The sequence below is a fragment of the Novosphingobium sp. NBM11 genome, from assembly GCF_015390225.1.
Taxonomy (GTDB): Bacteria; Pseudomonadota; Alphaproteobacteria; order Sphingomonadales; family Sphingomonadaceae; genus Novosphingobium.
On record NZ_VUOG01000001.1, the window covers coordinates 3,482,314 to 3,539,635 of the forward strand.

Consider the following 57,322-nt stretch of genomic DNA (forward strand, 5'->3'; position numbering starts at 1 on the left):
GCAGCTTCCCGGCCGCCACACGGTGGAGCCGGCCGGCGCGCTCAGCAACCTGACCGCGATGGTCGGTGAAAACCACGATTATCGGGGGAATGGTAAGCCATGGCTCTCGCCGACAAGGACCGCATCTTCACCAACGTCTACGGCTACCAACCGTGGAACCTGCCTGCCGCGCAGGCGCGTGGGGACTGGGATAACACCAAGGCGCTGCTCGAACGCGGGCAGGACGGCATCATCGAGGAAATCAAGGCGTCCGGCCTGCGCGGCCGTGGCGGCGCGGGCTTCCCCACCGGCATGAAGTGGTCCTTCATGCCCAAGGAAAGCAAGGACGGCCGGCCCAGCTTCCTGGTGATCAACGCCGACGAATCCGAGCCAGGTTCGTGCAAGGATCGCGAGATCATCCGCCACGATCCGCACAAGCTGCTGGAAGGCGCGCTGGTCGCCGGCTTCGCGATGCGCGCGCGGGCAGCCTACATCTACATTCGCGGCGAATATATCCGCGAGGCCGAAACGCTGTTTGCCGCGCGGGACGAGGCCTATGCCGCCGGCCTGCTGGGCAAGAACGCCTGCGGTTCGGGCTATGACTTCGACGTCTTCGTCCATCGCGGCGCGGGCGCCTACATCTGCGGCGAAGAAACCGCGATGATCGAGAGCCTGGAAGGCAAGAAGGGCCAGCCGCGCCTCAAGCCGCCGTTCCCGGCCGGCGCGGGCCTCTATGGCTGCCCGACCACGGTGAACAACGTCGAATCGATCGCGGTCGCGCCCACGATCCTGCGGCGTGGCGCTTCGTGGTTCTCGTCGTTCGGGCGCGAGAACAACAAGGGCACCAAGCTTTTCCAGATCAGCGGGCACGTCGAACGGCCCTGCGTGGTCGAGGAAGAGATGTCGATCCCGTTCAGCGAACTGATCGAGAAGCACTGCGGCGGCATTCGTGGCGGCAAGGACAACCTGCTGGCCGTGATCCCCGGCGGTTCCTCGGTCCCGCTGGTTCCGGCGGCGGAAATCTGGGACGCGCCGATGGACTTCGACGGGCTGCGCGCGCTTGGCTCCGGCCTTGGCACCGCCGCCGTGATCGTGATGGACAAGTCCACCGACATCGTCCGCGCGATCGCCCGCCTGTCGCACTTCTACAAGCACGAAAGCTGCGGCCAGTGCACGCCGTGCCGCGAAGGCACCGGCTGGATGTGGCGCGTGATGGAGCGCCTGCGCACGGGCGACGCGGCGGTCGAGGAAATCGACATGCTGTTCAACGTGACCAAGCAGGTCGAAGGCCACACCATCTGCGCCCTGGGCGACGCGGCCGCCTGGCCGATCCAGGGCCTGATCCGTCACTTCCGCCCCGAACTGGAACGCCGGATTGCCGAACACGGCGCCGTGCGGGAGGCTGCAGAGTAATGCCCAAGGTCAAAGTCGACGGCGTAGAGCTCGAAGTTCCGGCAGGCGCGACCGTCCTGCAGGCATGCGAGCTGGCCGGCAAGGAAATCCCCCGCTTCTGCTATCATGAACGGCTGAGCATCGCCGGCAACTGCCGCATGTGCCTGGTCGAAGTGAAGCCCGGACCGCCGAAGCCGCAGGCATCGTGCGCGCTGCCGGCCGCCGAAGGGCAGGAAATCCGCACCGACAGCGAGATGGTCAAGAAGGCGCGCGAAGGGGTGATGGAGTTTCTCCTCATCAACCACCCGCTCGATTGCCCGATCTGCGACCAGGGCGGCGAATGCGATCTGCAGGACCAGTCGGTGGCCTACGGCCGGGGCGGTTCGCGCTATCACGAGAGCAAGCGCGCGGTCACCGAGAAGTACATGGGGCCGCTCATCAAGACGGTGATGACGCGCTGCATCCACTGCACCCGCTGCGTGCGCTTCTCCGAAGAGATCGCCGGCGTGGACGAGATCGGCGCGCTCTATCGCGGTGAAAGCACCCAGATTTCGACCTATCTGGAACACGCGGCGAAGCACGAACTTTCCGCCAACGTGATCGACCTGTGCCCGGTCGGCGCGCTGACCAGCCGCCCCTATGCGTTCGAAGCGCGGCCGTGGGAGCTGAAGAAGACACTCTCGATCGACGTTTCGGACGCGGTGGGCGCCAATATCCGGCTCGACAGCCGGGGTCGCGAAGTGCTGCGCGCGCTGCCGCGCGTGAACGACGACGTGAACGAGGAATGGCTGTCGGACCGTGGCCGCTATATGGTCGATGGCCTTACCCGTCGCCGGCTCGACAAGCCATGGCTGCGCCGTGACGGCAAGCTGCAGGCGGCCAGCTGGGCCGAGGCGTTCGATGCCATCGCCCGGATCAACCCGGGCTCATCGGTCGCGGTGATCGCGGGCGACCAGGTCGATTGCGAAACGATGTTCGCCGCGAAGAAGCTTGCCGGCGCTCTGGGTTCCTCGCTGCTCGAAGGCCGCCAGACAGGCATGGCCTATGACACGTCGAGCCTGGCGGCGGTGAATTTCAATTCGACGCTGGCCGGGATCGAGGATGCCGACGCGATCTTGGTCGTGGGCAGCCAGATCCGCGACGAGGCCCCGCTGCTCAATGTGCGCCTGCGCAAGGCGGTGAAGAAGGGCGCGAAGGTCTTCATCATCGGCCCCGCTTGGGAGCCGACCTATCCGGCGACCTTCCTGGGCGACGATGCCGCCATGCTGAACGCTTTGCCGGCCGATGTCGCCGATGTGTTCGCCAAGGCGGCCAAGCCCGCGATCATCATCGGTGCGGCCGGCATCGTGAAAGGCGCGCGCGAGGCGGGCCTGGCCTTCGCCGAAAAGTTCAACCTGGTGCGAGAAGGCTGGAACGGCTTCAACGTGGTCCACATGGCGGCCGCGCGCATGGGCGGGCTGATGCTGGGCTATGCGCAGAAGGGCGGCCTTGCCGATATCGTCGCAGCCAAGCCCAAGCTGGTGATTTCGCTCGGCGCGGACGAAGTGGACTGGACCCAGTTCGCCGGCAGCATGATCGTCCACATCGGCCATCACGGCGACAAGGCGGCCCATGCCGCCGACGTGATCCTGCCGGGCGCTGCCTACAGCGAGAAGGACGGCACCTACGTCAACACCGAAGGCCGCGTGCAATATGCCGAAAAGGCCGTCTTCGCGCCCGGCGACGCGCGCGAGGACTGGAGCATCCTGCGGGCCATGGCCGACGCGCTGAAAGTCTCGGTCGGGTTCGACAGCTTCGACGAATTGCGCATTGCCATGATCGCGGACGTGCCGGCACTGGGTGCCGAGGGACTGGCCGATTACGGCGCGCTGCCCGCCGCTCCTGCCGGGGCGAAGGCGGAAGGCGTGATCGCCGGCTACCCGATCAAGGATCGTTACCTCACCAACGCGATCTGCCGCGCCAGCCCCACTTTGCAGCGCTGCTCGGCCGAACTGCTCCATGGTGAAAGTTTCGCGGAGGCGGCCGAGTGAGCACGTCCAACACCATTGCCCGTCATGCCAGCGAAGGCTGGCATCTCTCTCCGGATGGCGCTTCGCCTGAGGCACGAGACCCCAGCCTGCGTTGGGGTGACGGCTTGAGGGAGCCGTCATGACCGCTTTCTTCCAGACTCTTGGCCTGCCTTATGAATGGGCCTGGGCGATCTCGACCATCTGCGGGATTCTGCTGATCGCGCTGCCGCTGATGCTCGGCGTGGCGATGATCATCTATGCCGACCGCAAGATCTGGGCGGCGATGGCGCTGCGCCGCGGCCCCAACGTGGTCGGCCCGTTCGGTCTGCTGCAGTCGTTCGCGGACGGCCTCAAGGTCATGCTGCAGGAAACGATCATTCCTTCGGCGGCCAACAAGGGCCTGTTCCTGATCGCCCCGATCATCACCTTCACGGTGGCGCTGATGGCCTGGGCGGTGATCCCGTTCAATTCGGGCGCGATCCTCGCCAACATCAACGTCGGCCTGCTCTATGTCCTCGCGATTTCGTCGCTGGGCGTTTACGGCACGATCATCGCCGGCTGGTCCTCGAACTCGAAGTACCCGTTTTTCTCGGCGATGCGCGCTTCGGCGCAGATGATCAGCTACGAAGTCTCGATCGGCTTCATCCTGATCTGCGTGGTGCTGTGGTCCGGCTCGTTCAACATGAACGAGATCGTCAAGGCGCAGCAGGGTCATGTGCTGGGGCTGTTCAACGGCTTCGTGTTCAACCCGCTGCTGTTCCCGATGTGGGTGATGTTCCTGATCTCGGGCATGGCGGAAACGCAGCGCGCGCCGTTCGACCTGACCGAGGCGGAGAGCGAACTCGTCGCCGGGTACCAGACCGAATATTCGTCGATGGCCTTCGCGCTCTACTGGCTGGGCGAATACGCCAACGTGCTGCTGATGTGCGCGCTCAACGCCACGTTGTTCTGGGGCGGATGGCTGCCGCCGCTCGACATTCCGGTGCTCTATCTGGTGCCGGGCGTCGTGTGGGTGCTGCTCAAGATCCTGTTCTTCTTCTTCATCTTCAGCTGGGTGAAGGCGACCGTACCCCGGTATCGCTATGACCAGCTGATGCGTCTGGGCTGGAAGGTGTTCCTGCCTGTCTCGCTGCTGTGGGTGTTCCTCGTCAGCGGCTACCTGATGCTTACGGGGCATTTCTCATGACCGTCGGACAGCTCATCAAGAGCTTCACCCTGTGGGAGTTCGTGAAGGCGCACTGGCTGACCTTGAAGTATTTCTTCAAGACCAAGGCGACGATCAACTACCCGTTCGAGAAGAACCCGCTTAGCCCGCGCTTCCGTGGCGAACACGCGCTGCGCCGCTATCCCAACGGCGAGGAACGCTGCATCGCGTGCAAGCTGTGCGAGGCGGTGTGTCCGGCCCAGGCCATTACCATTGAAGCGCAACCGCGCGAGGACGGCAGCCGCCGCACCACGCGCTACGACATCGACATGACCAAGTGCATCTTCTGCGGCTTCTGCCAGGAAGCCTGCCCGGTCGATGCCATCGTCGAAGGGCCGAACTTCGAATACGCGACCGAAACGCGCGAGGAACTGCTTTACGACAAGGCCAAGCTGCTGGCGAACGGCGACAAGTGGGAGCGCGCGATCGCTGCCAACCTTGAAGCCGACGCACCGTACCGGTAGGGGCGCGAAACCATGATCCAGGCATTTGCCTTCTATCTCTTCGCGACGCTCATGATTGTCTCGGGCGCCGTCACGATCCTGGCCCGCAACCCGGTCCATTCGGTTCTCTGGCTGATCCTGGCGTTCTTCAACGCCGCCGGCCTGATGATCCTGGTGGGGGCCGAGTTCATCGCGATGCTGCTGGTCATCGTCTATGTCGGCGCGGTCGCGGTGCTGTTCCTGTTCGTGGTGATGATGCTCGACATCGATTTCGCCGAACTGCGCGCCGGGTTCGTAAAGAACTTCCCGCTGGGAATGATCCTGGCGCTGGTGCTGCTGTGCGAACTGGTTCTGGGCATCGGCGCCTATCGCGCCGGCGCGATGCAGCTTGGCACGGCGGACGGGACGGCCGCGCCGCTGGCCGGGGCATCCAACATCGAATCCATCGGGGCGCTGCTGTACACGCGCTACCTCTTCCTGTTCGAAGCGGCGGGCATCCTGCTGCTGGTGGCCCTGATCGGCGCCATCGTGCTGACGCACCGCCAGCGTGGCGGGGTGCGCGGCCAGAACGTGGCGAAACAGGTCGCGCGCCGTCCGGAAGAGGCGACCATCAACGTGAAGCCGGAAGTGGGCAAGGGGGTCAGCCTCTAATGATCGGCATCGAACACTATGTCGTCGTCAGCTCGATCATGTTCGTGCTCGGCGTGCTCGGCATCTTCCTCAACCGCAAGAACGTCATCATCATCCTGATGGCGATCGAGCTGATCCTGCTGTCGGTGAACCTTAACCTGGTCGCCTTCAGCGCCTTCCTGCACGACCTTGTCGGCCAGGTCTTCGCGATGTTCGTGCTGACCGTGGCGGCGGGCGAGGCGGCGATCGGCCTTGCGATCCTGGTCATCTACTTCCGTGGCCGCGGCACCATCGCCGTCGACGACGTCAACCGGATGAAGGGCTGAGTACGCGATCATGTCTGCCATCCACATCATCGTCTTCCTGCCGCTGCTGGCGGCGATCATCGCCGGGCTGGGCAACAAGCAGCTGGGCAATGTTCCCGCCAAGGTGGTGACGACCGGCGCGCTGTTCATCTCGTGCGCGCTGTCGTGGCCGATCTTCCTGTCGTTCCTGTCGGGCCATGCCGAGGCGCATGTCTCGCCGGTGCTGCACTGGGTGACCTCGGGCAATCTCGATTTCGCCTGGGCGCTGCGCGTCGATACGCTGACGGCGGTCATGCTGGTGGTCATCACCAGCGTCTCCGCGCTCGTGCACCTCTATTCGTGGGGCTACATGAGCGACGAGCTGGACCAGCCGCGCTTCTTCGCGTACCTGTCGCTGTTCACCTTCGCCATGCTGATGCTGGTGACCGCCGACAACCTGGTGCAGATGTTCTTCGGCTGGGAAGGCGTGGGCCTCGCCTCGTACCTCCTGATCGGCTTCTGGTTCCGCAAGCCCAGCGCCAACGCCGCCGCGATGAAGGCCTTCGTGGTCAACCGCGTGGGTGACCTGGGCTTCATGATGGGCATCTTCGGCACCTTCCTGGTGTTCGGCACGGTTTCCATTCCCGCGATCCTCGAAGCCGCGCCGGGCATGGCCGGATCGACGATCGGCTTCCTCGGCCACCGCTTCGACACGATGACGGTGCTGTGCCTGCTGCTGTTCATCGGCGCGATGGGCAAATCGGCGCAGCTTGGCCTGCACACCTGGCTGCCGGACGCGATGGAAGGCCCGACGCCGGTTTCGGCGCTGATCCACGCCGCGACGATGGTCACCGCAGGCGTGTTCATGGTCTGCCGCCTTTCGCCGATGTTCGAAACCAGCCCGACGGCGCTGGGCTTCGTGACCTTCATCGGTGCGGCGACCTGCTTCTTCGCGGCGACGATCGGCACGACGCAGACCGACATCAAGCGCGTGATCGCCTATTCCACCTGTTCGCAGCTGGGCTACATGTTCTTCGCGGCGGGCGTCGGCGCCTATGGCGCGGCGATGTTCCACCTGTTCACGCACGCCTTCTTCAAGGCACTGCTGTTCCTGGGCGCGGGTTCGGTGATCCACGCGATGCACCACGAACAGGACATGCGCTATTATGGCGGCCTGCGGAAGCACATCCCGATCACCTTCTGGGCGATGACGGCGGGCACGCTGGCGATTACCGGCGTCGGCATCGTCGATGTCGTGGGCTTCGCCGGCTTCTATTCGAAGGACGCGATCCTCGAGGCCGCGTTCGCGCGCGGGACGGAGCTTTCGCACTTCGCCTTCTTCATGGGCATCTTCGCCGCGCTGCTGACCAGCTTCTATTCCTGGCGGCTGGTGTTCCTGACCTTCTTCGGCAAGCCGCGGTGGGAACAGTCCGAACACATCCAGCACGCGGTGCACGACGCGCATGGCCATGGTCATGATGATCACGGCCACGAAGGCCATGGACACGATCATCACGGGCACGACGATCACGGGCATCATGGCCATCACGGCGATGGCACGGCCGGCTATCATCCGCATGAAAGCCCGGCGGTGATGCTCACCCCGCTTGTCATCCTGTCGATCGGCGCGATCTTCGCGGGGCTGGTGTTCAACCACGCCTTCGTCAGCGAAGGCACGGGCGAGTTCTGGAAGGGCAGCCTCGTGTTCAGCGAGCACCTGATCCACGCGATGCACCAGGTGCCGCACTGGGTGAAGTGGGCGCCGTTCACGGTCATGGCGACCGGCCTGCTGATCGCCTGGTACGCCTATATCAAGAACACGAAGTTCCCGGCGGCGTTCGTCGACCAGTTCGGCTTCCTCTACCGGTTCCTTCTCAACAAGTGGTACTTCGACGAGCTTTATCACTTCATCTTCGTCCGTCCGGCGATGTGGCTGGGCCGGGTGTTCTGGAAGGTGGGCGATATCGGCATCATCGATCGCTTCGGCCCCAACGGCGCCGCCTGGGTGGTGGCCAAGGGCAGCCGTGCGGCGGTGAAGCTGCAGTCCGGGTATCTCTATAGCTATGCGCTGGTCATGCTGATCGGCCTGACGCTCGCAATCAGCTGGGTGATCGCACAATGACCGGGTTTCCGATCCTTTCGGTGATGTTGCTGGTGCCGCTCGTAACGGCGGTGGCCTGCCTCCTCGTCGATCGCGAACAGGCGCGCACCGTGGCGCTGGTGGGGACGCTGATCGATTTCGTCCTTGGCATGCTGCTGTGGGCGAACTTCGATACCGGCGGCGCGCAGTGGCAATTCACCGAACACGCCGCGCTGTTCGCGGGCTTCGAATGGAAGCTGGGCATCGACGGCATCGCGCTGATGCTGATCGCGCTGACGGTGTTCCTGATGCCGGTGTGCATCGGCGCCAGCTGGCTGTCGATCGACAAGCGCCAGGGCGAATACTATGCCGCGTTCATGCTGATGGAAACGCTGATGATCGGCGTTTTCGCGGCGCAGGACCTGTTCCTGTTCTACATCATGTTCGAAGCCGGCCTGATCCCGATGTATCTGATCATCGGCATCTGGGGCGGTGCGGAGCGCATCTACGCCAGCTACAAGTTCTTCCTCTACACGCTGCTCGGCTCGGTGCTGATGCTGATCGCGATGTTCTGGATGGTGAACGAGGCGGGCACGACCGACATCCCGACGCTGATGGTCTACAACTTCCCGGTCCACGCACAGACCTGGCTGTGGCTGGCCTTCTTCGCCAGCTTCGCGGTCAAGATGCCGATGTGGCCGGTCCACACCTGGTTGCCCGACGCGCACGTGCAGGCGCCAACCGGCGGCTCGGTGATCCTGGCCGGCGTGCTGCTGAAGATGGGCGGCTATGGCTTCATCCGCTTCTCGCTGCCGATGTTCCCGGAAGCCTCGGCGCAGTTCGCGCCGCTGATCTGGGGCCTGTCGATGGCGGCGGTGGTCATCACCTCGCTGATCGCGCTGGTCCAGCACGACATGAAGAAGCTGATCGCCTATTCCTCGGTCGCGCATATGGCGATCGTGACGATCGGCCTGTTCGCCTTCAACGAACAGGGCCTTGAAGGCTCGATGATCGTCATGCTGAGCCACGGCCTGGTGGCGGGCGCGCTGTTCCTGTGCGTGGGCGTGATCTACGATCGCCTGCATACCCGCGAGATCGACCGTTACGGTGGCCTGGCCATCAACATGCCCAGGTACGCGCTGTTCTTCCTGCTGTTCACCATGGCCTCGATCGGCCTGCCGGGCACCAGCGGGTTCGTCGGCGAATTCCTGTCGCTGTTGGGCGTGTACCAGGCGTCGAGCTGGGTGGCGCTGATCTGCACCACGGGCATCATCCTGGGCGCGGCCTACATGCTCTACCTCTACCGCCGCGTGGCCTTTGGCGAACAGAAGAACGCCGATGCCGCCGCGATGCCCGATCTCGATGCGCGCGAATGGGCGATGATGGTGCCGCTCGCGGCCGTGGTGCTGTGGATGGGCGTCTATCCGCAGTCGTTCCTCGATCCGATGAAGAAGGACATCGCCGCGCTCGATGCGCGCCTTGCCCAGGCCCGGCCCAAGGGAGATGCCGACGTGAAGATGGGGGCGCCCAAGCCGGCCGCCGAACATGAAGCGCACGAAGGGGAGGCGCACTGATGGAACTCGTTCGCTCCCTTCTGATCGTTGCGCCGGAAGAAGTGCTCAGCATCTCCGGCCTGCTGCTCCTGCTGGTCGCCGCTTGGGGCGGTGACAAGGCGGCGCGGACGATCTCGATCCTGTCGGTCGCCGCGCTGACGGTCTGCGCGATCCTTGTCGCCCCCGCGCTGTGCGGCGGCGCGATGGGGCCGGATACCGAGGCATTCGGCGGGCAGTACAAGGCGGACGCCTTCTCGGCCTTCGCCAAGCTGCTGGTCTATGCCGGTGCCGGCGTCACGCTGATCGTCGCGCCCGCGTTCTTCGACCGGGTCCGCGCGATGCGGGCGGAATTCCCGCTGCTGGTGCTGTTCGCGGCGCTGGGCATGGGCATGATGGTTTCGGCGGGCGATCTGCTGACGCTCTACATCGGCCTCGAACTCAACAGCCTGGCCTCCTACGTCCTCGCCGCGTTCCTGCGCACCGATGATCGCTCGGCGGAATCGGGCCTGAAGTATTTCGTGCTCGGCTCGCTCGCCAGCGGCATCCTGCTGTTCGGCATGAGCTTGACCTATGGCTTCACCGGCACCACCAGCTTCGAAGGTATCCGCCTGGCCCTGTCGGGCTCGCTGTCGACCGGCGCTACGTTCGGCATCGTGTTCGTGCTGGCGGGCCTGGCCTTCAAGATCAGCGCGGCGCCGTTCCACATGTGGACGCCGGACGTCTACGAAGGCGCGCCGACGCCGGTGACGACGTTCTTCGCCACCGCGCCCAAGGCGGCGGCGCTGGCGCTGCTGATGCGCGTCAGCCTGGAAGCGTTCGGCTCGCAGCCGGGGGCGTGGCAGCAGATCGTGATCTTTGCCTCGCTGTTGTCGATCGTGATCGGCGCGCTGGGCGCGATCGGGCAGGCGAACATCAAGCGCCTGATGGCCTATTCCTCGATCAACAATGTCGGCTTCATGCTGATCGGCCTTGCGGCGGCGACGCCCAAGGGCGCGTCCGCCATGCTGGTCTATCTCGCGATCTATGTCGCGATGTCGATCGCGGGCTTCGTGGCCATCCTTTTGCTGCGCGACGAGAACGGCGATGCGGTGGAAGCCATTTCCGACCTCGCCGGCCTGTCGAAGACCCGGCCGATGCTGGCGCTGGCGCTGGCGGCGGTGATGTTCAGCCTCGCCGGCATTCCGCCGCTGTTCGGCTTCTGGGGCAAGTTCGTGGTGTTCCAGGCCGCCGTGCAGGCCAATCTCGTGGCGCTCGCGGCGATCGGTATCGCGGCCAGCGTGATCGGCGCGTTCTATTACCTCAAGATCGTCAAGGTCATGTACTTCGACGAGGCAGCGGACCGGGTGAAGGGCGAGATTGATCTGGCGCATGGCGTGTTGCTGGCAGCGTCGGCGCTGTTCATCTCGCCGCTGGGCTATCTGCTGACCAAGTGGATCGGGACGCTGGCCGACAACGCCGCCACGGCGCTGTTCCACGTCGCTTGACCGCGCGAAGGCTGTCCAGCCTTGATCGAAACCGTCGCTGAAATCCCCTCCACCAACGCCGCGCTGCTGGCGCGGGTGAGGGAGGGGGAAGCCGTGCCGGAAGGGCACTGGCTGGTGGCCGACCGGCAAAGCGCCGGGCGCGGGCGCGCCGGGCGCGTGTGGTCCGATGGCGCCGGCAATTTCATGGGATCGACCGCGGTGCAGCTGCGCGCCGGCGATCCACCGGCGCAGACGCTGGCGCTGGTGGCCGGGGTCGCCGTGTTCGATGCGGTGAAGGCCTGTGCCCCCGCGATCGCCGATCTGCGGCTCAAGTGGCCCAACGATGTGCTTGTGGGCCATGCCAAGCTGGTTGGCATCCTGCTCGAACGGCAACGCGAAGCGGTGGTGGTCGGAATCGGCGTCAATCTGGCGCAGTCCCCGCAGGTACCGGGTCGCGCCACGGCCAGTCTTGCCGCGCTGGGCTTTCCCGTGAGGCGGGATGCGTTCGCGGAGCGGCTGGCGGCGGCCTGGGCCGATGCATTGTTGCGCTGGCGCCGGGGCGAATGGGCGCTGCTGCGGGGCGAATGGCTGGTGCGCGCGCATCCCGTCGGAACGCTGGTGACGGTCAAGGACCGCGATCAGGGCGAGATCATGGGCGCGTTCGGCGGCATCGACGAGGAGGGTGTGGCGCTTCTGCGCTTGGCGGACGGCTCCACCCGTGCCATCCACGCGGGCGATATTGAAATGGTGGGAACGGATGCTGCTCGCGATTGATGTAGGCAACACCAACGTTGTCTTTGCCCTCTATGCCGGACGGACGATCAAATCGCGCTGGCGCGTGGCGACCGACCCGCGCCGGACGGCGGACGAATACGCGGTCTGGCTGCTCCAACTGATGCAGTTGCAGGGCTTCGCGGCCGATGACGTCGATCAGATCATCGTTTCCACGGTCGTTCCGCGCGCGCTGCACAACCTGCAGGTGCTGGCTCAGAAGTACTTCCATCGCGATGCGCTGATCGCCGGGCAGCCGCCGATCGAATGGGGCATCGATATCGACGTGGACGAGCCGCGCTCGCTGGGGGCCGATCGCGCCGTGAACGCCATCGCCGCGCACGCCAAGTATCCCGGCGATCTGATCGTGGTTGATTTCGGCACGGCAACGACGTTCGACGTGGTGGATTTCAACGGTGCCTACAAGGGCGGGATCATCGCGCCGGGCATTAACCTTTCGCTGGAAGCGCTGGTCAATGCTGCCGCCAAGCTGCCGCGCATCGCCATCGCGCCGCCCAGCCGCACCAACAGTGTGATCGGGCGCAATACCGAGGATCAGATGCAGATCGGCGTGTTCTGGGGCTACGTTTCGTTGATGGAAGGGCTGATAGCACGGATGCGGGCGGAAGTGGGCCGGCCGGCCAAGGTGATCGCGACCGGCGGCCTTGCCGTGCTGTTCGGGGATCACACCACGATCTTCGATCATGTGGATACCGATCTGACGCTGGACGGTCTCGCGATCCTTGCGGAGCGTGCTCCCTCGTGAAGCCAGGAAAGGAACTGCTTTTCCTCGCCCTGGGTGGTTCGGGCGAGATCGGGATGAACGTCAACCTCTACGGGTGCGACGGCAAGTGGCTGATGGTCGATCTGGGGATGACCTTCGCCGACCCCTATTATCCCGGCGTGGATCTGGTTTTCGCCGATCTCGAGTTCATCGAGGAGCAGCGCGAAAACCTGCTGGGCGTGGTGCTGACCCACGCGCACGAGGATCACATCGGCGCGGTGCCCTATTTCGCGCAGGAACTGGGCGTGCCGCTCTTTGCCACGCCGTTCACCGCGCGGCTCGTCAACGAAAAGCTGGTCGAGGCGGGCATCGACGCGGACATCGAATTGAATGTCATTCCCAACGAGGGAGCGTTCTCGCTGGGGCCGTTCGATATCCGGTATGTGCCGCTGGCGCACTCGATCGCCGAAGGCAACGCGCTGCTGATCGACACGCCTTACGGCCGCGTGTTCCACACCGGTGACTGGAAGCTGGACGACGAACCGCGCATCGGCACGCCGGCGACCGAGGAGGAACTGACCGCGATCGGCGACGAGGGCGTGCTGGCGCTGGTGTGCGATTCGACCAACGTGTTCAACCCGGCCGCATCCGGTTCCGAAGGCGCGGTGCGCGCCGGCCTGCTGGAGACGGTCAGCCGCCAGCGCGGGCGGCGCGTGGTGGTGACGACGTTCGCTTCCAACGTGGCGCGGCTGCAGACGCTGGCCGAAGTGGCGCAGGCGACCGGGCGGCAGCTTTGCGTGGCCGGGCGATCGCTGGACCGGATCATTTCGGTGGCGCAGGCTTCGGGCTATCTCGAGGACTTCCCCGAAACGGTCAGCATGGACCGGGCCATGGACCTGCCGCGCGGCGAGATCATGGTGCTGGCCACAGGGGGGCAGGGCGAACCGCGCGCCGCGCTGGCGCGCATCGCCGCCGAACAGCACCCGATCCGCCTGGAGGAAGGCGATGTCGTGCTGTTCTCCAGCCGGCAGATACCGGGCAACGAACTGGCCATCGGCCGCGTGCAGAACGCGCTGGTGGCGCGCGGTGTGCGCATCGTGACCGACCGGCAAAGCATGATCCACGTGTCGGGCCATCCGGGGCGGCCCGAACTGGTTGCGCTCTATGACTGGCTGCGGCCGGAGATACTCGTGCCCGTCCATGGCGAGATACGCCATATGGCCGAACAGGCCCGGCTGGGGCTGGACGAGGGCATCCCGAAGGCGATCTTGCAGAAGAACGGCGATCTGCTGCGGCTGGCGCCCGACGGGCCGGTGAAGCTGACCGAGGTGCGCGCCGGGCGGCTCGTGCTGGATGGCGACATCATCGCGCCGGCGGATGGCGAGGCCATGGCAGCGCGGCGCAAGCTGGGGCTGAACGGGCTGGTTTCGGTGGCGCTGGCGGTGACGCCCGAGGGCCGGCTGGCCTCTTCGGTCGATGTCGGCAGCATCGGCCTGCCGCTGGACGAGGACATGGACCAGTTCGTGCAGGAAGCGCAGGCGGACGCTGCGCAGGCGGTCAAGGATCTGAAGGGCGATCGCAAGCGCGACAGGCTGGCGGTTGCCGAGACGGTGCGGCTGGCGGTAAGGCGGGCGGCGCAGCGCTGGTCCGGCAAGAAGCCGGTCGTCCAGGTCCTGCTGCGGGAAGGATAGGCCTGCCGTGCGCTGGACGTCGATCGTTGCGATCTATTCGCTGTTCTGGGTGTTCGCCGCCTTCCTGGTGATGCCGTTCGGCATCCGCACGCACGACGAACTGGGGATGGGCAAGGTGGACGGGCAGGCGCACAGCGCGCCCGGCAATTTCCGGCCCAAGCGGGTCGCGATCCGCGCCACCATCCTGGCGGCGATCCTGTTCGGGCTGTACTACGCGAACTACGTCAATCAGTGGGTCACCATCGACGATCTCGACTACGCCCGCAAACTGGGTGTCTGACCGGGTTTAGGCGCCTTCCAGCGCGTAGCCCGCGGAACGCACCGTGCGTACCGGATCGGCCGCTCCGGGGAGCGCGATCGCCTGGCGCAGACGGCGGATGTGAACGTCCACCGTGCGCAGTTCGATGTCGCTGCCGCTGCCCCACACCGCATCGAGCAGTTGCCCGCGCGAAAAGACGCGGCCGGGGTGTTCCATGAAGTGGCGCAGCAGGCGGAATTCGGTGGGGCCGATCTTTATCGCCTGCCCGCGCCGCATGACGCGATGGGCCGTGGGATCGAGCGAAAGATCGCCCACGGTGATGGTCTCTCCGGCCAGTGCCGGGCGCACGCGGCGCAGCACCGCGCCCACGCGGGCAATCAGTTCGCGCGGCGAGAACGGCTTGGTGACATAATCGTCAGCGCCGGTTTCCAGCCCGCGCACGCGGTCGTCCTCATCGCTGCGGGCGGTGAGCATGATGATCGGCACATGCGCCGTGCTCTTGTTGCGGCGCAGGCGGCGGCAGACCTCGATCCCGCTGGTGCCGCCGATCATCCAGTCCAGCAGGACCAGATCCGGCGTATCCTCGGCAGCGAGAAGCAGGGCCTCGTCGCCATCGTCGGTGGTGCGCACGTCGTATCCTTCGCCACGAAACCGGTATTCGACCAGTTCGGCAAGCGCGGTATCGTCTTCAACCAGAAGCAGTTTCGGGGCAGACACGGCGAACCTCCATGACAGGCAGGTTGCGAAAGCACGACTAATGTTACGGTGTCATTACGTCAGGCCGGATTACCTCAGGCAGGCGGAATCACATCCTCGCGTTCGGGCAGGTAGGCGCCGGTGGCGGCGTAGTGGACCATTTCGGCGATATTGGTCGCGTGATCGCCGATCCGTTCGATGTTGCGCGCCACGAACAGCAGTTGCGCCACGCTGGTGATGGTGGCGGGATTTTCGACCATGAACGACACGAAATTGCGGAACACGCTGTCATAGAAGGCATCGACCGTGGCATCGCGCGCGACGATCTCCGCCGCGGCCACCGGATCGCGCGCGGCGAAGGCGGTCAGCACATCATGCACCATTTCCGCCGCCAGTTCGTTCATCGCGGGCAGCAGCGTCAGCGGTTCGAAGCGCTTGCGGCCCTCGATGTGGCCGACGCGCTTGGCGATGTTCTTGGCATAATCGCCGATGCGCTCGATCACCCCGGCGATCTTCAGCGCGGCGACCACTTCGCGCAGATCGTCGGCCATCGGCGCGCGCAGGGCGAGAACGCGGATCGAAAGGCGGTCGACTTCCGCCTCGAGCTGGTCGATCCGCTTGTCGCGGGCGATCACGGTATTGGCGAGTTCCTGATCGCCCCGGACCAGCGCGTCCATCGCTTCGCCCACCGAAAGCTCCGCCAGGCCGCCCATTTCCGCGACCAGCCCGCGCAGGCGGGTGATGTCCTCGTCGAATGCCTTGACGGTATGTTCTGCCACCATCGTCCTATCCGTAGCGCCCGGTTATGTAGTCCTTCGTCCGTTCCTCACGCGGGTTCGTGAAGATGTCGGAGGTTTTCCCGTACTCCACGATCCTGCCAAGGTGGAAGAACGCGGTGCGCTGGGATACGCGGGCGGCCTGTTGCATCGAGTGTGTCACAATCACGATCGCATAGCGACCGCGCAGTTCGTCGATCAGTTCCTCGATGCGGGCGGTGGCGATGGGGTCGAGCGCGGAGCACGGCTCGTCCATCAGGATCACTTCGGGATCGACCGCAATCGCCCGCGCGATGCACAGGCGCTGCTGCTGGCCGCCGGACAGCGCGGTGCCGCTATCGGAGAGACGGTCCTTCACTTCGTCCCACAGGCCGGCGCGCTGGAGCGATTGTTCGACGATCGCGTCCAGTTCGGCGCGGCTGCCGGTCAATCCGTGGATGCGCGGGCCATAGGCGATGTTCTCGTAAATCGACTTGGGGAAGGGGTTGGGCTTCTGGAACACCATGCCCACGCGGGCGCGCAACTGCACCACGTCCATCCTGCTGCGGTAGATGTCCTCGCCGTCGAGCAGGATCTCCCCTTCCACGCGGGCGCTGGCGATCGTGTCATTCATCCGGTTGAGCGCGCGCAGGAACGTGGACTTGCCGCAGCCCGAAGGGCCGATGAACGCGGTGACATAGCGCTGGGGGATGTCGATCGAGACCTGATCGATCGCGCACTTGTCGCCATAGAACACGGAGACGTCGCGCGCGCGCATCTTGGGCACCGCCTCGTCCCCGCCATCGGCTTTGGCGGCGCGCGGATCGGCGCTGATGGGCTGGGTATTCATGTTACCACCGTTTCTCGAAGCGGTTGCGCAGATAGATGGCAAGGCCGTTCATCAGCAGGAGGAAAGCGAGCAGGACCACAATGGCGGCGCTGGTGCGCTCCACGAAGCCGCGATCGATCTCGTCCGACCACAGGAAGATCTGCACCGGCAGCACGCTGGAAGGCGACGTGAGATCGCCCGGCGGCGTGGCGACGAAGGCGCGCATGCCGATCATCAGCAGCGGCGCGGTTTCGCCCAGCGCGCGCGCCATGCCGATGATCGTGCCGGTGAGGATACCGGGCAGCGCCAGCGGCAATACGTGGTGGAACACCACCTGCACCGGGCTGGCGCCCACCGCCAGCGCGGCATCGCGAACCGATGGCGGCACGCCCTTGATCGCGTTGCGGCCCGAAATGACGATCACCGGCATCGTCATCAGCGCCAGCGTCATGCCGCCGATCAGCGGAGCCGAACGGTAATTGGGAAACAGGCCGAGGAAGACGGCCAGCCCCAGCAGGCCGAAGATGATCGAAGGCACAGCGGCGAGGTTGTTGATCGAGATCTCGATCAGGTCGGTCCAGCGGTTGCGGGGCGCGTATTCCTCCAGATAGAGCGCGGCCAGCACGCCGATCGGGAAGGCCAGGACCAGCGTGACCAGCATGGTCAGGATCGATCCCTTCAGCGCCCCCCAGATACCCACGCTTTGCGGGCTGGTCGCGTCCGAGCGGGTCAGGAAGCCGAAATCGAACGCGCGGACGAGTTTCCCCTCGCGCGCAAGCCGCGTCGCGATCACCCGCAGGTCCGGATCGCCATCGCCGCGCTGGGCGGTCGCCAGCTTGTCGCTGGCGGGCAGCGAAACGTTCAGCACGGCGTTGTTGAGCAGCGACGGATCGGCGATCAGCATGTCGGCGACCTCGCGCCAGGCATCGTCCGCCAGCAGGCGTGCGCCGCCTTTGCCGAAAGCGGCGTTGGCGGCAGTGTCGATCACGTGGGGCAACCCGGCCAGTTCCAGCCCGCCGGCGGGATCGGGCTGGCCCAGCCGTTGCGCGTCGATCTGCATCGAACCGCGGATTGGCACGGCCATCCGCAATTCGCTGCGCTTGAAGCCGCTGACGCCGTTGGCGGTCATCGACACCAGCAGGAAGGCCAGCACCAGCGCGGAGAATATCACGGCGGAAAGGCCCGCCAGCCGGAACAGCCGGTCGACCGCGTAGCGACGGGCAAGGCCGGCTTCCATGCGCGCGCGACGAAGAGCGCGGATGTGTTCCTGCTCGGTCGCGCGGCTACCGGCCGCTGTCCTCGCTTCATCCATCGGCGGCATCATTCATAGGCCTCGCGATAGCGCTTCACCACGCGCAGCGCGATGAAGTTGAGCGCCAGGGTGACCAGGAACAGCACCATGCCCAGCGCGAAGGCGCTGAGCGTGGCCGGATGGTCGAAGCTGCCTTCGCCGGTCAGCATGGCAACGATCTGGAAGGTGACCGTGGTCATGCTCTGGAACGGGTTGAGCGTGAGGTTGGCCGTTGCGCCGGCGGCCATGACCACGATCATCGTTTCGCCGATGGCGCGGCTGATCGCCAGCATCACCCCCGCGACGATGCCGGGCAGGGCGGCGGGAATCAGGACGAGCCGGATGGTCTCGGCGCGGGTCGCGCCCATGGCCAGGCTGCCATCGCCCATGGCCTGCGGCACGGCGGCAATCGAATCATCGGCCATGGAAGAGACGAAGGGCACGATCATGATGCCCATGACCAGCCCCGCCGCGATCGCGCTTTCGGTGGAAGCGTTGGCGATGCCGATGGCCTGCGCGGCATCGCGCACCGCCGGCGCCACGGTCAGCGCCGCGAAATAGCCGTAGACCACGGTGGGAATGCCGGCGAGGATTTCCAGCAGGGGCTTCATCAGCTGGCGCACGCGCGGGCTGGCGTACTGGGTCAGGTAGATAGCGCTCAGCAATCCCAGCGGGATCGCCACGATCATGGCGATCACCGCGCCGATGTAGATCGTGCCCCAGAACAATGGCAGCGCGCCGTACTTGCTGCCATCGGGCGCGCTCGTGCTCATCGGGTCGGGCGACCAATGCGTCCCGAACAGAAAGTCCGTGGGTGAGATCATCCCGAAAAAGCGTATTGTTTCAAAGATCAGGCTGATGATGATGCCAATCGTGGTGAGGATCGCCACCAGCGAGGCGAGCAAAAGCACTGCCATGACCGCCCGTTCCACGCGCGTTCGCGCGGTGAAATCGGGGCGCAGGCGCAGGAACGCGAAGGCCCCGCCGGCAAAGGCGATCAGCACGGTGATGGCCAGCCCGATCGACTGGAACTTCTGCAGCGCGGCGCGGAGCGGTTCGACCAGTGCCTGCGCTTCGGCATTGAAGACCCCGTAAGCGCGCCCATCGGCGACGGCATAGGCTTCCGCCAGCATGGTATCACGCTCGAACCCTGTCGGCGGCAGGATCGTCGCGGCGGGATCGGACAGAACCTGGTGCGTGACCAGCGCGGGGCTGATCGTATTCCATGCGAGCGCGAACAGCAGGGCCGGCACGGCGATCCACAGGGCCACGTACCAGGCGTGAAAGCCGGGCAGCGAATCGATGCGGCCGCGCGGCGCGGTCCGGCGGAACGCCCAGGCGCGTCCGCGCGCGGCCAGCCATCCGACCAGGCCTAGCCCGAAGGCAAGCAGAAGAAGCACGGCGGAGGGCATGAGGCCGAACGGTACTCCCTACTTCAGCGGCGCGCCATCCAGCGCCGGCATCTCTTCCACGATCCTGCGGCTTTGCGCGAGCACCGCGTCCGGCGCCACCACCATGCCGAGCCGGGCAAGGGAACCGTCCTTGCCCCACAGCCTTGACCATTCCGTGACATAGGCCTTGAGGCCGGGAATGGCGCGCAGGTGCGCCTTCTTCACGTAGATGTACAAGGGCCGGGCGCCGGGATAGCTGAAGTCCGAAATGGTCTGGTAGCTGGGCTGCACGCCGTTCATGGTCAGCCCGCGCAGCCGGTCGGCGTTCTCCTCCAGATAGGAAAAGCCGAAGATGCCGATCGCCTTGGGATTGGCCTCAATCTTCTGGACGATCAGGTTGTCGTTTTCCCCGGCATCGACATAGCCGCCGTCCTCGCGCACTTCGCCGCAGATCGCGTCATGGCGGGCGGCGTCGCTGCCTTTCAGCGCGGCCATCGCCGGATCGGCATCGCAGCCCTTCACCAGGATCAGTTCGCGCAGCGCATCGCGCGTGCCCGATGTGGAGGGCGGGCCATAGACCAGGATCGGCATGGCGGGGAGGGCGGGGTTTACGTCCTTCCAGGTGCGCGCCGTGTTCGGATGGCCATAGGGATTGCGGGCCAGCGCGCGATAGACGTCCTGTGGCGTCAGCGCGATGCCGGGGCCGTCACGCCCTTCGGCGAAGGCCACGCCGTCCAGCCCCACCTGGATCTCGACGATATCCTTCACGCCATTGCGCCGGCAATCCTCGAATTCGGACTTCTTGATCCGGCGCGACGCGTTCTCGAGATCCGGGAACTGCGGACCAACGCCACCGCAGAACAGCTTCATGCCCGCGCCGGTGCCGGTCGATTCGATGATCGGGGATTTGATGCCCGTTTGCGCGCGCGCCAGCGATTCCGCGACAGCCTTGGCAAAGGGGTAGACCGTCGACGATCCCACGGCGCGAACCTGATCGCGCGTGGCCATCTGCTGGCCGCAGGAGGACAGCAGAAGGACCAGCAAAGGCAAAGCAATCCGCCTCGTCATCATCGAACCGCTTTCCTTCGAGGCTGCCGCCACGGACTCCTGAGGCGAACACCCGGCTTTCCGGCCACCTACCCCCTTGCGGTGGTTTTGTGACAGTTATGTGACGGTCGTCCGTTGTGGCTGCGTTAGGCCGCCGCCTCCGCCGCTTCAAGGTCGGGCGCGATCGAGAAACGCACGGTTACAGTCGTGCCTTCGCCCAGCTTGCTGGTGATATCCAGCCGTCCGCGGTGGCGTTCGACGATGTGCTTGACGATGGCGAGGCCAAGGCCGGTCCCGCCGGCGGCGCGGCTGCGGCTGGGATCGGTGCGGTAGAAGCGCCGAGTCAGATAGGGAATGTGATCGGGGTGGATGCCTTCGCCCTTGTCGGTAACCGTCAGCACCGCTTCGTGCCCCTGGGTGTGGACCCCCACGCGCACCGGCGCCTTGGGATCGCCGTACTTCAGGGCGTTGTCGATCAGGTTGCGGATCAACTGGTCCAACTGCTGGCGATCGCCGATCACGACCGCCTCGGTGCTGTCGACCGCGATCCGGCTTTCGCCCACCGTAAAGCCCACTTCGCCCCCGATGCTGGCGGCCAGCTGGCCCAGATCGATGCGTTCCTTGGGCGGTTCGTGCTTCTCCGCTTCGATCCGGGAAAGCGACATCAGGTCTTCGACCAGCGTCTGCAGCCGCTTCGCCTCGCGCAGCACGGTGTTGTGGAAGCGCGCGGCTGTGGCTTCGTCCACCTTGGCGTCGGGATCGGCCAGCGTCTCGATATAGCCGATGATCGAGGCCAGCGGCGTGCGCAGTTCGTGGCTGGCGTTGGCCACGAAATCGGTGTGCGCGCGGCTGATGTCCGCTTCGGCGGTGCGGTTGACCAGCTCGATCAGCGAATAGCGTTCATCGATCGCCACGCGCGAAACCTGCCAGATGCTGCGCGATCCGGTCAGCCCGCGCACCAGCGCGCGGCCTTCCGGCTGATCGAGCAGGGTGATCGCTTCGGGGTGGCGCAGCGCCACGCGCGCGTCCTGGCCCACGACATGCGGCCCCAGCGCTTCGCGCGCGGCGGCGTTGGCGGCGGCGATACGCTGCCCGTCCAGCATCATCACGGGCACGCCGAACGGCTCGATCAGCTCGATCATCGCCTGGCGCGAAACGCTGCCGTCGTCAGGCGGGAGCGCTTCCACCACGGGTTCGGGCCGGGCCAGCCACAGGCTGGCGAGCCAGACCACCAGCACGGCCAGCGTCAGCCAGAAGCCTGCCCCGGCGAGCAGCATCGCGCCGGACGCGCACAAGGCAATGATGATGGCCGGAACCATGCTGGGCGCAAGACCGGGCCAAGGCGGAGCGGAACCCTTCATCGAATGGCGTATTCCGAAAGAGAGATGGCATCCGAATCCCGGCCGCGCGGTTGCGACCGGTTCGGGCATAGGTCAGGCCGCGATGACGGCGCAAGTGGCTCACTGCGTTGTCACAAACCGGTGCGGGGATGCTCGCGTTTCCGGTCAGGGCTTCAGGCGCTCCGCGCAAGCCCGCGCACTTCGCCAAGCTGCCATCCCAGCAGCGTGACGAGACCCATCAACAGTTCGCGCGCGCGCTTGGCCAACGACAGCGCCAGCGCGGTTTCCGGGGGCAGGCCGAACAGCGGCGCGGCCAGCGCATAGCCTGCTTCCTGCACGCCGATGGCGCCCGGAATGACGAAGGCCACGCTGCGCAGCGTGAAGATCAGGCTTTCGAGCGAAAGTACCTCCCAGACCGCGATGCGCACGCCCATCAGGTGCAGCACCAGCCACGCGCCCATGCCGCTGGCGATCCAGGCCGCGAGGTTGAACACGAAGGCCAGCCCGACATGCGTGCGGCGCGCGTAAATGCGCGAAAGCTCGGCGCGAACATCGGCCAGCGCGGTCGATCCCGGCAGGAAGCGCTCGGCCATGCGGCCGGCAAGGTCCAGCGCGGCGCGCTGCATGGTGAAGAACAGCAGGATGACGATGATCATCACGCCGGTGCCGCCCAGGATCATCGGGCGCAGCCGCACCGCCGCGCCATCGCCGATCAGCAGCGAGGCCATCATCGCCAGCCCGAACAGGGTATAGACGAGCTGGCTGGCCATTTCCGTGGTCATGTCGACCACCATCGATCCATAGACGCGCGTCGCGGGAATCGATGTCTGGGTCAGCATGCGGGTGCTGACGAAGATCCCGCCAAGCTGAGAGAACGGCAGCAGATCGGACACGGCCTCGCGCACCAGCCGCGCCCACGTGAACAGGAGCAGGCTGCGCGGCGGTTCGCCCGGCGCGGCGGCGAGCCAGGCCGCGCCCAGCAAAACGAACACGCCCAGAGTCCACGCGCAATAGAGCGCGAAGCCGCCGGCTCCCATCCGCGCGGCGGTGCCGATCACGTCGGTCAGGCCGGCGCTGCCGATCGTCCAGATGGCAATGCCCAGCCCCGCAACCGTTGCCAGCAGGATGCCCAGGCGGCTCCAGGATTTCAGGCGGCTTCTCCCGCAGGGGCAGGCGTCTTGATGAACCGCAGCGCCAGCCGGATCATCGCCGGCACGAAGCGCGGACGGATCAGGCGTTCGTCATAGGGGGCAAGCCGACGGTCGTTCTCCGCCAGGCAGATGCGCGCCAGTTCCGGAAACGTGATTTCAACGCCCAGTTCCTTGGACCCGTTCAGCGTGAAGTTGTTTTCTTGGGCCTTGGTATTGTCCTTGCCCATGCCCTTGGCGGTATCGATGCGCTCCAGGATCAGCGCGATCCACACCGCGATCACCTTGAGTTCGAACCACGGCCGCCGCCACCACGGCATGTTGCGCCGCCACCACGCCACCCAGTTCACGAAGAACAGGATATGGCGGCCTTCCTCGCGCATCACCGGCTCGAACGTATCGACCAGTTCGGGCGGGAAGAAGCCCGAATCCCGGGCGATCTTGAACAGGCCGAAGCCGAAGAAGCTGTCGATGCATTCCGAATAGCCGGTGCGCATGAACGCGAATTCCGGGTCCTTCGGGCGCAGGTATTCCGGCTCTGGCGCCAGTTCGATGCCATAGGCGCGCACCATGTCCGCCAGCACGACCTTGTGGCGGGCTTCCTCGAAGCCGTCCATTTCCACCGCCGCCTTGAGCAGCGGATCGTCGATATATTCGGCGAAGGTCTTCACGTTCATGCCCGCGCGGCCTTCGGTGGCCACGGCGATGTCCCAGATGGGCAGCGAAACGATCTTGTCGCGCGTATCGTCATCGAGCTTGGGCCAATCGATCACGGCCGGGCGATAGGGATCGTGCGTGTCGAGCAGCGTGCGGCTCATCAGCATGAGATGATCCTTGCTGCCAAGCTTCACGCGCCCTTTGGGGAGCGGGGCGGCTTCATCGTATTCGCCCCAGGTGCGGACGAGAGTCGTCATGGGGTGGTCCTCACTTGAAATCGGCAAACTTTCCAAGGCTCACGCCATTGCGCGCGATGGCCTGCTTGGCAAGCGCATCCGTCAGCGCGGCGAGTTCCTCGGCATAGCGATAGCCCGGCGCGGCGCCCTGATAGGGACCGGTCGCGGGATGGGCATAGATCTCGGTCAGCCCGTCGGGCAGGTGATCGAGCAGGCCGCGCAGGCGGTCGGCGGTCAGCGCGCCCGACCAGGCGAGGCCGAAGACCTGATCCGGCACGACCAGGCCGGCCGCGCGCATCCGCCGCCGGACAAGCCTGGCCCACCACCGCTCGATGCCCGGCCCGGTGCGCGTGCCGTCGATCGCGGTCAGTACGGCGCGCGGTTCGATGGGGGCACGCATCGCCTTGATGCCATAGCGCCGGCCGACTTTCAGGATGGTTCCGGCGATGGTCGGATGCAGGTGGAAGTGCTTGTGGGCGTTGACGTGGTCGAGCGGCAGGCCGGTCTCCGCGAAGGCGACGAACTGTGCATCCACTTCCGCGGCCAGTTGCTGCCGCGCCGCGGATGACGCGAAAATCGTGATCCCCGCGCGCACCATGTCGGTACGGAAGCAACCGTCTGCATCGACCAGCGCGGGCACCCGTTCCGGTGGCAGCACCGGCCGGCCATCGACCAGCACGACATGGAGGCCGACGCCCAGCGCCGGCAAACGGCGGGCGCGCGCCACCGCATCCTGCGCCGCCGCGCCCCCCACCATCAGGCTGGCGGCGCTCAGCACGCCTTCACCATGCGCCTGTTCGACCGCATCGTTGACTTCGGTCGAAGCGCCGAAGTCATCCGCGGTAATAACCAGCCTTTTCAAAGTGGACGGTCCGTGCGCGCGGTCAGGCGGCTTCCTTGCGCCGGCGCAGGAAGTCGAAGAATTCCACGCCTTCGCGCAGGCGGCGCTTCATCATGTCCCAATCGCGGATCATTTCGCCCATGATCGCGCCGATCTTGCGCGGGCGGAAGTAGAAGCGCTTGTAGAACTCCTCGACCTTGTCGAAGATCACGCTGGCCGGCAGGTGCGGATAGCTGAGCTGGGCGATCTGGTTGCCACCGTCGGTCAGCAGGTGATCGCTGCCGTCGAACCAGCCGTTCTCGGTCGCCTGCTTGTAAAGGAACGTGCCCGGATAGGGCGCCGCCAGGCTGACCTGGATGGTGTGCGGGTTCAGCTCGATCGCGTAGCGGATCGTCTCCTCGATCGTCTCCAGCGTTTCGCCCGGCAGGCCGAGGATGAAGGTGCCGTGGATGGTCAGGCCCAGGGCGTGGGCATCCTTGGTGAACTGGCGCGCCACGTCGGTGCGCAGGCCCTTCTTGATGTTGTGCAGGATCTTCTGGTTGCCGCTTTCATAGCCGACCAGCAGCACGCGGCATCCGCCTTCCTTCATCGCCTTCAGCACCGGCTGGGGCACGTTCGCCTTGGCGTTGCAGCCCCAGGTAATGTCGAAGCCCTTCTGGCCAAAGCCGAGCTTGGCCAGCTCGCCCGACAGCTCGACCACGAAATCGTGCGCGTCGGCCAGGGTATCGTCGTCGAAGAAGATTTCCTTCACCTCGGGCATTTCCTTGAGGATGTATTTCACCTCCTCGATCACCTTGGGCACGGTGCGGTGGCGATAGCGGTGGCCGCTGATCGTCTGCGGCCACAGGCAGAAGGTGCAGCGGCTCTTGCACCCGCGCCCGGTGTAGAAGCTGACATAGGGGTGGCGCTGGTAGCCGCCGTAATACTTGGTCAGGTCCAGATCGCGCCGGTAGATCGGGGAGACCATGGGCAGCACGTCCATGTCCTCGATCATCTCGCGGTCCTTGTTGCGGATGAACGCACCCTCCGGCCCGCGCCAGGTGATGCCATCGACTTCGGCCAGCGGCTTGCCCTGCGCGATCTCGACGATGGTAAAATCGTATTCCTCGCGCGCGACGAAATCTATGTCGGCGCTGGCGGCCAGGCTCTTGTCCGGCTCGACCGCAACCTTGGCGCCGACGAAGCCAATCACGATCTTGGGATTGCGCTGCTTGATCAGCGCGGCGGTGCGGATGTCCTGGTTGAAGCTGGGCGTGGAGGTGTGGAGGATGACCAGATCGCGTTCGTCGAATTCGTGCGCGATGTCTTCCCAGGACTGGTCGTGCGCCGGGGCGTCAATCAGCTTCGATCCTTCGACCATCGCTGCCGGCTGGGCAAGCCAGGTGGGATACCAGAAGCTCTTGACCTCGCGCTTCATCTGGTAGCGCGCGCCCGCGCCCCCGTCATAACCATCGAAAGAGGGGGCCTGGAGGAAGAGGGTACGCATCATGGTCAAGTCATCTCCGAGGGCGCTGCGACGCGCCCGTTGTCGAGCATTGTAAGTTCTGTTCCGCGCCAATCAACCGAGCGGACGAAGAAGCTGGCGACGAACACGGCGAAGCTGATGCCGTCGCGCAACGGTAGCGTCCACAGCGGAGCGGTCGGCTCGCCGGCGTGACGATCGACCACCCGGACCGTCGCCACCCGCACTGCCAGCGCAGCCAGCGTGATGGCAAGCCCGTAATTGGGATGAATCGCCATTCCGGCCAGCGCCATGGGCAACGGAATGCCGATGAACGATCCGGCATAGCCCGCCGGCGATACCCCGCGCACCGTGGCCGCCCAGCGCAGTTCGTGCTTCCACAGCTGCGCGAACGCGGTTTCGGTGGAGGCATGGACCAGCAGCAGCGGCGGGATGGCAATGGCGAGCCCGCGCGCCCGCACCGCCTGCCCGATGGCGTGATCGTCGGCCAGCACGTCGGCAAAAGCCGTAAACCCGCCGATCGCGTCGAGCGTCTCGCGCCGCAGCGCGATGGTGGAACCCATGCAGGGATCGGCCAGCCCGCGCGTCTTGGCGAAGACCAGGCCGACCAGGAACTGATAGCTTGGCCCTGCCGAGGCAAGGCGCGACCAGAATCCGGCATCGCCGCGCCCGCGATAGAGGCAGGTGACCGCGCCGGTGCCCGGCTGGGCGAGTGCGGCCAGTACCTGCGCGATATAGTCGCGCGCCACCGCCATGTCGCTGTCGCTCAGGATCAGGACGTCGTGCGCGGCCTGCCGCATCATGTTGATCAGGTTGCCGACCTTGCCGTTGGAGCCGTGCGGCGTTCCGTCGATCACCAGATCGATACGGGCGGCGGGATAGCGCCGTTGCAGGGCGTGGACGGCGGCGATGGCGGGATCGTCGGCCCTTTGCACCCCGAACAGCACCTGCACCGGTCCCTCGTGATCCTGTTCCAGGAAGGTGGCGAGGTTTTCGGCCAGCTTCGGTTCGGCGCCGTAGAGCGGCTTCAGCAGCGTGACCGGCGTGGCGCGGGGCGAGGCGGGCGAGCGCTGGACCAGAAAATGCGCCAGTACCCGCGTCGCGAAGGCCATGTAGGCCGTGCCGATCGTGGCGAGCGCCAGCAGCACCCAGCCAGTGGCCGAAAGGAGGAGCGCGACTCCGGGCATAAGCAGCCTCCCTAGCCGTTCGGCCCGGCGCTGGCGACCCCGGCGAAAGCCCGATCCTGCCCCTAGCGACGAAATATACGGAAAGCGCGCGCCGGGGGCTTGCCTCTACGGCTTGCCGCCATATGGAGGGGCCATGCTGGCAGCGAGCGAGATACGGACGATGCCATGGTGGGCGAAGCCATGAGCGATTCACGCGGTCTGGTTCTGGTAACCGGCGTCTCGGGATTTGTCGGCTCGGCCGTGGCGCGCGCGCTCGCGGCGGAGGGCTGGCAGGTGCGGGGCCTCGTCCGCGCCACCAGCCCCCGCGCCAACCTCGCGGATTTTCCAGGCGAACTGGTGGAAGGCGATGCGCGGGACGCAGCCAGCATGGCGCGCGCGCTGACCGGCGCGGGCACGCTGTTTCATGTCGCGGCCGATTACCGGCTGTGGGCGCCCGATCCCGAGGAAATCGTCCGCAACAACCTCAACAGCACCGGCACTGTGATGCGCGCGGCGCAGGCGGCGGGGGTCGGCCGGATAGTCTATACCAGCAGCGTCGCCACGCTGAAGCCGTCGCATGATGGACCGGTGGACGAACGCAACGCCGCCGCGCCCGACGAAGCCGTGGGCGCCTACAAGCGCAGCAAGGTCGTGGCCGAACGGCTGGTCGAACGCATGGTGACCGAGGAAGGGCTGCCCGCCGTGATCGTCCAGCCATCGACGCCGATCGGCCCGCGCGACGTCAAGCCCACGCCCACCGGCCGCGTGATCGTGGAGGCCGCCAACGGCAAGATGCCGGCGTTCGTCGATTCCGGGCTGAACCTGGTCCATGTCGATGACGTGGCGGCGGGGCATCTTCTGGCGCTAGCCAGGGGGCGGATCGGGGAACGCTATATCCTGGGCGGCGAGGACGTGATGCTGGGCGACATGCTGGCGGAGATCGCCCGGCAGGTTGGCCGCAAGGCTCCGAAAGTCCGCCTGCCGCGCGGGCCGCTCTATCCGCTGGCCTGGGCGAACGAGGCGTTGTGCCGGCTGACCGGGCGTTCCGACCCGTTCCTGACGCTCGATTCGCTGCGCATGTCGCGCTATCGGATGTTCTTCTCGTCGGCGAAGGCGGAGGCCGAACTTGGCTATCGCGCGCGGCCATGGCAGGGCGCGATCGGCGACGCGATCGCATGGTTCCGGCAGGCGGGCATGATCCGATGACGGCGCTGATCCTGGGCGGCCTGTCGCTGGCGATCTGGCTGGGCCTGATCTTCGCGCACCATGGCTTCTGGCTCACGCGCGAACGCGATACGCTGGGGATGCCGGCGGAACCGGCGGTGTGGCCCGATGTCGTCGCCGTGGTGCCCGCGCGGGACGAGGCGGACGTGATCGCCCGGTCGATCGGCAGTCTGGTGGCGCAGGACTATCCGGGGCGTTTCCGCGTGATCCTGGTCGACGATTCGAGCAGCGACGGCACCGGCGATATCGCCCGTGCGCTGGGTTCGGACCGGCTGGAGGTGCTGACCGGCGCGCCGCTGGCGAAAGGCTGGACCGGCAAGCTCTGGGCCGTATCGCAGGGCGCGGCGCGCGCCGGAGCCTCCCCCGCCTATCTCTGGCTGACCGATGCCGATATCGAGCACGCGCCCGATACCCTGCGGATGCTGGTGACACGGGGCGAAGCGGGGCGGCTGGCGCTGGTGACGCTGATGGCCAAGCTGCGCTGCGAAGGCCTTGCCGAGCGGATGCTGGTGCCCGCCTTCGTGTTCTTCTTCCAGATGCTCTATCCCTTTGGCCGCGTGAACCGGCCGACAGGGCAGGGCGCGGCGGCGGGCGGCTGCATGCTGGTGCGGCGCGAGGCGCTGGAGGCCGCGGGCGGCATCGCCGCGATCCGGGGGGCGCTGATCGACGATTGCACGCTGGGCGCGCTGCTCAAGAAGCAGGGGCCGGTCTGGCTGGGGCTGACCGATCGCTCGCGCAGCATTCGCCCCTATGACGGGTTCGAGCCGATCGCGGCGATGATCTCGCGCTCCGCCTACGCGCAACTGCACTATTCGCCGGTGCTGCTGGCGGGCACCATTGTCGGGCTGGCGCTGGTCTATGGCGTGCCGCCGGCCTTGGCGCTGTTCGGGCATGGCCTGCCGCGCGGACTGGGTTTGGCGGCGTGGGGATTGATGGCGCTGTCGTTCCAGCCGATGCTCCGCTTCTACCGGCGCAGCCCGCTGTGGGGGCTCGCCTTGCCGGTGATCGCGGCATTTTACGCGGGCTGCACGGTGCTTTCGGCCTGGCAGCATGGCCGGGGGCGTGGTGGAATGTGGAAAGGGCGCGCTCAGGCCGCTACGGGAACGTGATGGATAACACCGGCCTCGCTTCGGGCAAGGGGCATCGCGACGAGAACTTTCCCGTCGCCAGCCTGCTCATCAAACCGGAATACCGCCCGCCGGTGATGGCGTATTACCGCTTCGCGCGCGCGGCGGACGACGTGGCCGATCATCCGACGGCGAGCGCCGACGAGAAGCTGGCGCGGCTGGCGCGGCTACGCGCCGGGCTGGACGGGGAGGGTGCGCCCGAAGCCATGGCGCTGCGCGCGGTGATGGCGGAGCGGTCGATCGACCCGGTCAACGCGCACGATCTGCTCAACGCCTTCGAACGCGACGTGACGGTCAATCGCTATGCCGACTGGGACGATCTGATCGGCTATTGCCGCTATTCGGCGATGCCCGTCGGGCGCTTCGTACTCGATGTGCATGGCGAAAGCCGCGCGACCTGGGCGGCCAACGATGCGCTGTGCGCGGCCTTGCAGATCGTCAACCACCTGCAGGACTGCGGGAAGGATTACCGCACGATCAACCGGGTCTATATCCCGCTCGATACCGGCCTGAGGGTCGAGGATCTGGCGGCAGACCGGGCCAGTGCGGAACTGCGCGCGATCATCGCCGGGCTGGCGCGGCGCACGCGCGGGCTGCTCGATCAGGCGGCGGGCTTTTCCGCGATGATCCGTGATCGCCGGCTGGCGGCGGAAGTGGCCGTCATTCATAGGCTTGCACGCGATCTTTGTGATCGTCTCGAACATCGCGATCCGCTGAGCGAGCGGGTCCACCACGGCAAGGCCGAAGCGCTGTTCCTGGCGCTGGGCGCGGCGATCCCCACGCTGTTCCGGCGGGCGGCATGAGCGATAGCGCCGTCAATACCGTGCCTGGCGCGCCTGCCGCCGCGCGCAGTTCGTTCTACGCGGGGATGCGCGTGCTGCCCAAGGCCGAGCGCGAGGCGATGTACGCGGTCTATGACTTCTGCCGGATCGTGGACGACATCGCCGACGACCAGCAGGGTGACCGGACCACGCGCCGGGCGCAGCTCGACCGGTGGCGGCACGATCTCGACGCGCTCTATGCCGGCGGCGATGCCGGGCAGGCGGCGTTCCTGGCCGAACCGGTGCGGCGCTTTGCGCTGGAGCGGGTGGACTTCGAGGCGGTGATCGACGGCATGGCGACCGATGTCGATCACGATGTCCGCTGGCCGACGGAAGCCGAGCTTGATCTTTATTGCGACCAGGTGGCGTCGGCGGTGGGGCGGCTCTCGGTCCATATCTTCGGCATGGAGCGCGAACCAGGCGTGGTGCTGGCGCACCATCTTGGCCGGGCGCTGCAACTGACCAACATCCTGCGCGATATCGACGAGGATGCGGCAATCGGCCGCGTCTATATTCCTGCCGAAGCGCTGGCCGAAGCCGGGATCGTCCCCGAAACGCCGCTGCAGGTCGCCGCCGATCCGCGCATGGATGTGGCCGCGCGCCGCGTGGCGGCGCGGGCGCACCGGCATTACCGCGAGGCGGCGGCCCTGCTGGCGACCAGGCCGAAAGGGCACCTGATCGCGCCGCGCCTGATGGAACACGCCTATGCGGGCGTGCTGCGGCGGATGGAGCGCGTGGGCTGGGCACCGCCGCGCCGGCGCGTGCGGACCAACAAGCTGGCGGTCATCTGGACCGTGCTGCGCCTGCTGGTGACAGGATGAGCGCGCGCAAGGCGATTGTCGCCGGGGCCGGGCTGGCTGGGCTGTCCGCTGCCGTGCGGCTGGTGGAAGCCGGCTTTGCCGTGCGCATCGCGGATTCGGCGGCGCAGGCGGGCGGACGCTGCCGGTCCTACCACGATCCGCTGCTGGGGCTGACGATCGACAACGGCAACCATCTTGTCCTTGCCGGCAACACGGCGGTCGCGAGGTTCCGGGCGACGGTCGGTGCGCGCGAGCCGCTGGCCGGACCGGCGCAGGCGGACTTTGCCTTCGCGGACCTTGCCACGGGCGAGCGCTGGACGATCCGCATCAACGATGGTGCGTTGCCGTGGTGGGTGTTGGCGAAGAACCGGCGCGTGCCGGGGACGGGGCCGTCCGATTATCTCGCGCTTGCCCGCCTCCTTTCGGGCAAGGCGGAGCAGACGGTGGGTGAGCGCGTGCCGGTCAGCGGCGCCTTGTGGGAGCGCCTGCTCGAACCGGTGCTGCTGGCGGTGCTCAACACCGATCCCGCGATCGGATCGGCGCGGCTGACCGCCGGCGTCGTGCGCGAATCGCTGGCGCGCGGGGGCAAGGCCAGCCTGCCTCGCATCGCAGAACCGACCCTGGCGGCGGCGTTCATCGATCCGGCGACGGCGTGGCTTGCGGAGCGCGGCGCGCCGGTTGCGCTGGGGCGCCGGTTGCGGGCCATCGTGACGGAGGGCGACCGTGTCGTCGCGCTCGACTGGGGCAACGGGCCGGAAGCGGTCGGCGAGGATGAAACCGTGGTGCTCGCCGTGCCGCCCTGGGTGGCGCGGGCGCTGCTGCCCGGGATCGACGCGCCCGATGCCTTCCACGCGATCGTCAACGCGCATTTCGCCATTGCGCCGCCGCCGGGCGCGCCGCCGATGTTGGGCGTGCTGGGCGCGACGGCGCAATGGCTGTTCGCCTTTCCCGACCGCATTTCGGTGACCGTTTCGGCCGCCGACGCCATCGTCGACGAGGATCGCGAGGCTCTGGCCCGGCGCTTCTGGGACGAGATCCAGCGCGCCTATGGCTTTGCCGCGCCCTTGCCGAAATGGCAGATCGTCAAGGAAAAGCGCGCGACCTTTTCCGCCACGCCCGCGCAGGACGCCAGGCGTCCTCCGGCGCGGACCCGCTGGACCAACCTGTTCCTTGCCGGCGACTGGACGCAGACCGGCCTGCCGGCGACGATCGAGGGCGCGCTGCGATCCGGCGAGACCGCCGCACGGCTGGCGGTTGCCGCCGCGCAACGTTAAGAGGACGCCCATGGCAACGCTTTCGACAATGACCGATCCGCTCGCGGCCGTTGACGCGGCGGTGGACCGTGCCGCCTCGGCGCTCTCCGGTGCGCAGCGCGCCGATGGCCACTGGGTGTTCGAGCTGGAAGCCGATTGCACGATTCCGGCCGAATACGTCCTGCTCCGGCACTACCTTGGCGAGCCGGTCGCGGAGGAGCTGGAAGCGAAGATCGGCCGCTATCTGCGGCGGACCCAGTCCGCCGAGCATCACGGCTGGGGCCTGTTCCACAAGGGCGCGTTCGACGTCAGCGCCACGGTGAAGGCCTATTACGCGCTCAAGATGATCGGCGACGATCCCGCTGCGCCGCACATGGTGCGGGCGCGCGAGGCTGTGCATAAGGCCGGCGGGGCGGAGGCGGTCAACGTCTTCACGCGCATCCAGCTGGCCCTGTTCGATGCCGGGCCGTGGTCGGTCGTGCCTACGATGCCGCCCGAACTGATTCTGCTGCCGCGCTGGTTCCCGATCCATCTGTCCAAGATGTCGTACTGGGCGCGCACGGTGGTCGTGCCCCTGCTGGTGCTGTGCGCGAAGAAGCCGGTGGCGCGCAACGCCAAGGGCATCAAGGTGGACGAACTCTACACGCGCCGGCCGATCGACCGGAAGACGCAGGCGGCGGACCCCAAGTGGGTGTGGACCAAGAGCTTCAACGCGCTCGACAAGGTATTGAAGGTGGCCGAGGGGCGTTGGCCCAGAACGCTGCACCAGCGCGCGATCGATACGTGCGCAGCGTGGGTGACCGAGCGGCTCAACGGCGAGGACGGGCTGGGCGCGATCTACCCCGCCATGGCCAACAGCGTGATGATGTACGACGTGCTGGGCTATCCCGAGGATCACCCGGCGCGGGCCATCGCCCGCCAGTCGGTCGAGAACCTGCTCGTGATCCATGATGACGAAGCCTATTGCCAGCCCTGCGTTTCCCCGGTGTGGGATACCGCGCTGGCCGCGCATGCAATGCTGGAAGCGGGCGGCGCAGACAACGTGGCGCGCGCGGAAGCTGCGCTCGACTGGCTCAAGCCTCGGCAAGTGCTCGACGTGGAAGGCGACTGGGCGGAGGAGCGCCCCGGCGTGCGGCCTGGCGGGTGGGCGTTCCAGTACAACAACGCGCACTATCCCGACCTCGACGATACGGCCGTGGTGGTGATGGCGATGGACCGCGCGCAGGTGGCGGACCGGATGCCGATCGATCGCGGCGTGGAATGGACCGTCGGCCTGCAATCGAGGAACGGCGGCTGGGGCGCGTTCGACGCGGACAACGACTACGATTACCTCAACAACCTGCCCTTCGCGGACCATGGCGCCTTGCTCGATCCGCCCACGGCCGACGTTTCGGCGCGCTGCGTCTCGATGCTGGCCCAACTGGGCGAGCGGCTGGACAGCCCGCGCATGGCTGCCGCGATCGCCTATCTGCGCAAGGAGCAGGAGCCGGAGGGCAGCTGGTTCGGCCGCTGGGGCGTCAACTATATCTACGGCACGTGGTCGGTGCTGTGCGCGCTCAACGCGGCGGGACTGCCGGCGGACGACCCGGCGGTGGCGCGGGCGGTCGGCTGGCTCAAGGCGATCCAGAATCCGGACGGCGGCTGGGGCGAGGATTGCGACAGCTATGCGCTCGATCGCAAGGGCCATGTTCCCGCGCCGTCCACCGCTTCGCAGACCGCCTGGGCGCTGCTGGGCCTGATGGCGGCGGGCGAGGCCGATTCGGAAGCCGTTGAACGCGGCGTGGACTGGCTTGTCGCAAACCAGGAGGCCGATGGCCTCTGGGGGCAGGAGTATTACACCGGCGGCGGTTTCCCGCGCGTGTTCTACCTGCGCTATCACGGATACCCGAAGTATTTCCCGCTGTGGGCCGTGGCGCGCTATCGCAACCTCAAGCGGTCGAACACGCGGCAGGTGGCGTTCGGCATGTGACCGAGCTGCGGTGAACTGGATCGTCGCCTGTGGCCTGAAGCGCGAAGCGGACCTGATCCGGCGCAGCGGGGCGTTTCACATCGTTGTCGGCGGCGGGGATAGCGCCCGCCTCGAAGCCGAGTTGGACGATATGGCGGAGATGTTCCCCGCCGTGATCCTCTCCAGTGGCATTGCCGGAGCGCTCGATCCAGCGCTGAAGGTTGGGGACGTCGTGCTCGATGGCGATTCGACGGCAGTCGAAAAGCTGCGCGCGATCCTTCCGGAAGCGGTCGTGGGCGCGGTCGCCGGGCGTGACGTCATGACGCCGACGGTGGCGGGCAAACGGGCCTTGCGGGCCGAAACCGGCGCGCTGGCCGTCGATATGGAAAGCCATGTCGCCGCGCGCGTGGCGGCGCGGCGTGGCCTGCCGTTCGCGGTGGTGCGGGTCATTTCCGATAGCGCCGATGAAGCGCTGCCGCCGGCGGCGCAAATCGGCATGAAGCCCGATGGGAGCGTGGCGCTGGGCGCGGTGCTGGCCTCGCTCGCCCGGAACCCGGCGCAACTGCCCGCGCTGATCCGCACGGGCCGCCACGCCGGGCTGGCGTTCCGGACGCTAGGCCGCGTTCACCACGCGCTTGGCCGCGGCGGGGTTTTCGGCCTTGATCTTGGCGAGTTCGCGCTCGACGTGGCTTGAATAGACGTCGTCGGCGGGGCGCGCCTTCGAGAGATCGACTTCAGGAGCCATCGGCCCATCGGTCTTCACGCCCTTGCGCGCGACCTGCATCATCTTCAGCGGATGGCGGATCGCGTCGGTGGCGGCGGTGCCTTCGAAGCCGCAATGCGTCATGCAGTTCGAGCACTTCTCGTACTTGCCGACGCCGTACTTTTCCCAGTCGGTGCCTTCCATCAGTTCGCGGAAGCTGTCGACATAGCCTTCGCCCAGCAGGTAGCAGGGCTTCTGCCAGCCGAACACGGTGCGCAGTGGCATCGACCACGGCGTGCATTCGTAAGTCTGGTTGCCGGCCAGGAAATCGAGGAACAGCGGCGAATTGGTGAAGGCCCAGTTCTTGCCCTTGTTGCCCCGGCTGAACACGTCGCGGAAGAACTGCTTGGTGCGTTCGCGGTTGAGGAAGTGCTCCTGGTTGGCCGCGCGTTCATAGGCGTAGCCCGGCGAAACCGTGATCTCCACGTCGCGGCTCTTCATCTCGTCGAAGAAGGCGGCCAGGCGATCCGGATCGGCGCCATCGAACACGGTGCAGTTGACCTGGACGCGGAAGCCCCTGGACTTGGCCAACTCGATCGCTTCCAGCGCTACCTCGTAGGTGCCGGGCAGATCGACCGCGTGGTCGTGCATCTGCTTGTCGCCATCGAGGTGGATCGACCAGGTGAAGAACGGCGAGGGCTTGTAGTCGTCGATCTTCTTCTTGAGCAGCAGCGCGTTGGTGCAGAGAATCACGAACTTCTTGCGCGCGATATAGCCTTCGACGATGCGCGGCATGTCGCGATGCAACAGGGGTTCGCCCCCGGCGATCGACACGGCCGGCGCGCCGCATTCCTCGATCGCTTCCATGCACTGCTCGAAGCTGAGCCGCTGGTTGAGGATGGCGTCAGGGTAATCGATCTTGCCGCAGCCCGGGCAGGCGAGATTGCAGCGGAACAGCGGTTCCAGCATGAGAACCAGGGGGTATTTGCCACCCTTGATGTGCTGGCGAAGCGTATAGGCGCCGATACGGGCGACCTGGGAGAGCGGAAGGCTCATCAATATTCCTATTCAGCGGCCCTGGGGATCGCGGGCGCGGGACGTCGTAGCGCAGAAGGCAGACTGAACTCAATGTCTTCCCTTACGCCATCGAGTTGCGAGACGGTGACGGGGCGCAACCGGCCAAGGGCGGTGATCACGCTGTCCACCAGTACATCCGGGGCCGAAGCGCCGGCGGTGACGCCAACGGTGCCGACACCTTCCAGCCATGCCGGATCGATATCGTCGCCGTTGTCGACAAGGTAGCTCCGCACGCCGAGTTCGGCACCGATCTCCCGCAAACGCGAGGAATTGGAGCTGTTGCGCGCGCCGACCACGATCAGCACGTCGCTGAGCGCGGCCAGTTTCCGCACGGCGGTCTGCCGGTTCTGCGTGGCGTAGCAGATGTCGTCCACATCCGGCCCGGCGACATCGCTGAAACGCTGGTGCAGCGCAGCGATGACGGTGCGCGTATCGTCCACGCTGAGCGTCGTCTGGGTGATATAGGCGATCGGCTGATCCTGGGCGATCGGCAGCGCGGTGACGTCGTCCGCGGTCGACACGAGATGGACTGGCGAATCGATCTGCCCGATCGTACCGATCACTTCGGCGTGCCCGGCATGGCCGATCAGCACCAGCGTCCGCCCGGCCCGCGCATAGCGCCGCCCCTGACTATGGACCTTGGTCACCAGCGGGCAGGTGGCATCGATCACGGGCAACTGCCGGATCTTTGCCTCTTCCTCCACCGTGCGGGCGACGCCGTGGGCGCTGAAAATCGTCATCGCGCCCGCCGGAATATCCGACAGTTCGTCGACAAAGACCGCGCCCTTGGCCTTGAGCTGTTCGACCACGTGCTTGTTGTGAACGATTTCGTGCCGCACATAGACGGGCGCGCCGAAGCGTTCGAGGCTTTTCTCCACGATGTCGATGGCGCGCGTTACCCCGGCGCAGAAGCCGCGGGGATTGGCGAGAATGATATTCAGCGAATGGACGGGACCTGGCATTCGATTATCCGGAAAAGCCTTATTCATTGTGCGGCTGCTAACATGATAATGCTTAGGTGCAGCTGGCGAAAGTGGTCCCGAACCGTTCATAGAGCGTTCTTGCGCAGAAAGGTACCGCCTTTGTGCGTTCGCGGTAGACGGCTGCCGCGCTGACGCGATAAGCGAACCGGAATATCAGGAGTTCAAAATGCATCGTCCGATCCTTGCTGCGCTGGTTATCGCGCCTTTGCTGCCGGCCATGGCTTCGGCCCAGTCCGTCGATCCGGCGCGCGCCACCGTGCAGCAGCTTAACGACGGACTGATCAGAATCATGCGCGCCGGCGGCACCATTTCATCACGATCGGCGGCAATCGGCCCGGTCGTGGACCGGACCTTCGACCTTCCGCTGATGACCCGCCTTTCGGTCGGCCCGGCCTGGACCACCATCGCGCCGGCCGACCAGCAGGCGCTGACGGCGGCGTTCCGGCGCATGACCGTGGCCCAATATGCCCGCAATTTCGATAGTTGGTCCGGGGAAAGCTTCACCATCGATCCCAATGTTCAGGTGCGAGGCACCGACAAGCTGGTGCGGACGACGCTGAATGTGCCGAAGCAGGCGCCGGTCGCGATCAGCTACAGGCTGCGGCAGAATGGCGGTAGCTGGAGGATCGTCGATGTTTTCTATCGCAACGCAATCAGCCAGATCGCAACGCGACGTTCCGATTTTGCCTCCATCCTGCAACGCGGGGGCGCGCGTTCGCTGGTCGCGCACATGGATGCGATCGCTGCCAGAGGTGATAAATAGTTGATCTCGCCATTGCTTGTTCCCGCGGCGCTGGCATTCGCGCCGGTTACGGCCGAGCCGGCGATACCGGTGCCGCAGCAGGCGATTGCCGGCCCGGTGGTATCGGGCGCGGCGGACCCGGTGTCTGCGTCTCCCGTGGTTCTCGCGTCTCCCGCACAGCGGCAGGATGCGACGGTCCCGGCGACGCAACCCGCTGAAGAACGCCACCATCACGCCAAGGGCGATCCGCTCGAAGGCTTCAACCGGACGATGTTCGGCATCCACCAGGGGATCGATCACGCCGTCTTCCGCCCCGCGGCGATGGGCTACAAGCAGGTGGTGCCCGGCCATTGCGTTCGGGCCTGCGCAACGCGCTCAGCAATCTTACCGAACCCTTCATCTTCGTGAACTTCCTGCTTCAGGGCAAACCGGGCAAGGCGGTTGAAACGCTCGGCCGGTTCGTGGTCAATTCGACATTCGGCGTTGGCGGGCTGTTCGATGTGGCCAAGACCAAGGACTTCAAGCTGCCGCATCGCCCCAACGGATTCGGCACGACGCTGGCGTTCTATGGCGTGGGGCCGGGGCCATACATCTTCCTGCCGTTCATCGGCCCCACCACGCTGCGCGACCTGTTGGGCAATTCGGCCGACGATGCGCTCCTGCCGCTGGTCGCGGGCAAGCCGTTCAATTCGATGGAATACCAGCTGATCACCGGCGGCATTGGCGGGCTGGACCTGCGCGCCGAATCGGACGCGGATTTGCGCGCGCTGTTCGATGGCGCGGTCGATCCCTATGCCACCCTGCGTTCGGTCTATCTCCAGAATCGCGCGGCCGAGGTCGAGGAAGCCAAGGGGCATGCCGCCACCGCTCCCCAGCAGGCCGCGCCGGAACTGACCGATCCGCTGAACGATCCGGAACTGACCGGCACACAGCCCGAACCGCCGGCGCCTCAGTCCGACGCGCCCGAGTTACGCGATCCGCTGGACGATCCGGAAGCGACGCCCGCGCCGCAGCCTTAACCGCGCTTCGCTTTTGCGCGCGGTTGGGCTTTCGCGCGAGGCGGGCCGAGCAGCGCCGGTTCGAATACCAGCGCGCAGATCAGCGTCCAGATCAGCGAGATCATCAGGATCTTGCCCATGCTCGCCGTGCCGGGGTGGTGCGACAGCCACAGGCTGCCGAACGCGGTGCCGGTGGCGAAGGCACTGAACAGCACGGCGCGGGCAAGGCTCGATTGCAGCAGCCCGGTTGCGCCATCGCGCCAGGCCATCACGAAATAGATGTGGAACGCCACGCCCACGCCGAACAGCAACGGGAAGGCGATGATGTTGGCGAAGTTGATCGGCTGGCCGATCACCACGCAGCTGCCCAGCGTCAGGAAGATCGACAGCACCACGGGCGCCAGCGTGAAGGCCACTTCCTTTGCGTCACGCAGCACGAGGAACAGCAGCACGCTGACCAGCAGGAACGCGATAACGCCGGCCTGCACGAACGCTCCCGCCACAGTCGAGGCGGCGGCCTGCGTTGCCACCGGCAGACCAGAGATTGCCGGCGTCACCGCTGCCACCGCATCGCGGAAGCGGTGGATCACGCGGTTGTCGTTGGCATTGCCGCTGGGGAATACCTGCAGGCGCACGCGGCCATCGGGTGCGATCCAGTCGCGCGTGATCTCTGCGGGCAGGCTGGCCCGGTCGACGGGAGCCGCCTGCAAGGCCAGGCGCATCTGGTCGAGCATCACGCCGAGCGGTTGCGACAGCATGGCGTTGACTTGTTCGCGCTGCGCCGGCGTGGCCTTGGCCAGCCGATCGAACGCCGTGGCCAGTGCGCGGGCGTCCGCTCCCTCGGCGCCGGGATGTTTGGCGGCCACGGTCTGCAAGTGTTGCGCGGTGGCCGAGACGGCCGCCTGCATCTCGGCATCGCCCGGAGGTGGGGTGATGTCGAAGGGGTTGAGCGTGAGGTCGAGCAGCGTCGAGGCATCCTGCACCAGCGCCAGCTTGGGTGCCTGATCCTCCGGTACGAAGCTGTCGACCGAGATCACGCGGGCCACTTCGGGCAGCTTGGCCAGCTTCTGCGTAAGCTGGCGTGCTTCGTCTGCGTTGCGCGCCAGCACGTCGATGGTGTTGGGCGTCCGGTCCGGATCGCGCGTCAGGTCGCCCAGTGCGCGCATGGCGGGGGCTTCGGGATCGCGCAGGTGCAGCGGGTTGAAGTCGAACGCCACCCACGGCAGCGTCGCGATGCTCGCGGCCATGGCGAGCGCGAACGCCCACAGCACCGCACCGCGCCGGCGTTCGAGGAAGCGATCGGCCGGGGCAAGCTGCGCAAAGCCTACGTCGCCGCGCGGGCTGCCGGGCTTCAGCAGCAGGACCAGCGCGGGCAGCAGCGTCAGGCTGAACAGCAGCGCCACCACCATGCCAAGGCCAGCAATCACGCCGAGTTCGGCGATGCCGACATAGGCGGTGGGCAGGAAGGCGCCAAAGCCCAGGAAGATCGCGCCAGCCGCGAGCGTTAGCGGGGCGGCGAGTGCGGCGGCGGCCTGGCGCAGCGCGGCAGCCGGTTCGGCGCCTTCGGCGCGTTCCGCGTTGTAGCGCACGCAGATCTGGATGCCGAAATCGACGCCCAGCCCGACAAACAGCGGGATGAAGGCCACCGAAATCAGGTTGAACCGCCCGATCGCCATCAGGCCGACCGCCGTGGTGACGATAAGCCCGGCGATGATCGTGATCATGATCGCGCCGACCAGCTTGACCGAGCGCGTGGCCAGCCACAGCGTCAGCAGCATCGCCCCCAGCATGACGATCGCGACCAGCCCGATGTTCTCCTGCAGCGTGGCGAACTCCTCGTCCGCCAGCGGCACTTCGCCGGTAAGCTTGACCGAAACGCCATGCGCCGCGTCGAGCGAGAGCGCCTTGGCGGCGGACTGCACCGCCGCGCTCGCCGCTTCGCCGGGCATCAGCGCGGAATGGTCGAGCACCGGTTGCACCAGGATCAGGCGGCGCGTGGGGGGCGCCACCGCGCTGCCATCCTCGGCAAAGAGCTTCTGCCACGAAAAGCCGGGCTTCTTGCCGTCGAGCGATCCGTTGATCGCGCTAGCCAGCGCCTTGAACGGCTTGCTAACGCGAGGGAGCGAGGTTTCGCCGGCGTCGACGCCATCGAGCATGGTCGAAAGGGCACCGGAAACGCCGCGCAGGCTGGGATCGGCGGCCAGCGGGCCAAGCAGAGGCTGGGCATCGACCATCGCGCGCGTGGCGCTGCGGACTTCGTCGGTGGAGCCGTAGAGCAGGCCTTCGCGGGCGAAGAAATCGCCGCCGTCGGGCCGGGTGACGCGGCGGAAATGGGCGCTGTCTTCCGCCAGCTTCGCCGCCAGTTGCACCGTGGCGCCCTCGGCGCGCTCGGGCGTGTCGCCATCGACGATGATCAGCATGGCGTCGCGCAATTGCGGGAACGCCGCTTCCATGCGCTGTTCCTGCTGGCGCCACTCCACCGATGACGAGATGAGCGCCGCGGTGTCGGTGGTCATCGCCATGCGCTGGGCGTTGACGAACAGCGCGCCCAGCGTGAGTACGAGGCCGATCGCAAGCGTGAGCCAGGGCCGGCGAACGCTCGCCGTAACGAGGGAGGTGGGGGTAGGGCGCATGGTCAGCGTCTTGCAGGCGGGCCTTTGGCACCGAGGAAATAGCGGAGATTGAAACGGATCGCTTGCGACGGGCCGTTGAAGGTGAACACCGCGTCGGCGAACTTCGGCGGACCGAACCCGATCTTGGCGTCGTTGGAGAAACCGACGCCTTCCTTCGGGATGCCGAACAGCGCGCGATCGACTTCCTTGTTGTTGTTCTCGTCAAGAAAGGCCTGCGCGGCATAGCGGCCCGGCGGCAGGTGCCGCACCACCAGCCGGGTCACGCCCACTTGCGCGGGGGCGTCGGCCGCCCAGGGGCAGTTGTCCTTGAGGAACTGCGCCTGCGGGCAGATGTCGATATGCACGGTGCCGCGCGCGACGCGCACGTTGCCGACATCGATCGTCAGCACGCCTTCCGCTTGCTGCGATTCCGCCGTGACGGGAATTGCCAGCACGGCGATGCTTGCCGCCAGTACGGCCGCGCGCGTGAAGGGGAAGGGCAGCGGCACCCGTTTCCTCAGGCTCTCGCCTCGAGCGTATCGTGCTCGACGCCTGTGGAGTTGTGCCGCAGGGCGTTGAGGACGGTATCGACGATCTGGGGGGCGTTGAGGCCGGCTTCGTCGTACTGTTTGTCGGGGTTGTCCTGGTCCTGGAACACGTCGGGCAGGCGCATGGTGCGGATCTTGAGGCCCCGGTATTCGCCATTGCCATCGGTCAGGCCCTGGTCGCTGGCCATGGTCAGCACGTGCGCGCCGAACCCGCCGATCGCGCCTTCCTCGATCGTCACCACCACTTCGTGGCTCGCCATCAGCCGCCGGATCAGGTCCTCGTCGAGCGGCTTGGCGAAGCGCAGGTCGGCAACCGTGGTGGCGAGGCCCTTGGCTTCGAGCTGGTCCGCCGCCTTCAGCGCCTCGGCCAGCCGCGTGCCCAGCGAGAGCAGGGCGACCTTGCCATGCGGGCGCTCGCCACCCCTTACGATCCGGCCTTGCCGATCTCCAGCCTCTCCGGAACCTCGGGCAGCGCCACGCCGGTTGCCGTTGCCGCGCGGATAGCGGAACGCGATCGGACCCGTGTCGTGGAGCGCCGCCGTGTGCGTCATGTGCACCAGTTCCGCCTCGTCCGCCGCCGCCATCACCACCATGTTGGGCAGCGTGGCAAGGTAGGTCACGTCGAAGCTGCCCGCGTGCGTCGCCCCATCGGCACCCACCAGCCCGGCGCGGTCGATCGCGAAGCGGACGGGCAGGTTCTGGATCGCCACGTCGTGCACCACCTGGTCATAGGCGCGCTGCAGGAACGTCGAATAGATCGCGCAGAACGGCCGCATCCCCTGCGCGGCAAGCCCCGCCGCGAACGTCACCGCGTGCTGTTCGGCGATGCCCACATCGAAGCTGCGTTCGGGAACGCCTGCTGGAACTTGTCGAGGCCGGTGCCCGATGGCATCGCCGCGGTGATCGCGCAGATCGCGGGATCGCGCCGCGCCTCGGCCAGCAGGGCCTGCGCGAACACGCCGGTATAGCTCGGCGGTCCCGGCGGGGCCTTGGCCTGTTCGCCGGTGACGACGTTGAACTTCTGCACCCCGTGATACTTGTCCGCCGCCGCCTCGGCCGGGGCATAGCCCTTGCCCTTCTGCGTCACCACATGCACCAGGCACGGCCCCTCGGCCGCATCGCGCACGTTCTCCAGCACCGGGATCAGCTGGTCGAGGTTGTGCCCGTCGATCGGGCCGACGTAGTAGAACCCCAGCTCCTCGAACAGCGTGCCGCCCATCGCCATGCCGCGCGCGAACTCGTCGGTCTTGCGCGCGGCCTCGTGCAGCGGACGCGGCAGCTTGCGCGACAGCCGCTTGGCCAGCTCGCGCAGCTCCAGGAACGGGCGCGACGACACCAGCCGCGCGAGATAGGCCGAAAGCCCGCCCACCGGCGGCGCGATCGACATGTCGTTGTCGTTGAGGATCACCACCAGCCGGTTGCCGGCGGCCTGCGCGTTGTTCATCGCCTCGTAGGCCATGCCCGCCGACATCGCGCCATCGCCGATCACCGCGATGCCCTTGCCCGGCGCGCCCGACAGCTTGTTGGCCACGGCAAAGCCCAGCGCCGCCGAAATCGACGTCGACGAATGCGCCGTGCCGAACGGATCGTATTCGCTCTCCGACCGCTTGGTGAAGCCCGAAAGGCCGCCGCCCTGGCGCAGCGTGTGCATCCGTTCGCGCCGGCCGGTCAGGATCTTGTGCGGATAGGCCTGGTGCCCCACGTCCCACACCAGCCGGTCACGCGGCGTGTCGAACACATAGTGCAGCGCCACCGTCAGCTCCACCACGCCAAGGCCAGACCCCAGGTGACCGCCCGTCTGCCCCACCGCCCCGATCATCTCCGCCCGGACCTCGTCCGCCAATGCCCGCAAACGCGGCAACGGCCAGCCCCGAAAATCCGATGGCGATTCTACTCCCTCCAGCAAGGGACGATCTCGTTCTAACGACATCCCTGCGCCTTACATTCCAAAAACCGTGGTGTCATTACTACTCAAGTGGGCCTGCGTGCCTGAACCGGTCCTGCACGAAGCGGGCGTGACAGTTGAAAAGTTTTGGCATAAAAAGTGCCGATTCCTGATGCGGATGTATTGACCATCGATCCGCGTGTGGCATCTTCGGGTTTCAAAAAACGACCCGTGACAGTGGGATCGACGCGGGAAACGGGAGAGAGATCATGCGGCGCAAGGCGATCATCGCGGCACTTTTGCTGGCAGTGCCTTTTCCTTGTCGGGGTGCGACAAGATCAAGCAGGCGGTTTCCGGCAAGTCCGAAATCAAGGTGGTGGAAACCGAGTTTCCCGAGCGCGTGTTCTGGGGCGACACCCATCTTCACACCGCCAATTCGGTCGACGCCTTCGGCTTCGGCAACCGGCTAGGGCCGGAAGAGGCGCTGCGCTTCGCGCGCGGCGAGGAAGTGACGTCGAGCACCGGACAGAAGGCCAAGCTTGCCCGTCCGCTGGACTTCCTAGTGATCGCCCGATCACGCCGAGGGGCTGGGCGCGACCAAGGCGCTGTATGACGCCCCGCGCCTGCTGATCACTGATCCCACGCTGCGCCGCTGGTATGATCTGATGCACCAGGGGCCGAAGGGTTCGTTGCAGGCGACCGGCGAGATGCTTCAGGCGCGGTCGCAGAACAAGTTGCCGGCCGGCCTCAACGATCCCGCCAAGGCCGAGGAGCGCACGCGCAAGATCTGGAACGATCACCTCGATACCGTCGATCGCTACAACGAACCCGGCAAGTTCACCGCCTTCTTCGGCTTCGAATACACGCTGATGCAGGGGGGCAACAACCTGCACCGCAACGTGATCTTCCGCGACAACAAGGATCGCGTCGCCAAGATCATGCCGCTCGATCCCAGCAACGAACTGTGGCCGGACAAGCTGTGGGATTACATGGACGGCTACGAGAAGAGCACCGGGGGCAAGGTGCTGGCGATCCCGCACAACGCCAACCTGTCCAACGGCCTGATGTTCATGATGACCGATCCCAGCGGCGGTCCGATGACGGCGGCACAGGCCCGCCGCCGCGCCGCGCACGAGCCGGTGGTGGAAATCACCCAGATCAAGGGCGACAGCGAAGCCCATCCGTTCCTGTCACCGAACGATGAATTCGCGGGTTACGGCACGGCCGGTTGGGACCTCAACAACCTGCTCAATTCGCAACCGACCAAGCCGGGGGATCTGGCGGGCAGCTATGTGCGCGAGGCGTTGAAGCGCGGCCTGATTCTGGAGCAGACGATCGGAGTGAATCCCTACAAGTTCGGCGTGATCGGCTCCACGGATTCGCACAATTCGCTGTCCACGGCGGACGACAACAACTTCTGGGGCAAGCACCCCGGCGTCGAGCCGAGCCCGACGCGCTCGACCGACGGCTTCGTGCCCGGCATCAACAGCGGCCGCATGAACTGGCAATCGCTGGCGAGCGGCTATGCCGCCGTATGGGCGCGCGCCAACACGCGCACCGCGATCTTCGACGCGATCCAGCGCCGCGAAGTCTATGGCACCACCGGGCCGCGCATGACCGTGCGCTTCTTCGGCGGCTGGGATTTCAAGGGCGACGATCTCAGGGGCGACTGGGTCCACGCCGGCTATCGTCGCGGCGTGCCGATGGGCAGCGATCTTTCCGGGCACAAGGGTGCGGGCGCGCCGAGCTTCATCGTTTCCGCGCTGAAAGACCCGGTCGGCGCCAATCTCGATCGCGTCCAGATCGTCAAGGGCTGGGTCGACAAGGGCGGCAAATCGTACGAGAAGGTCTTCGATGTCGTGTGGAGCGATATGGCGAAGCGCAAACCTGCGGGCGGCAAGGTGCCGGCGGTGGGCGATACCGTGGACCTGACGCGGGCGACCTATGCCAATTCGATCGGCGCGCCTTCGCTGGCCAGCGTATGGACCGATCCGGAGTTCGATCCGGCGATGCGCGCGTTCTACTATGTGCGCGTGCTGGAAATCCCGACGCCGAACTGGGTCAGCTATGACGCGGTGAAGTACCACCTCACCCTGACGCCGGACATCCCGCGCAAGCAGCAGGAACGCGCCTATACCTCGGCGATCTGGTACACTCCTTCGTAACGGTGCCCGGACATGACCCTGCGATCCCGCGCGGCTTCCCTGCTGCGCGAACCACTGGTGCATTTCATGATCGCGGGGGCGCTCGTCTTCGCCCTGCTGTCTGGCCGCGCGCCCGACGCGGGCGAACGGCGCATCGTGGTGAACGCGGAGGTCGTCTCGCGCCTGCTCAACCGCTTTACCGAAAGCTTCCACCGCCAGCCCACGCCGCAGGAAATGGACGGGCTGATCAGCGACTATGTCCACGAACAGGTCTATTATCGCGAGGCGCTGCGGCTGGGGCTGGACAAGGATGACGAGATCGTGGTGCGCCGGATGCGCAACAAGATGATTGCGATCGCCACCAACGACGCCGAAGCGGCGACACCGTCCGACGCCGATCTCCAGAAGTTGCTCGACAAGGACCCCGGCCGCTATGCGCGCGAACCGAAGGTGACGTTCGCGCAGCTCTATCTGGGGGCGGACAGCCCCGCCGCCCGCGCGGCCGCGCGCGATGCGCTGGTGGCGCTGCGACAGGGCGGGGATGCCACGCGCTTTGCCCAGGCGGCGCCGATCAACCCGCGTTATGAGGCGGCGGACGCGGATTCCATCGGTGCCACGTTCGGCGATGCATTCGCGCTGGCGCTGCGCAAGCTGCCGCGCGGCGCATGGATCGGGCCGGTCACCTCGGGCCTTGGCCTGCATCTGGTGCGCGTCGACGCGGTGATCGCGGCCAGGCCGCCGACGGTGGATGAAGCCCGCCAGCAGCTTGCCAACGACTGGCACGAGGCCAACGTGCGCAAGGCGGAGGAAGAGGCCTATCGCAAGATCGTCGACGGCTATGACGTGGTGATCGAGCAGCCCAAGTGAACACGGTGCGTGGCCTTGTCCTGCTCCTGCTCGCGATGCTGTGTGCGATCGGCGCGCCGGCGCGCGCCGACGAATTGCGGCCGGGCTATCTGGAACTGACGCAGCAGGACGCGGCGCACTGGAAGCTGGTGTGGAAAGCGCCGATCCTTGGCGGGCTGGCCACGCGCGCACGGCCCGCGCTGCCGGCGTTCTGCGCCATCGCTCCGCGCGAAAGCCGGCTGGACAGCGGCTCGGTGATCTCGACCGGCGACGTTACCTGCCGGGGATCGCTGGAAGGGCACAAAGTGGGCCTTTCCGGCATGGAGACCACGTTCACCGACGCACTGCTGCGGGTGGCGCCGCTGGGGCGGCCGGTTCAGGCCGAGCGGCTCACCACCGCGCAGCCGATGGTGGAGGTGGCGGCGAAACCCGGCCGCTGGCAGGTGGCGCGGACCTATTTCGTGCTGGGCGTCGAACACATCCTGACGGGATACGACCACCTGCTGTTCGTGGTCTCGCTGGTGCTGCTGCTGGGCCATCTGTGGACCGTGGTGCGTGCCGCCACGGCGTTCACGGTGGCGCATTCGATTACGCTCGCCGGCACCACGCTGGGGCTGTTCGGACTGGCGCAGGCACCGGTGGAAGCGCTGATTGCGCTGTCGATCGTGTTCCTGGCGGTGGAGATCGTGAAACGCCGCGATGGCGCGCCGCGCCTGTCCGAACGCGTGCCGTGGGTGGTGGCCTTCCTGTTCGGACTGCTGCACGGCTTCGGCTTTGCTGGTGCGCTGCGCGAGATCGGCTTGCCGGAAACCGATGTGCCGATGGCGCTGCTGACGTTCAATCTGGGCGTGGAGACCGGGCAACTGGTGATCGTGGCGGTCTGCCTCGCCGCGATCGGGCTGTTGCGGCGCTTCACCCCGCCAGCGCTGCGCCCGGCGACGCTTGTCGCGACTTATGCGATCGGCATTACCGCCAGCTACTGGTTCATCGATCGCCTGATCGCCTGAAGGCGCTTCCCTAGGCGCTTCCCTAGGCGCTGATCGGAAGCGTGGACCATGTTTCGGTGATCGTGTGCCCGTCGAACACCGCGATGTCCCCGAACTGGAGAAACAGCGCTTCGCTCTGGTCCGGGCGCAGGAAGACGTGGTCGTCCGGGCGCAGGTTCGTCCGGGCCGAACCGAGCAGGAGTTCCTGGTTGGAGGAGCGCCCGAACAGGCCGGAATAGGACAGGCCCGGCGGCGAAACCGGCTGGGCCAGCCAGTGGCCGCCATGCATGAAGAAGCCGCGCTGGCTGTTGCGATCGAACCAGTGCATCAGGCCCGACAGCGGCTCCACGCCCGGCAGGCGCATGTCCGCCACCGCCTTGATGACGGGAGAGGCGATGAAAGCCGCCGGCGCCAGATCGGCAAGGTCCGAATAGTCGAACGTGCCCGGCTTGACGAAGGCGGACCCGACCGAAACCTCGTTGGCCACGGTGCCCTTGCAATGGCGGCGGAACGTGGGGCTTCCCGCTCCGTTCAGCGTCAGCGGCGCTGCATTGCCGACGACGTGGCGCACGGCATCGATAGCGGCGCGGTAGGCGGCCTGCGAGGCGGCATAGGCGCGATCGGGAAGCGGCATCTTGGGAACATGGGGGTCGTAACCCATCAGCCCGGCGATGCGCACGCTGTTGTCGCGCGCGAAGGCGAGCGCGGGGGCTAGGGCCGTGGCATCGGGAAATCCGCCCCGGTGCAGGCCGACATCGAGTTCGAAGCTCGCCTGCAACGGGACGCCATGCGCTTTGGCGATCGCGGCGTATTCGGAAAGCCGCTGCGGCGTGTCGATCAGCCATTGCGGGCGTGCGGCCGCCTGCGGCCCGGCCTTGTCGATCACGCGGGCGAATTCGGCGGCGGGCAGGGGCTTGCCCATCAGCATGTCGGCATCGGCGTAAAGCGGCAGCAGTTGCAGCAGCATCTCGGCGCTGAACACCATCATCCGCCGGCTGCCCATGCCGTTCAGCACGTGTTCGATGAGGCGGGGGGCGGGCAGCGACTTCGCCACCACGCGCAGCGGCAGTTTCGCGCCATCGACCGAGGCGCGGATGGCCCTGACGTTCGCGTCCAGCCGCTGCCGGTCGATCACCAGCACGGGATGCATCAGCCCGGCGCGGCGCAGCGCGGCGGCCAGCGCGGCAAAATAGGCATCGTGTCCGCCGCCGGTCTCCGCCGGGCGCAGGGCAAGGACGCCGAGCCCGGCGACGGCGATGGCACCGCCGCCCGCCAGCACGGCGCGGCGCGAGGATGTCTTGCGTTCAGGCGGCATCGAAGATCCTGTGCAGGAAGGGGTTGAGCATCCGGCCCAGCGGATCGAGCCGGCGGCGTACCGCGTCGGCTTGCGCGAACATCGGATAGAGCGGCTGGAGTTCCTGGCGCGACAGCGAATGGAGCTTGCCCCAGTGCGGTCGCCCGCCCGCCTCGCGCAGCACCGGTTCGATCAGGTCGAACATGAACTGGTGGCTGTCCTTGTAATAGGCGTGGACCGCGATCGAGCCGCTTTCGCGCTGGTAGAACGGGGAAAGCCAGGCGTCGTCGGGCGCTATGATCCTGGCCTCGATCGGCACGAACACGTCGTGGGCCTGGCTTTCGATGCGCCGGACCACTTCGCGCAGGGCCTCCACCTGCCGTTCGATGGGAACGTGGTATTCCATTTCCTTGAAGCGCACGGGGCGTTCGTTCGACAGGAGCTTCCCAGCCCTGGTCGATGGCCACTTCGGGCGGTTCGTCGTTCAGGAATTGCGCCGCGACGCGCTTGCGCACGCCGGGCGTGAATTCGAACACGTCGCGCAGCAGCTTCAACTGCATCAGCACGTCGGTATCGCGATCGGGGCCGCGCGGGCGGACCGGTTCGGTCGAGACATCGTGCGTGATAAGCGCGGCCTTGCCGGTGAAGGGCAGGATCAGGAATTCGGCATTGCGGTGGCGCGTGGCCAGCGCGGGCCACTGGCCCAGCAGTTCCTCGGTATCCACGATCCGCACTTCCTTGCGCACGCGCGTCAGCGGCTGGTTGCGCAGGGTCACTTCGGTCAGCACGCCGAACGCGCCAAGGCCCACGCGCGCCGCGTGAAAGACCTCGGGTTCGTGATCGGGCGCGGCTTCGACCACCGTGCCATCGGGGGTGACCAGCCGCAGCGCGGTAACGCCGCCGTGAATCGCGGTCAGCCCCTTGCCAGTACCATGCGTGCCGGTGGCGAGCGCGCCGGCCAGCGATTGCTTGTTGATGTCGGGCAGGTTGGGCATCTCCTGCCCGATCGCGGCCAGCGCGGGGCCGAGCGCGGCCAGCCGCGTTCCTGCCAGGACGCGGGCCGAATGCGTGGAGGCGTCATGCCCGGCCAGCCCCGCCATGCGGTCGAGCGAGAGCATCGTGCCCGACGTGGGCACCAGCGCGGTGAAGCTGTGCCCGGCGCCGACCGGCCGGATCGGGGTGGGGGCGGCGGGCAGCGCTTGCACGAGTTCGGATTCGCTGGCGGGGGCGAGGCGGCGCTCCGGATAGGCATGTTCCAGGCCGCACCAGTTGGTCCAGAGCACGCGGCCCGATCCGTCGAGCGCGGGCGGGGGGACCGGTTCGCGATCAAGCCAGGCACGCCGCGCCGTCAGGCCGCCCGCCGTGGCTCCCAGTACGCCCACCGTCCCCAGAATGGCTTTCCTGCGCGTGAGCAATGCCATGGTTCCTATTCCTTTTCGCGGCCGGCCATGAACCGGATCAGCGCCTTGAGATCGTCGGGCGTGCAGGCAAGGCACTGGCCACCGGCGGGCATCGCGCCCTTGCCCTGGATGGCGCTGGCAAGCAGCGCGTCCGGCCCCTTGCTCCAGCGGGCATCCCACAGGGTGCGGTCGCCGGTGAGCGGAGCGGTGGAGGCGCGGACGGTGTGGCAGGCCTTGCATGATGCGCCATAGAGTTCGGCGAGATGCGGATCGGCCGGCGTCAACGCGGCGCTTTGCGCCTCGGTCAGCGGCTGGGTCGGCGGTGCGGAATGGCCGCAGCCAGCCAGAGCAAACAGGGCCGGCGCCAGCAATGCCGCCGCGAACATGCCCTGAGCCGGATGCTGTCCGAGTCGCACCATGATGTCCCTTCCCAACTTGCCGGAAATCTAGTTATAGCTATATTTCTGTCAAGGAGCATCGGAACGTGACCGAAGAAGGCGAAATCCCCTTTGCGATGTCGGGGCGAAAACCGGTGCAAAAGCGGGCGCAAGCCACGTGGAACCGCCTGCTCGATGCCGCTGGAAGTCTGCTGGAAGAAGTGGGGGTGGAGCGCATTTCCACCAACCTGGTGGCGGCGCGCGCCGGGGTCAGTCCGCCGACGCTCTACCACTACTTCCCGGACAAGTACGCGCTGTTGGCGGCCTTGGGGGAGCGGCTGATGGTGGCGCAGAATGCGCTGGTGGTGCTGGACCCGGAACAGGACGAAGCGGCCATTGCCGCCGTGCTGGAGGCGCATGTCACCCTGACCCGCGCCACGCCGGGCGGGGCGTGGATCATGCGGATGCTGCGGGCGGTGCCGCAACTCGCGCCGATCCGCATCGCCTCGCACCGGGCCGTGGCGCGCGCGCTGGCAGAGCGCGTGCTCGCGCTCGATCCTCGGCAGGACCCGCAGTCTACCGAGGCGCGGGCGCGGCTTTGCGTGGATCTGGGATATGCTGCGATCGAACTGATCTTCGACGAACCCGATCTGCCGGAGGCTCCGGCGCTGGCCGATGCTGCGCGCGCGATCCGGGCGGTGATCGCGCCGTAGGCCGCTTGCGTCGCGTCTGTTCCTTGCTATGAAGTTTTCACGAATATGAACTGATCGAACACTGGGAGAGCCGCATGGCCAAGATCAAGACCACGCACGTCGGAAGCCTGCCGCGCGGCGATGAACTGACGCCGCTGCTGCTGGCGCGCGATGGCGGCCAGCCTTACGACGCGGCCGAGTTCGATGCCAAGGTTTCGGCCGCGGTCGATGCGGCGGTGCAGGCGCAGGTCGAAGCGGGCGTGTCCGTGGTCAGCGATGGCGAACTGGGGAAGGTCGGCTATTCGACCTACATGATCGAGCGGCTGTCCGGCTTTGGCGGCCATATCGATCGCAAGCCGGCGGCGGACCTCGCCGAAGTGCCGAACCTTGCGAAAAAGCTGTCGGCGATCATGGGCAGCCAGGAATTCGTGCGGGCTTCGTGCATCGGTCCGGTGAAGCTGGTAACGCTCGATCCGCTGCACGAGGATATCCGCCGCTTCAAGGCCGCGCTGGCCAAGCATGGCGCGCCCGATACCGAAGCGTTCATGAACGCCGCCTCGCCAGGGCTGATCACCGCGTTCCAGGTGAACCGCCACTATCCGAGCCACGAGGCCTATCTGGCCGACCTGGCGGACGCGATGCGCGAGGAATACGAGACGATCGTGCGCGAAGGGTTCTACCTCCAGCTCGATTGCCCCGATCTCGCGATGTCGCGCCACACCGGCTACCAGGACATGGCGGAGGAGGACTTCCTCAAGGTTGCGGCGGCGAACGTCGAGGCGCTGAATGCCGCCACGGCCAACATCCCGCCCGAAAAGATGCGGATGCATGTGTGCTGGGGCAACTACGAAGGGCCGCACGATCACGACATCGCGCTGGAGAAGGTCATCGACATCGTGCTGAAGGCGCGCCCCGCCACGGTGCTGTTCGAGGCCGCCAACCCGCGCCACGAACACGAATGGAAGGTATGGAAGGACGCGCGGCTGCCCGACTGGAAGGTGTTGGCGCCCGGCCTGATCGACACCTGCTCCAACTATATCGAGCATCCCGAGCTGATCGCCCAGCGGATCGAACGCTTTGCCGAATTCGTCGGCCCGGAACGCGTTGTCGCCAGCACCGATTGCGGCTTCGGCACGTTTGCCGGTTATGGCAAGATCGATCCGATCGTGACATGGCGCAAGCTTCGGTCGCTGCGCGAAGGTGCGGATATCGCGGCGGCCCGTATGTGAGCCGGCCGTCTCTGACGGCGAACAGGGAGCAAGGTATGAACCCCGATGATCGCCGGGCCGTCGAGCACGATTGCGCCCGCCTGATCGCGCTTTACGCCAACCTCAACGACGAGGCGCGCTGGGACGAGGTGGCCGCGCTCTATGCCGAGGATGGCGTGATGTTCCGCCCGACCGCGCCGGACCAGCCGGTCGTGGGGCGCGAGGCGATCCTCGCCGCGTTCAAGGCCCGCCCGCCGCGCATCACGCGGCACGTCTGCTCCAACGTGGTGATCGATGTCGAAGGACCGGCTACCGCGCGGGGCACCTCGGCGATGCTGCTGTTTACGGGGGATGGGCCGCCACTGGTCGGTTCGTTTCATGATCGCTTTTGCCTGACCGCCGCCGGATGGCGCTTCGCCGAGCGGCGCGGGTCGCTGACGTTCAAGGGGTAAGGAGATGAGCGCCAGCCAGGCGGGCGCTGCCGCCCCGGTCAAGTCCGCGATGCGCACGCTCGATGTGATCGAGTTCGTCGTGGCGCATCCGCAGGGCGTGATCGCGCAGGAGATCGCGGCGGCGCTGGGGATTCCTGTCAGCAGCCTGTCCTATCTGCTGGCGACGCTGGCCGAGCGGGAATACCTGGCTCGGCAAGGGCGGCGCTATCTGCCCGGGCCGGGGCTGGAGCGGTTGCGTGCGCCCGTGTCTTCGCTCTCGCTGGAGGAGCGCGTGGCACCGCTGGTGCGCGCCTTGCGCAGCGAGTTGAACGAGACTTCGTCGTTCATGATCCGCGCCGGCTGGGATGCCGAGGCGCTGGTGACCGAAGCCAGCGATCAGGCGCTGCGCTATGCGATCGATCCCGGCACGCGCAAGCCGCTGCATGGGCTGGCCGGCGGGCTGGTCCTGCTGGCGGGAATGTCCGAGGCGGAGCTGGCGGACTATTTCGCGCGAAGCGAACGGGAACAACTGACGCCGAAAACACGCGTTGCGGAGGCCGATCTGCGCGCCGATATCGCGGAGATCCGGCAAAACGGCTCCTGCACCGCGCGCGAGCGGGCTACGCTTGGTATTTGCGGGGTGGCTGTGCCGGTCAGGCTGGGCGACCGGCAGGTCGGCGTGTTCAGCGTAGCGGTGCCCGCGGTCCGGTTCGACCCCGCGCTGGAACAGCGGATCAGGATTCTGCTCCAGCGCAGCGCGGACGCGATCAGGGAAGCGTAGTCGGAACCGGCGCGGAAACCGGTCCGATGTGCAGGCTTCCGGCCGGTTTGTGGGTCGTTTGCTTGTGATTGGCGCGCGAAGCCTGCCGGGCGTGCCGCTGCGCCAGCCATGACATGACCGGGGCGCACAGGAACGCGGCGGACAGGCTGGCAAGCTGCAGCGCCAGCAGCCATTCGGTTTCGCTTCCCCAACCGGTGTCGATCGCCAGGATCGATACCGTCAGCGCGAGGAACAGCGCGCCCAGCACGGTTTCCGCCGCCGTATCGGCGAAGGGCGAACGGCGCGACGCGGACACGGCGAACTTTGGCGTGCGGCGCCAGGCCAGCGGGCGGCGGGAAAGCCCGGCGATGCCGCCGAGCAGCACGATCCACGTGAGCGAGGCGCGGGCGATTTCGCCCAGCACCATGTCGCGCGGTTCATGGCAGCCGGACAGGCGATAGCGGTGCGCCGTGCGCGCGCACCAGGTCATCCCGCCAAGGATCATCATCGCCCACACCACGTTGGGGATGTCCACGGGATCGCCGGCGCGGGCTGATTGGGCAAGGCCCATGAAAACCGTGCCCGCCAGCATCAGGACCAGCGCTCCCACGCGCTGCAGCGGGGCGACGCAGCGCAACACTTCAAGAAGCTTCGACCAGCCCGGCAGCGCTCCGGCGATGGGGTGCGGCAGGAATAGCCGCCAGTGGCGGCGCAACTGCTGCACGGGGCCGGCGGTCCAGCGAAACCGCTGCTTGCGGTAATCGTCGAAGGTTTCGGGGATCAGCCCCCGTCCGAACGTTTCGTTGAAGTAAAGCCCGTGCCAGCCGGTGGCCCGCATCCGGACCGAAACTTCGGAATCCTCGGTAAGGCACCATTCGGCCCACCCGCCGGCATCCCTGAGCGCCTGCGCGCGCAGCAGGCACATCGTGCCGATGGTGAATGCGCCGCCGTATTCGCTGATTCCACGCCAGTCGACCTTGTTCACCGGCATGTATTCCCAATGGCAGGCGGTCAGCCACGGGCTGCCCGCGTACCCGCGATAATCGTGGGGAGTCTGGATATAGCCCAGATTGGCATCGTCGAAATGCGGCACCAGCCGCGACAGGAAATCGCGTGTGGCGTGATAATCGGCATCGATCACGCCAACGATCTCGGTATCGCGCGCCATGACGTCGAGGCAGAAGTTGAGCGCGCCGGCCTTCGCACCTTCCAGGGGGGCGACGTGGAAGAAGCGGAACACGGTGCGGCCAAGCTGCCGATTGAGCGCAGTGCAATGGGCTTCCAGCGGACGCCACAGGGCTTCGTCCGGCGTGTTGTTGTCGCAGACCAGCACTTCGAAATTGGCATAGGCAAGCGCCGCCAGGCGATCCATCGTCCCCATCACGACCGCGGGCGGTTCGGAATAGCAGGGCAGATGGAGCGAGACCTTCGGTTCACGCGCCGCCTTTGCCGATGCGCTGCCCGGCGATACAGGCCGCCGCCAGCGTTCATGCGTAATGGCGGCGTCACGCGCGATGCTGCCAGCCATTGCGGCCAGGGCAACGACCGTGCCCAGCGCCAGCCCGATCAGGGCGGGTATGCGGAACCAGCCGGGAAAATCGCTTTCGCCGATGAACAGCGCGCTCCAGCCGGTCGCAACCGTCACCGCGAGAATTTGCGCGGCGTGCCAGGCGATACCGGCGTTGTTCAGGCGGGCCACCCGTATCCGCAAAACCATGCACAGGCCCGCGAAGACGAAGGTTGCGAGCAACAGCGGCGTGGCTGACAAAGAGGGGGCAGGGCCAGCCAGGAGTACGGTGGCCGTCAGCGCGGCTGCCGCAAGCGCGCAGAGTTCGCACAGGTCGCGCAACCGGGACGGCGCCAGCCGCACCGGTTCCCTGTATCGCGCCAGTGCTACAAGCGCGGAAAGGCAGGCGGAGATCGCCGCGAACAGCAGCGGCGCATCAAGCGAAGCACGAGAGAACGTCAACAACTGCGACCCCAGATTTCGTTCGGAATCAGGCAAATGCCGGATCCGCCGGACCTGTCTCCGCACGGGCGGGACCGATCGAACGAAATCGCGAAAGCAGCAAAGGTTTCTCTTTGACAGTCCCGGGTGCGACGGGGCGTGCAATTCTTGCCACGCAATGCAACAGGTTACGGCCAGAGTGAGCGCCTTGCCCGTCGATCGCCACAACGGAGGGCATGGTTCGCGCCCTCCGGGTGCTGTGATCGTGCTCGATGCCTCAGGCGGCAGCCATGCCTTCGGTGATTCGCTGCGTTTCGGCTCGGGTCGATTCCGGCCCGGTGTTGCGCTTGTAGATGCCGCCTTGCCCCGCCTGGCGGTTGAACAGGTCGGGATCACCATCGCGCTGCTTCAGGCCGAACAGCGGGAACAGGCCGGGATGGCGGCCCAGTCCGCCGTACAGGTCGAGGCAGCGCTCGATCCAGTCGCGCAGCGGATCGTCTTCGGCCAATACCGGGGTCTGGCATACCGACGCGGTGAACAGGATACCGCCCATGATGCGGAAATCGGTATAGTTAGGGGTGGAGCCGCCGAGCCATGGGTGCTGCGCAAGAGCGGCGCGCAAGGGCTCCAGCGCGGCGGAGATTTTGGGCAGCCGCTCCTCGCGCCCGGCCTGCACGTCTTCCAGCTTGCGGCCCAGCATCTTCTCGCGCGAATGCGTGACGTAGGCATGGTCCTGCGGCAGCGAAAGGTTGCGATAATCGGCGCAGAAGCAGAACATCCATGGCCCGACCGCGGCGTTCCAGAACCAGTGATCGAGCGCCTTGAGCGTTGCCGCCACGCTTTCGTGCGGGATCAGGGCGGGGCGGTCGGGGTACTTGGCGTCAAGGTATTCGACGATGCCCCAGCTATCGAGCACCCATTTCCCATCATCGACGATCGCGGGCAGGCGCTCCGTCTTGCCGCCGGTGCGTTCGAGAATGCCGGTGAAGCCGCCGGGCACGACGTCCAGTTCGAAGCCCTTGTGCTTGACCGCATACTTGGTCGCCCAGACGAACGGGCTGATCGTGGCGCCGGTCGAAAGGGCAAGATCGTAGAAGGTGATGGTGTTGTTCGCGGCCATGCCGGTTGCTCTCCTGGGCGTCTTCTTTTCTGCGAACGATCATGCCATGAATTG

General features: G+C 66.6%; 50 protein-coding genes and 4 pseudogenes (1 of these 54 cut by a window edge). 31 read left to right on the top strand and 23 right to left on the bottom strand.

From position 1 onward, the window contains the following. The 14 genes and pseudogenes from F1640_RS16915 to F1640_RS16980 form a co-directional block, all read left to right on the top strand. A pseudogene (locus F1640_RS16915) lies at positions 1–88 on the top strand (complex I 24 kDa subunit family protein) (its annotated part extends 572 nt beyond the left edge of the window); the annotation flags it as partial. Positions 89–99: 11 nt separating this feature from the next. Next, positions 100–1,392, top strand: a complete 1,293-nt coding sequence (gene nuoF / locus F1640_RS16920; protein WP_124807920.1) for an NADH-quinone oxidoreductase subunit NuoF — start codon at positions 100–102, stop codon at positions 1,390–1,392. Next, positions 1,392–3,401, top strand: coding sequence for an NADH-quinone oxidoreductase subunit NuoG (nuoG, locus tag F1640_RS16925; RefSeq protein ID WP_194920249.1), 2,010 nt, complete (start codon positions 1,392–1,394; stop codon positions 3,399–3,401). The genes nuoF and nuoG overlap by 1 nt, the downstream gene beginning before the upstream one ends. Positions 3,402–3,519: 118 nt before the next feature. After that, entirely contained in the window at positions 3,520–4,566 is a 1,047-nt protein-coding gene (gene nuoH, locus F1640_RS16930) for an NADH-quinone oxidoreductase subunit NuoH (protein ID WP_136955287.1), read from the top strand. Further along, entirely contained in the window at positions 4,563–5,048 is a 486-nt protein-coding gene (gene nuoI / locus F1640_RS16935) for an NADH-quinone oxidoreductase subunit NuoI (protein WP_124807918.1), read from the top strand. The genes nuoH and nuoI overlap by 4 nt, the downstream gene beginning before the upstream one ends. Before the next feature lie 12 nt (positions 5,049–5,060). Next, positions 5,061–5,678 (top strand): NADH-quinone oxidoreductase subunit J, encoded by a 618-nt coding sequence (locus F1640_RS16940; protein WP_124807917.1) that lies wholly within the window; start codon positions 5,061–5,063, stop codon positions 5,676–5,678. Next, complete coding sequence (gene nuoK, locus F1640_RS16945; protein WP_124807916.1) at positions 5,678–5,983, top strand: NADH-quinone oxidoreductase subunit NuoK; 306 nt, start codon at positions 5,678–5,680, stop codon at positions 5,981–5,983. The genes F1640_RS16940 and nuoK overlap by 1 nt, the downstream gene beginning before the upstream one ends. 10 nt (positions 5,984–5,993) lie before the next feature. Beyond that, positions 5,994–8,063, top strand: a complete 2,070-nt coding sequence (gene nuoL, locus F1640_RS16950; protein ID WP_194920251.1) for an NADH-quinone oxidoreductase subunit L — start codon at positions 5,994–5,996, stop codon at positions 8,061–8,063. Further along, positions 8,060–9,595 (top strand): NADH-quinone oxidoreductase subunit M, encoded by a 1,536-nt coding sequence (locus tag F1640_RS16955; protein WP_194920253.1) that lies wholly within the window; start codon positions 8,060–8,062, stop codon positions 9,593–9,595. The genes nuoL and F1640_RS16955 overlap by 4 nt, the downstream gene beginning before the upstream one ends. Continuing rightward, positions 9,595–11,058 (top strand): NADH-quinone oxidoreductase subunit NuoN, encoded by a 1,464-nt coding sequence (nuoN, locus tag F1640_RS16960; protein ID WP_194920255.1) that lies wholly within the window; start codon positions 9,595–9,597, stop codon positions 11,056–11,058. Before F1640_RS16955 ends, nuoN begins: the two co-directional genes overlap by 1 nt. A 21-nt stretch (positions 11,059–11,079) precedes the next feature. Then, positions 11,080–11,811: a biotin--[acetyl-CoA-carboxylase] ligase gene (locus tag F1640_RS16965; protein ID WP_194920258.1), complete on the top strand. Its 732-nt coding sequence runs from the start codon at positions 11,080–11,082 to the stop codon at positions 11,809–11,811. After that, a complete protein-coding gene (locus F1640_RS16970) occupies positions 11,795–12,574 on the top strand; it encodes a type III pantothenate kinase (RefSeq protein WP_125955072.1) in 780 nt (259 codons plus the stop codon). The genes F1640_RS16965 and F1640_RS16970 overlap by 17 nt, the downstream gene beginning before the upstream one ends. Further along, on the top strand, positions 12,571–14,223 hold the full coding sequence (locus tag F1640_RS16975) for a ribonuclease J (RefSeq protein WP_194920259.1): 1,653 nt from the start codon (positions 12,571–12,573) through the stop codon (positions 14,221–14,223). Before F1640_RS16970 ends, F1640_RS16975 begins: the two co-directional genes overlap by 4 nt. A 7-nt stretch (positions 14,224–14,230) precedes the next feature. Continuing rightward, complete coding sequence (locus F1640_RS16980; protein ID WP_124807909.1) at positions 14,231–14,503, top strand: DUF1467 family protein; 273 nt, start codon at positions 14,231–14,233, stop codon at positions 14,501–14,503. Positions 14,504–14,509: 6 nt separating this feature from the next. Here F1640_RS16980 and phoB read toward each other — a convergent pair whose 3' ends face one another. The 12 genes from phoB to hpnI form a co-directional block, all read right to left on the bottom strand. Then, the gene (phoB, locus tag F1640_RS16985; protein WP_124807908.1) at positions 14,510–15,199 is read right to left on the bottom strand and encodes a phosphate regulon transcriptional regulator PhoB; all 690 of its coding nucleotides are present in this window, start codon (positions 15,197–15,199) and stop codon (positions 14,510–14,512) included. Between the two features lie 74 nt (positions 15,200–15,273). Next, positions 15,274–15,960 carry a phosphate signaling complex protein PhoU gene (phoU, locus tag F1640_RS16990; protein ID WP_124807907.1) on the bottom strand — a complete coding sequence of 229 codons (687 nt, stop codon included), beginning with the start codon at positions 15,958–15,960 and terminating at the stop codon, positions 15,274–15,276. A gap of 4 nt (positions 15,961–15,964) precedes the next feature. After that, positions 15,965–16,783, bottom strand: a complete 819-nt coding sequence (gene pstB, locus F1640_RS16995) for a phosphate ABC transporter ATP-binding protein PstB (RefSeq protein ID WP_194920261.1) — start codon at positions 16,781–16,783, stop codon at positions 15,965–15,967. A gap of 1 nt (position 16,784) precedes the next feature. Beyond that, on the bottom strand, positions 16,785–18,074 hold the full coding sequence (pstA, locus tag F1640_RS17000) for a phosphate ABC transporter permease PstA (protein WP_194920263.1): 1,290 nt from the start codon (positions 18,072–18,074) through the stop codon (positions 16,785–16,787). A gap of 8 nt (positions 18,075–18,082) precedes the next feature. Next, positions 18,083–19,465: a phosphate ABC transporter permease subunit PstC gene (gene pstC, locus F1640_RS17005; protein WP_194920265.1), complete on the bottom strand. Its 1,383-nt coding sequence runs from the start codon at positions 19,463–19,465 to the stop codon at positions 18,083–18,085. Between the two features lie 18 nt (positions 19,466–19,483). Then, positions 19,484–20,515: a substrate-binding domain-containing protein gene (locus F1640_RS17010; protein WP_194920266.1), complete on the bottom strand. Its 1,032-nt coding sequence runs from the start codon at positions 20,513–20,515 to the stop codon at positions 19,484–19,486. A gap of 122 nt (positions 20,516–20,637) precedes the next feature. Beyond that, entirely contained in the window at positions 20,638–21,852 is a 1,215-nt protein-coding gene (locus tag F1640_RS17015) for a cell wall metabolism sensor histidine kinase WalK (RefSeq protein ID WP_124807902.1), read from the bottom strand. A 152-nt stretch (positions 21,853–22,004) separates the two neighbouring features. Next, complete coding sequence (locus F1640_RS17020; RefSeq protein WP_255530592.1) at positions 22,005–22,982, bottom strand: lysylphosphatidylglycerol synthase domain-containing protein; 978 nt, start codon at positions 22,980–22,982, stop codon at positions 22,005–22,007. Continuing rightward, positions 22,979–23,893, bottom strand: a complete 915-nt coding sequence (locus tag F1640_RS17025; protein ID WP_194920267.1) for a ferritin-like domain-containing protein — start codon at positions 23,891–23,893, stop codon at positions 22,979–22,981. The genes F1640_RS17020 and F1640_RS17025 overlap by 4 nt, the downstream gene beginning before the upstream one ends. A 10-nt stretch (positions 23,894–23,903) precedes the next feature. Beyond that, complete coding sequence (gene hpnK, locus F1640_RS17030; RefSeq protein WP_194920268.1) at positions 23,904–24,734, bottom strand: hopanoid biosynthesis-associated protein HpnK; 831 nt, start codon at positions 24,732–24,734, stop codon at positions 23,904–23,906. A gap of 22 nt (positions 24,735–24,756) precedes the next feature. After that, a complete protein-coding gene (gene hpnJ / locus F1640_RS17035; protein ID WP_124807898.1) occupies positions 24,757–26,202 on the bottom strand; it encodes a hopanoid biosynthesis associated radical SAM protein HpnJ in 1,446 nt (481 codons plus the stop codon). A 2-nt stretch (positions 26,203–26,204) separates the two neighbouring features. After that, a complete protein-coding gene (hpnI, locus tag F1640_RS17040) occupies positions 26,205–27,362 on the bottom strand; it encodes a bacteriohopanetetrol glucosamine biosynthesis glycosyltransferase HpnI (RefSeq protein WP_194920269.1) in 1,158 nt (385 codons plus the stop codon). Positions 27,363–27,542: 180 nt separating this feature from the next. Here hpnI and hpnA point away from each other — a divergent pair, with 180 nt between their 5' ends. The 7 genes from hpnA to F1640_RS17075 are packed head-to-tail and all read left to right on the top strand — an operon-like array spanning position 27,543 to position 35,208. Beyond that, entirely contained in the window at positions 27,543–28,547 is a 1,005-nt protein-coding gene (hpnA, locus tag F1640_RS17045; protein WP_194920270.1) for a hopanoid-associated sugar epimerase, read from the top strand. Next, positions 28,544–29,674 (top strand): glycosyltransferase, encoded by a 1,131-nt coding sequence (locus F1640_RS17050; RefSeq protein WP_194920271.1) that lies wholly within the window; start codon positions 28,544–28,546, stop codon positions 29,672–29,674. Before hpnA ends, F1640_RS17050 begins: the two co-directional genes overlap by 4 nt. Beyond that, positions 29,674–30,495 carry a squalene synthase HpnC gene (hpnC, locus tag F1640_RS17055; protein WP_194920272.1) on the top strand — a complete coding sequence of 274 codons (822 nt, stop codon included), beginning with the start codon at positions 29,674–29,676 and terminating at the stop codon, positions 30,493–30,495. The genes F1640_RS17050 and hpnC overlap by 1 nt, the downstream gene beginning before the upstream one ends. Further along, positions 30,492–31,334 carry a presqualene diphosphate synthase HpnD gene (gene hpnD, locus F1640_RS17060; protein ID WP_194920274.1) on the top strand — a complete coding sequence of 281 codons (843 nt, stop codon included), beginning with the start codon at positions 30,492–30,494 and terminating at the stop codon, positions 31,332–31,334. Before hpnC ends, hpnD begins: the two co-directional genes overlap by 4 nt. Next, the gene (gene hpnE, locus F1640_RS17065; protein ID WP_194920276.1) at positions 31,331–32,587 is read left to right on the top strand and encodes a hydroxysqualene dehydroxylase HpnE; all 1,257 of its coding nucleotides are present in this window, start codon (positions 31,331–31,333) and stop codon (positions 32,585–32,587) included. Before hpnD ends, hpnE begins: the two co-directional genes overlap by 4 nt. A gap of 10 nt (positions 32,588–32,597) precedes the next feature. Continuing rightward, entirely contained in the window at positions 32,598–34,535 is a 1,938-nt protein-coding gene (gene shc / locus F1640_RS17070) for a squalene--hopene cyclase (protein WP_255530397.1), read from the top strand. A 10-nt stretch (positions 34,536–34,545) separates the two neighbouring features. Further along, on the top strand, positions 34,546–35,208 hold the full coding sequence (locus F1640_RS17075; RefSeq protein WP_194920277.1) for a phosphorylase: 663 nt from the start codon (positions 34,546–34,548) through the stop codon (positions 35,206–35,208). Here F1640_RS17075 and hpnH read toward each other — a convergent pair. Together hpnH and ispH are read right to left on the bottom strand one after the other, a co-directional pair. Then, positions 35,128–36,273 (bottom strand): adenosyl-hopene transferase HpnH, encoded by a 1,146-nt coding sequence (hpnH, locus tag F1640_RS17080; protein ID WP_194920278.1) that lies wholly within the window; start codon positions 36,271–36,273, stop codon positions 35,128–35,130. The genes F1640_RS17075 and hpnH overlap by 81 nt on opposite strands. Positions 36,274–36,281: 8 nt before the next feature. Further along, positions 36,282–37,256, bottom strand: coding sequence for a 4-hydroxy-3-methylbut-2-enyl diphosphate reductase (gene ispH / locus F1640_RS17085; RefSeq protein WP_194920279.1), 975 nt, complete (start codon positions 37,254–37,256; stop codon positions 36,282–36,284). A gap of 187 nt (positions 37,257–37,443) precedes the next feature. Between ispH and F1640_RS17090 the strand changes: the two genes are divergently transcribed. Both F1640_RS17090 and F1640_RS17100 read left to right on the top strand, forming a co-directional pair. Continuing rightward, positions 37,444–38,040, top strand: a complete 597-nt coding sequence (locus F1640_RS17090) for an ABC transporter substrate-binding protein (RefSeq protein WP_124807889.1) — start codon at positions 37,444–37,446, stop codon at positions 38,038–38,040. A 249-nt stretch (positions 38,041–38,289) separates the two neighbouring features. Further along, positions 38,290–39,038: pseudogene (locus F1640_RS17100) on the top strand (VacJ family lipoprotein). Here F1640_RS17100 and F1640_RS17105 read toward each other — a convergent pair. The 3 genes and pseudogenes from F1640_RS17105 to dxs form a co-directional block, all read right to left on the bottom strand. Then, positions 39,035–41,650 carry an MMPL family transporter gene (locus F1640_RS17105; protein WP_194920282.1) on the bottom strand — a complete coding sequence of 872 codons (2,616 nt, stop codon included), beginning with the start codon at positions 41,648–41,650 and terminating at the stop codon, positions 39,035–39,037. The pseudogene F1640_RS17100 and the gene F1640_RS17105 sit on opposite strands and share 4 nt — an antisense overlap. A 2-nt stretch (positions 41,651–41,652) precedes the next feature. Then, a complete protein-coding gene (locus tag F1640_RS17110; protein ID WP_309229290.1) occupies positions 41,653–42,138 on the bottom strand; it encodes a DUF2141 domain-containing protein in 486 nt (161 codons plus the stop codon). An 8-nt stretch (positions 42,139–42,146) separates the two neighbouring features. Then, positions 42,147–44,107, bottom strand: a pseudogene (gene dxs, locus F1640_RS26055) (1-deoxy-D-xylulose-5-phosphate synthase). 274 nt (positions 44,108–44,381) lie between these two features. On the opposite strand from dxs, the gene F1640_RS25400 reads away from it, so the two are divergent. The 4 genes from F1640_RS25400 to F1640_RS17130 are packed head-to-tail and all read left to right on the top strand — an operon-like array spanning position 44,382 to position 48,059. Further along, positions 44,382–44,675, top strand: a complete 294-nt coding sequence (locus F1640_RS25400) for a DUF3604 domain-containing protein (protein WP_255530398.1) — start codon at positions 44,382–44,384, stop codon at positions 44,673–44,675. Positions 44,676–44,691: 16 nt separating this feature from the next. After that, positions 44,692–46,227, top strand: a complete 1,536-nt coding sequence (locus F1640_RS17120) for a DUF3604 domain-containing protein (RefSeq protein WP_309229323.1) — start codon at positions 44,692–44,694, stop codon at positions 46,225–46,227. 12 nt (positions 46,228–46,239) lie between these two features. Further along, positions 46,240–47,073, top strand: coding sequence for a peptidyl-prolyl cis-trans isomerase (locus tag F1640_RS17125; protein ID WP_194920283.1), 834 nt, complete (start codon positions 46,240–46,242; stop codon positions 47,071–47,073). Beyond that, entirely contained in the window at positions 47,070–48,059 is a 990-nt protein-coding gene (locus F1640_RS17130) for a HupE/UreJ family protein (RefSeq protein WP_309229292.1), read from the top strand. Before F1640_RS17125 ends, F1640_RS17130 begins: the two co-directional genes overlap by 4 nt. Positions 48,060–48,081: 22 nt before the next feature. On the opposite strand, the gene F1640_RS17135 is transcribed toward F1640_RS17130, so the two are convergent. The 4 genes and pseudogenes from F1640_RS17135 to F1640_RS17145 form a co-directional block, all read right to left on the bottom strand. After that, complete coding sequence (locus F1640_RS17135) at positions 48,082–49,353, bottom strand: alanine racemase (RefSeq protein ID WP_194920285.1); 1,272 nt, start codon at positions 49,351–49,353, stop codon at positions 48,082–48,084. After that, positions 49,343–49,771, bottom strand: a complete 429-nt coding sequence (locus F1640_RS24875) for a D-arabinono-1,4-lactone oxidase (protein WP_255530597.1) — start codon at positions 49,769–49,771, stop codon at positions 49,343–49,345. The genes F1640_RS17135 and F1640_RS24875 overlap by 11 nt, the downstream gene beginning before the upstream one ends. Positions 49,772–49,835: 64 nt before the next feature. Continuing rightward, positions 49,836–50,753, bottom strand: a pseudogene (locus tag F1640_RS26060) (FAD-binding protein); the annotation flags it as partial. A 5-nt stretch (positions 50,754–50,758) separates the two neighbouring features. Next, on the bottom strand, positions 50,759–51,151 hold the full coding sequence (locus F1640_RS17145; RefSeq protein WP_206694705.1) for a cytochrome c5 family protein: 393 nt from the start codon (positions 51,149–51,151) through the stop codon (positions 50,759–50,761). A 65-nt stretch (positions 51,152–51,216) separates the two neighbouring features. Here F1640_RS17145 and F1640_RS17150 point away from each other — a divergent pair, with 65 nt between their 5' ends. From F1640_RS17150 to F1640_RS17165, 4 genes are all read left to right on the top strand, one after another. After that, positions 51,217–51,822: a TetR/AcrR family transcriptional regulator gene (locus tag F1640_RS17150; protein WP_124811288.1), complete on the top strand. Its 606-nt coding sequence runs from the start codon at positions 51,217–51,219 to the stop codon at positions 51,820–51,822. Positions 51,823–51,896: 74 nt separating this feature from the next. Next, the gene (locus F1640_RS17155) at positions 51,897–53,030 is read left to right on the top strand and encodes a cobalamin-independent methionine synthase II family protein (protein WP_125955120.1); all 1,134 of its coding nucleotides are present in this window, start codon (positions 51,897–51,899) and stop codon (positions 53,028–53,030) included. A gap of 35 nt (positions 53,031–53,065) precedes the next feature. Beyond that, positions 53,066–53,461: a nuclear transport factor 2 family protein gene (locus F1640_RS17160; RefSeq protein WP_125955121.1), complete on the top strand. Its 396-nt coding sequence runs from the start codon at positions 53,066–53,068 to the stop codon at positions 53,459–53,461. A 4-nt stretch (positions 53,462–53,465) separates the two neighbouring features. Continuing rightward, positions 53,466–54,221 (top strand): IclR family transcriptional regulator, encoded by a 756-nt coding sequence (locus F1640_RS17165; RefSeq protein ID WP_194920286.1) that lies wholly within the window; start codon positions 53,466–53,468, stop codon positions 54,219–54,221. On the opposite strand, the gene F1640_RS17170 is transcribed toward F1640_RS17165, so the two are convergent. Further along, the gene (locus tag F1640_RS17170; RefSeq protein ID WP_194920287.1) at positions 54,208–56,169 is read right to left on the bottom strand and encodes a glycosyltransferase family 2 protein; all 1,962 of its coding nucleotides are present in this window, start codon (positions 56,167–56,169) and stop codon (positions 54,208–54,210) included. The genes F1640_RS17165 and F1640_RS17170 overlap by 14 nt on opposite strands. Before the next feature lie 256 nt (positions 56,170–56,425). Then, the gene (locus tag F1640_RS17175; RefSeq protein WP_194920288.1) at positions 56,426–57,268 is read right to left on the bottom strand and encodes a beta-etherase; all 843 of its coding nucleotides are present in this window, start codon (positions 57,266–57,268) and stop codon (positions 56,426–56,428) included. Positions 57,269–57,322 lie beyond the last annotated feature (54 nt).

What these genes read in the sequence shown, in the direction of transcription:
- F1640_RS17155 (WP_125955120.1), top strand. Translation starts at nt 51,897, where the DNA reads ATGGCCAAGATCAAGACCACGCACGTCGGAAGCCTGCCGCGCGGCGAT.
- F1640_RS17105 (WP_194920282.1), bottom strand. Translation starts at nt 41,650, where the DNA reads ATGCGCCCTACCCCCACCTCCCTCGTTACGGCGAGCGTTCGCCGGCCC.
- F1640_RS17025 (WP_194920267.1), bottom strand. Translation starts at nt 23,893, where the DNA reads ATGACGACTCTCGTCCGCACCTGGGGCGAATACGATGAAGCCGCCCCG.
- hpnH (WP_194920278.1), bottom strand. Translation starts at nt 36,273, where the DNA reads ATGAGCCTTCCGCTCTCCCAGGTCGCCCGTATCGGCGCCTATACGCTT.
- F1640_RS17145 (WP_206694705.1), bottom strand. Translation starts at nt 51,151, where the DNA reads ATGGTGCGACTCGGACAGCATCCGGCTCAGGGCATGTTCGCGGCGGCA.
- hpnE (WP_194920276.1), top strand. Translation starts at nt 31,331, where the DNA reads ATGAGCGCGCGCAAGGCGATTGTCGCCGGGGCCGGGCTGGCTGGGCTG.
- hpnJ (WP_124807898.1), bottom strand. Translation starts at nt 26,202, where the DNA reads ATGATGCGTACCCTCTTCCTCCAGGCCCCCTCTTTCGATGGTTATGAC.
- F1640_RS17160 (WP_125955121.1), top strand. Translation starts at nt 53,066, where the DNA reads ATGAACCCCGATGATCGCCGGGCCGTCGAGCACGATTGCGCCCGCCTG.
- nuoF (WP_124807920.1), top strand. Translation starts at nt 100, where the DNA reads ATGGCTCTCGCCGACAAGGACCGCATCTTCACCAACGTCTACGGCTAC.
- F1640_RS17015 (WP_124807902.1), bottom strand. Translation starts at nt 21,852, where the DNA reads ATGAAGGGTTCCGCTCCGCCTTGGCCCGGTCTTGCGCCCAGCATGGTT.
- ispH (WP_194920279.1), bottom strand. Translation starts at nt 37,256, where the DNA reads ATGCCAGGTCCCGTCCATTCGCTGAATATCATTCTCGCCAATCCCCGC.
- phoU (WP_124807907.1), bottom strand. Translation starts at nt 15,960, where the DNA reads ATGGTGGCAGAACATACCGTCAAGGCATTCGACGAGGACATCACCCGC.
- nuoK (WP_124807916.1), top strand. Translation starts at nt 5,678, where the DNA reads ATGATCGGCATCGAACACTATGTCGTCGTCAGCTCGATCATGTTCGTG.
- pstB (WP_194920261.1), bottom strand. Translation starts at nt 16,783, where the DNA reads ATGAATACCCAGCCCATCAGCGCCGATCCGCGCGCCGCCAAAGCCGAT.
- pstC (WP_194920265.1), bottom strand. Translation starts at nt 19,465, where the DNA reads ATGCCCTCCGCCGTGCTTCTTCTGCTTGCCTTCGGGCTAGGCCTGGTC.
- nuoI (WP_124807918.1), top strand. Translation starts at nt 4,563, where the DNA reads ATGACCGTCGGACAGCTCATCAAGAGCTTCACCCTGTGGGAGTTCGTG.
- nuoL (WP_194920251.1), top strand. Translation starts at nt 5,994, where the DNA reads ATGTCTGCCATCCACATCATCGTCTTCCTGCCGCTGCTGGCGGCGATC.
- nuoN (WP_194920255.1), top strand. Translation starts at nt 9,595, where the DNA reads ATGGAACTCGTTCGCTCCCTTCTGATCGTTGCGCCGGAAGAAGTGCTC.
- F1640_RS17090 (WP_124807889.1), top strand. Translation starts at nt 37,444, where the DNA reads ATGCATCGTCCGATCCTTGCTGCGCTGGTTATCGCGCCTTTGCTGCCG.
- nuoG (WP_194920249.1), top strand. Translation starts at nt 1,392, where the DNA reads ATGCCCAAGGTCAAAGTCGACGGCGTAGAGCTCGAAGTTCCGGCAGGC.
- hpnA (WP_194920270.1), top strand. Translation starts at nt 27,543, where the DNA reads ATGAGCGATTCACGCGGTCTGGTTCTGGTAACCGGCGTCTCGGGATTT.
- hpnD (WP_194920274.1), top strand. Translation starts at nt 30,492, where the DNA reads ATGAGCGATAGCGCCGTCAATACCGTGCCTGGCGCGCCTGCCGCCGCG.
- F1640_RS16955 (WP_194920253.1), top strand. Translation starts at nt 8,060, where the DNA reads ATGACCGGGTTTCCGATCCTTTCGGTGATGTTGCTGGTGCCGCTCGTA.
- hpnC (WP_194920272.1), top strand. Translation starts at nt 29,674, where the DNA reads ATGGATAACACCGGCCTCGCTTCGGGCAAGGGGCATCGCGACGAGAAC.
- F1640_RS17010 (WP_194920266.1), bottom strand. Translation starts at nt 20,515, where the DNA reads ATGATGACGAGGCGGATTGCTTTGCCTTTGCTGGTCCTTCTGCTGTCC.
- shc (WP_255530397.1), top strand. Translation starts at nt 32,598, where the DNA reads ATGGCAACGCTTTCGACAATGACCGATCCGCTCGCGGCCGTTGACGCG.
- F1640_RS17125 (WP_194920283.1), top strand. Translation starts at nt 46,240, where the DNA reads ATGACCCTGCGATCCCGCGCGGCTTCCCTGCTGCGCGAACCACTGGTG.
- F1640_RS16970 (WP_125955072.1), top strand. Translation starts at nt 11,795, where the DNA reads ATGCTGCTCGCGATTGATGTAGGCAACACCAACGTTGTCTTTGCCCTC.
- F1640_RS17135 (WP_194920285.1), bottom strand. Translation starts at nt 49,353, where the DNA reads ATGCCGCCTGAACGCAAGACATCCTCGCGCCGCGCCGTGCTGGCGGGC.
- hpnI (WP_194920269.1), bottom strand. Translation starts at nt 27,362, where the DNA reads ATGCCCGGAGTCGCGCTCCTCCTTTCGGCCACTGGCTGGGTGCTGCTG.
- nuoH (WP_136955287.1), top strand. Translation starts at nt 3,520, where the DNA reads ATGACCGCTTTCTTCCAGACTCTTGGCCTGCCTTATGAATGGGCCTGG.
- F1640_RS17050 (WP_194920271.1), top strand. Translation starts at nt 28,544, where the DNA reads ATGACGGCGCTGATCCTGGGCGGCCTGTCGCTGGCGATCTGGCTGGGC.
- F1640_RS17175 (WP_194920288.1), bottom strand. Translation starts at nt 57,268, where the DNA reads ATGGCCGCGAACAACACCATCACCTTCTACGATCTTGCCCTTTCGACC.
- F1640_RS17165 (WP_194920286.1), top strand. Translation starts at nt 53,466, where the DNA reads ATGAGCGCCAGCCAGGCGGGCGCTGCCGCCCCGGTCAAGTCCGCGATG.
- F1640_RS16940 (WP_124807917.1), top strand. Translation starts at nt 5,061, where the DNA reads ATGATCCAGGCATTTGCCTTCTATCTCTTCGCGACGCTCATGATTGTC.
- pstA (WP_194920263.1), bottom strand. Translation starts at nt 18,074, where the DNA reads ATGGATGAAGCGAGGACAGCGGCCGGTAGCCGCGCGACCGAGCAGGAA.